Origin of the sequence: Pseudodesulfovibrio sp. S3 (assembly GCF_004025585.1) — a bacterium.
Classification (GTDB): domain Bacteria; phylum Desulfobacterota; class Desulfovibrionia; order Desulfovibrionales; family Desulfovibrionaceae; genus Pseudodesulfovibrio.
Window position 1 is genome coordinate 225790 of the sequence record NZ_QTZO01000004.1, and the last position, 55937, is coordinate 281726.

Below are 55937 nucleotides of genomic sequence, written 5' to 3' on the forward strand. Positions count from 1 at the left end.
TGCCGAAACCGGGCAGACCTGCGGAAGTGACCGGGTGGCCTTTGAGGATGTCGACCCAGGTCGAACGGGCTTCCTTGAAAGCGGCTTCGTCAACTGCGGAAACCTTGTTGGAGAATTCAGGGTCAAGGACTATGGCCTTGATTTTTTTGGAACCCATGACGGCACCGGTGCCGCCGCGGCCAGCAGAACGGGCGGGGCGCTTGTAGGGATCGGTGAACTGGATGGTGGCTGTCTTGCGGACGGTTTCACCTGCTGGGCCGATCATGCCGGCACACAGCTTGTTGCCGTATTGAGCCAGCAGTTTGTCGTGAGCCGGATAGGTGTCCAGGCCTGCGATGTCGGAGGCGTCACGGAATTCGACTTTGCCGTCTGTGATGAACAGGGTGGAAAAAGGAGCCTGCTCGGCGGGTTTGTCTTCCAGGATGATGGCCAGCAGTCCCATCTTGGGCATTTTGTGAGCGAACAGGCCGCCGGAGTTGGACTCCTTGATGCCGCCGGTCAGTGGAGATTTGGTGCCCACGGAGAGGCGGCCGGAGTTGGCTGCGGTGGAACCGCCCATCAGTCCGGTCGCAAAGACCAGTTTGTTTTCAGCGGATAGCGGGTGGCAATCTGCCGGCACTTCCTTGTTGATGATGCGGGAAGTGAGTGCACGGCCGCCAAGGTTGACATAGGGACCGGCGTTTTCAAAAGAGTACTCTTTTGTTCTGCAATTGATTCTAAGAATGCTTGGCATTGGTTTCCCTCTGCTTTTTAAAAATTAGCGTTTCGCTTGACGCATAGCACCTAAACTGTCTAGGTAGAAATTACTACCCCGCATAACAATAAAATGTCAAAAAAAACAATGCATTGTGCTCATGGTGGCATAATATTCCAAAGTTGTACAATACTGCATGTCTGATATGGTGAATAATAATGAATAATAATGTTGAAAGGTTGAGAATCGCAATGGTTGAGGATGCGGTGGCGGGCTGGAACTATCTCTTACAAAAGGGGTTTGCGCTCGAAGCTGTCTCGGGTATGTCCATGCGACTTTTTTTGCGGGAGATTCTCGGTTTCGATGACAACTATATCGACACTACGGTCAGGACGATATTCTTGAATAACAGTCCGGTGGATGATCTTGAGACTGCCAAGATCAACGATGGCGATCGTATTGCTTTGGGCAGTGCCATGCCCGGCTTGGTTGGTATCGTCATGGGGCGAAACAACCCGTACAAGAGTTTTCGGAGCGATATTTCAGTGCGGGAGGGGTCATTTTCTATCAATGAAGTGCCCGCTATTGTCTCGGTGAAGATTTTCAGTACACTGGCAGTCGAGTCTGGCCGGGACTTGCTCCGGCGCGGTATCTTGGTTGATGCGAACATGCTGGCGTCATTCCTTATCGACAAGAAAGCCCAGATTGTGGAAGCGGACGAAGTTGATGCGGACACCATTTTGGCGAAGCTTGAAGCCATGAGCGGGAACATCCCCATCAGTGTCGAGTTTGTTTGATCCTGCTGGAGTTAGGGTACGAAAAAACGGACACTTGCAATGCAAGCGTCCGTTTTGTTTTATCAAAGTGGTGGGCGATACGGGATTTGAACCTGTGACTTCCACCGTGTGAGGATGGCACTCTGACCAGCTGAGTTAATCGCCCACTTTGATTTTTACCCAAGGCCTTCGCCTCAAGGGAAAAAATGTATATCCACAAGAATGGCTGTTTGCAACTCTTTTTTATTGATTTTTGGCACACTCGGCGCTGATGCACTCCTGACCTTCGACCATGTCGCGGTTGTAGCAGGTCAGGCCGCAACGTAAACAGCGGCAGGTTTCATGTTTGGTTTCCTCTTCACTGAGGGTGCCTTCGATTTCTTTGAACGTACAGGTGCGTTCATTACATTCTATGAGTTCCGGCAGTTTTGCACGGTCGCGCAAGCCTACGTCGTGTACATCGGTGAACATGGTATATGGAATCATGCTGCGCTGTGTCCGGTTCGGGGCGTAGGGCGTTTCACCGTTGAGGTAATGGTGAATGGACCGGGCCGCCTTTCTGCCTTCTCCCAGGGCGGTGATGACCAGGGCCGGGCCGGTGTGCATGTCGCCGCCCGTGAAGACATTGGGCATGGCGGTCTGCATGGTGTCGGAATCACCGGCCAGGGTGCGCCACCGGGTTTCCTCGAGAGAACATGCCCCTGACTCGTCGTAGAGGCAGGAAAGTTCGGGTTTTTGGCCGATGGCGGTGTAAACGGTGTCGGCTTCAAGCAGGGTCTCCGATCCCTCTATGGGCACAGGCCTGCGCCTGCCGGATTCGTCGGGTTCGCCCAATTCCATCTTGATGTATTCGATGTGCGTGACGTGCCCATCGTCGTTTTTGACAATGCGCGTGGGCGCTGCCAGGAAAAGATAATTGACGGTTTCTTCCTCGGCTCCTTCGATTTCTTCGATATTGGCCGGCATTTCGTCTTTGGTGCGTCGGTACATGAGGGTGACGTCGGCTCCCAGGCGGACACTGGTCCTGGCCGTATCGATGGCGGTGTTGCCGCCGCCGATGACCACGACCTTCTTGCCGATGCCGGGGTCGATGCCGAGACCGACCTTGGTCAGGAATTCGGTGCCGGTTGCCACGCCCTTGGCGTCTTCGTTCTCGATGCGCAGGTTCAGGTTCATCCACGCCCCGATGCCGAGGAATACGGCTTCGTATCCGGCTTCCGTGAGTGATTCGATGGTGAAGTCCTTGCCGAAGAACTTGTTGTTTTCGACGTCGATACCGAGATCCAGGATTCCCTGGATTTCCCAATCAAGAACCGCTTTTGGCAGCCGGTATTCCGGGATGCCGTATCGAAGCTGGCCTCCGAGTTTGGGCATGGATTCGAAGATGGTCGGGCTGTGGCCCAGACGGCGCAGGAAAAAGGCGCAGGAAAGGCCGGCCGGGCCGCCGCCGACCACGGCTACTTTGCGGCCCGTGTCCGGGGCGCAGGAAATGGGCAGCCTTGTGCCGGAATTCATTTCCCAGTCCGCCACGAAACGTTTGATCATGTTGATGCCCACTGCCTCATCCACATGGCCTCGTCGGCAGACTCCCTCACAGGGGTGAGGGCAGACGCGGCCGATGGACAGGGGCATGGGGATGCGTTCACGGATGGTTTCCAGGGCACCTGCGTAGTCACCGCGCGAGACCTGTTCGATGTAGCGGGGGATATTGATCTGGCCGGGGCAGCGCTGGCGGCACGGGGCCAGACAGTCGGTTTCCTGGTTGAGGTGAGTGATGCGGGCGGTCATGCCCCATACGGTGATCACGCCGCGCGGGCAGACCTGTTCGCAGCCGCCGCAGGCAGTGCACAGGGCAGGGTCCACCACCGGGTAGCCGTTGGGACCCATTTCGATGGCTCCGAACTGGCAGGCCGTGACGCAGGTGCCGAAGCCGAGACATCCTTCGGGGCACATCTTGGAACCGCTGTAGAGCAGGTGTTGGGCCCGGCAATCCTTGACGCCCGCGTATTGATAGACATCTTCGGCCCGAATGCCGCCCGTGCAGTCCACAAAGGCAATCTGTTTTTCCATGGAAGAAAATTCAAGCCCCATGATGGCGGCCACGTTGACGGCGACCGAGTCACCTCCGATGACACAGACGTTGGCACCGGCCTTGCCTTCGACCACTCCCTGGGCGGCTCCGGCGCAGCCCGGATAGCCGCAACCGCCGCAGTTGGCACCGGCCAACACGCTTTCAACCTGAGCGATGCGTGGGTCTTCATATACATAGAGTACCTTGGATGCCACAGCCAATATGACGGCGGCGGTCAGGCCTATGCCGAAAAGGACGAGTACGGAAGCGGTGATCATATCCATATGCTCCTAGGATGCCATGCCCTTGAAGGCGAAGAATGCGAGCGACATGAGGCCTGCCATTATCAGGGCCAGCGGGGTGCCTTTCATGGCCACCGGGACCCGCGCCAGATCAAGCCGTTCGCGGATGCTTGCCAGGACCACCAGAGCGAGCATGAAGCCGAAGCCGGACGCTATGGAGAAGAGCAGGGTCTCGATCAGGGTGTATTCTTCGCGCTGGCAGATGATGGCGATACCGAGCACCGCGCAATTGGTGGTGATCAGCGGCAGGAAGATACCCAGCGATTTGTAGAGAGGCGGGATGGCTTTTTTCAGGAATATTTCCACGAATTGGACCAGTGAGGCGATGACCAGGATGAAGGCGATGGTCTGGAGATATCCGATGTCGTTGGGCGCAAGCAGAAACTTTTGTACGCACCATGTTATGACAGCGGCCATGGCGGCCACGAAGACCACGGCCAATCCCATGCCGATGGCCACGCCCGACTCCTTGGACGTGCCGACAAACGGGCAGTTGCCCAGATATTGCGCCAACACGATGTTGTTGACGAAGATGGCGGCGATGACGAGTACGAAGTAATCCATGGTTGCTCCTTACATTCCCGGCTTGGTGGCGCACATACCGCAGCTTTTGCAGTCGTGAACCGGGCCTTGGATGGCTTCCAACCCCTTGGACTTGCGTTGCCAGTTGGTCAGGGCGTTCATGCCCGTCAGGAGGATGCCCAGGCAGACGAATGCTCCCGGCGCTTCAATCATGAAGGTGAATGGCTTGTACCAACTGCCCATTATCGGCATCCCGAACCAGGTGCCGTAGCCCAGGAATTCCCGGATGGAGCCGAGGAAGGTCAGGGACAGGGTGTAGCCCAGGCCCATGCCCATGCCGTCGGCCACGGCCAGGTGGATCGGATTCTTGGAGGCGAACGCTTCGGCGCGGCCCAGGATGATGCAGTTGACCACGATGAGCGGCACGAAGATGCCGAGTTGCTGGTAGAGCGGGTATGCATAGGCCTGCATGAGCAGCTCCACGCAGACCACCAGGGAGGCGGCGACCACGATGAAGCAGGCGATGCGTACCTTGGAAGGGATGATTTTACGGAGTAATGAAACCAGCAGGTTGGACAAGGCCAGGACAAAGATGACGGCCACGCCCATGCCGAAGCCGTTGTAAGCCGTTTTGGTTACGGCCAGCACAGGGCACAGGCCGAGTACCAGCTTGAACGGAGGCAGATCCCGCCACAGACCTTTGGAGAATTCTTTCCAGAGTGCACTCATGAGCGTTTCCTACGATCCCCAGGCATCGGGGAGTTTGTCCTGGATCTTATTGAAAATCTGCACGGCTTCGTTGATGGCGGCCACGGTTCCGGTGGAGGTGATGGTCGCCCCGGAAATGGCCTGGATGTCGCCGCCTTGTTTTTTCAGGGCAATGGAGGCTGTGGTGTGGTTCTTGAACTGGTCGCGGTACTCCGGTTCCACTGCCCGGGCACCGAGGCCGGGTGTTTCCTTGAGCGTGGTGATGCCGATGCCTTCAAGTCTGGAACCGTCCAATGCGAATCCGACCATGACGCCGATGTCGCCGCCGTAGCCCTTGCCGAAGGTCTCCAGGGCCACGCCGGTGAGCTTGCCGTTTTTCATGGCCGGGAACACGGTGACTGACTTGCCGGGCAGGTCGAAAACCTTGCGATCCTTGACCGGGTTGTTGTCATGGTCGGTGAATATCTGATCCAGGGCCGGACCCTGCACATAGGTCATGACCTGCTCCTCGATGCGAGTCGACGTGGCTTCGCGGACCGTGGCCAGGGTCAGTCCGGACAGGCCGCAGATGAGCGACAGGACCAGGATCATCTTGAGCATTTCCATGACTATGCGCCCTCCGTGCTGTTGGAAAACGAGTATGGACCGCCAAAGGGTTTGGGGCGAATGCGGTCAAGCAGGGGGGTGAACAGGTTGGCCAGCAGGATGGCGAACGGGACGCCGTCCGGGTAGATGCCGTAGACCCGAATGATGATGACCATGGTCCCGGTTATAAGCCCGAACAGTATGGACGGTATGCGGCCTACCGGGGTCGATGCCGCGTCCGTTGCCAGGAAGAAGGCGCCGAAGATAGCGCCGCCGGCCAGCAGATGGAACAGCGGCGGCGCATAGGCCGCAGGGTCGATGAGCTGGTATATCCAGGCCGTGAGGAGCAGTCCGGCAATGAATCCCGTGGGGATTTCCCAGGTGATGTGGCGTCGCAGGAGCAGATACGCTCCGCCGATGAGCAGGGCCGCTCCATGGATTTCTCCCAGTCCGCCCAGTTGATGCCCCAGGAGGAGATCGGAGTAATTGATGCTGCCGATGGCGTTCAAACCGAAATATTTCAGCTGTTGCAGAGGGGCGGCCATGTCGGACATGAGCATGGTTGCGTTGGTGTCCATGACATCTGCCCAGGAAATGCGGCAGATAGCCCAGCCGATGAGAGGGGAACTCAATGGATTGGCACCCAGGCCCCCGAAGATCATCTTGCCGAAGGTTATGCTGAAAAAGGCGCCGATGGCTACCAGCCACCAGGGCGCTGATGCCGGAAGCAGGAAGGCGAAGAGCAGGCCGGTAAGAAGGCCGCTGAAATCATCCACGGACTGTTCGCGTTTCGTGAGTTTGTTGCACAGGGCTTCGGTGGCCACGGCCACGGCGCAGGACAGGGCCATGACCCGGAGCGCGTCCAGTCCGAAGACGGCCACGGCCATGATGACCGCAGGCAGTAGCGCCGTCACGGTGTCGAGCATGTAGCGTCTTATGGACCTTCCACAGTGGACATGCGGGGGGACGGCTACGGTCAGTATGGGATGGAGCGGCTTCAGCATGGCGTGTCTCCGGTCTGTGCTTTTTCAATATCTTCGGCGGAGGGAGCCGATGGATTTCGGGCTCCGGCGAGCAGGGCCAGTTCATACTTGGCCAGTCTGATGTATTGGAGCAACGGACGTTGCGCCACGCACCAATAGCCGCACAGGCCGCATTCGATGCAGGAATGGATATGGAATACCTCGGCCCGCTTGAACTGTTTGAATTCGGCGCATCGACTGATCATGCCCGGCATGATGCGGGCCGGGCAGTGACGTTCGCATTCTCCGCATCCCAGGCAGGCGTTGTCTGTAGGGTTCAAGCCTTCAGCCTGTTTCAGGATGTGCAGGCCCATGGTGGTTTTGTCCACGCCCTGTTCGAGATTCACGGCTGTCTGTCCGCGCAGCGGGCCGCCCATGATGATTCTGTCGCCCGGTTGGACCGTGCCGCCGGCTTCGGCAGTCAGGAAGCCAATCGTGGTGCCCACGCGAACGAGGTGATTCTGTCCGCCGATGGTCATTATCGTTTCCGTCAGGGGGCGGCCGGTTTCCATGGTCCGGCCGATGAAATAGAGGTCTTTAACCGAGAGAATGGAGGCATTGTCCGGTCTGAGTCCTGGAAGGACTTCCTGTCCGGTGACCTTTCTGATGACCAATGGGTCGAGTCCGCTTGGATAAACAGGCGATACGTGCAGAACTGTGCAGTTGGCAAAGGCGTTGGCACGATTGCCTTTGGCCGCAACCAGAAACATTCTGGATGGTTCCACTATCCGTTGGACCGTTTCCAGGCCCAGCTCCAGCGTTTTTCTGTAGTCACGCAACAGGGGTTCGTAAATGGTGATGCCCGGTTCCGGGGGAACGCCGTTGATGATGAGAGTGGCGGCCTTGTAAAGGGCTCCCACGTCGACGCCCATGCCCTTGAGCCATTCCTTGAGGATGCTGCCGTTGTCCGTGCACGGGGTCTGGGGTTCCGCATTACCCTTGGCGCTCACTTCGATGAGCATGGAGTAAGGCAGTATCTCCCGGATGGTTCCGGCCTTTGGGGCATGGAGGTCACCCTGGTCGGGGTCGTTGGCAACGGCGACCTTGGTGCCTGACAGGACCTGGTCCCCGACGGACATGACGGGGGTCATGCCACTCATGGGCAAGCGAAGCTGATCGGGGCTTGAGGCCGTGATCAGTGGGCCGGTTTCACCTGAGTGGAGGCTGAAGTTGTATGTGGTCATGTTCCTCGGTCCCCTATTGCATATGACATTGCTTGCAGGATTCGTCGTCGAACGGTCCGCTGCCGGTCTTTTCATGGCAGCCCCTGCATTGTCCGTGGAAAGCGTTCATGGAGGTGGGCACGAGTTGTTCCACCTGGACCGTGTGACAGGAGGTGCAGGCCTGCGGTTCGGCTGCCGGATCGGGTGATTGGTCTCGTACGTGGCAGTTGGTGCATCCTTTCAGTCCTTCCTGGTACAGGTCCTCATGGCAGTCGGTGCAACGGCCATGGGCGGCGTCACGCAGGTTCGGTACCGAGTTGCTGCCGTCCATGTGGCAGTTGGAACAGGCCTGAGGTACGGGTTCAATGGAAGGGTCGTGGTGACAGGCCTGACAGCTGTCCGTATACTCGGTCTTGTGGTCTTCATGAGAAAAATTGTCGATGGTTGCCTTGGCATGGTGGCAGGAGAGACAGTGTTTATCGTCAATGGCTTCCTGGTGACCGACGATAAATGCCTGGTCAAATTTTTTGACATGGCATTGGGTGCAGGCTGGAGGATTTGGGTCCTTGCCGGAGGTGTGGTGGCATGCAGCGCAGTCCTGGTCCATGGCCTGAACGTGGTCGGCGTGGTCGAGGATGACCTTGCCTCCCTTGTTTTCCAGGAGTACCCGAACCGGCGGGTCTTCCGAGCTGGTCGGGGTGAAATATCCGCCGACAGCGATGAGAAACAGGATTGCTGTCACGATGGTGATGGGGAAATACCGTTTTTGCAATGAATCAACCTCTGGATTAAGGGCTTAATATATACTTGTAGCTGAAAACGGGGGGGCAAGTCCATACCCTATTCTTTCAAACGGGCGTATGAATGGTTTTCCAACAACCTCCGGCTCTGAGAAAGTGTTATTATTTTCGTAGGAGACCAAATGTGAACATGAGTCCGAACATGACCACACCGGTCCACCATAGGAACAGGGAGAATTGTGTCGAGAAGGCGACGTAGGCGGCCTTGACTATTATATCCAGAGGGAGATTCTCGAGGGTAGTAAGGATATTCAGGCCGAATACACTACGGAGAATGTCCATCAAGCTGATGGAGGGCCATGTCTTGTAGATGACCCAGAAGATCCCCTGATAGGCAAGGGTCAGAAGACATCCCCCCCAGGCGAGGATTCCGATTGTTTTGAGCATGTGATGTGTATATATAATTGCAGGCGGGATAGCTATCGAATATTTAAGGTTTATTGGAGCAGCGCATGGATATCGGCGTCGGGGATAGTATCATTGTGGAAGTATCCACCTTTGAGGACCGCTTTCTTGGATTGGTCGCTGACATAGCTGCCGACGGTCGTCTCAAGGTGTATGTGAGTGTGCCGAAAGCGGTCATAGATCGCCTGGCAATCGACACTTCTGTGCTTGTCCGGTACGCCTACGATGGCAAGCTGATGGGATTCAATTCGCGGGTTCTGGGCTGGAAAAACTCTTCGGATGTACTTATCGAATTGGCCGCTCCGAAGCAGGTGTTCGATGCAGAAGACCGGCAGGAGCCACGTTGTTCATGTTTTTTCCCTGCGTTTGTGGCCGACGGGGAAACCCTGATTCGTGCAGTGGTTGAAGACATGTCGGTGAGTTGCTGCCGTGTTCGTTTTTTGGAACAGGAGCCGACCGGTCTTTCGCAGGAGCCGGGAAGCCGGGTACGGCTGACATTTCATCCTTTTGATATGGACGGTGTGGGGTATGCGATCGGATGCTCTGTGCTCAAGTGTTTCATGAAGGACGGCCAACGATATGTCGTGCTCCGATACGCCAATGACGAACCGGATACCCGCAAGCGGATATCCGGTTTCATTGAAGCCCAAGTCTGTTGCATCATCCCTGGATACAGACTCTAGAGCAGCTCAATTGTGAAAAGTTGAGATGCTCTGATGCATTTTCCCGGGACACCGGAATATGATCTCGGCATCGAGTCTTGTTTCAAGACGAAAATGCGTTAGTCCAGAACCTTTTTTTTGGCATAATTTGCGGCTTCGATTCCGGCTACGCACCCTTCGCCGACTGCCTTGGCCATCTGTAACGGAGGTCCGCAGATGTCCCCGGCCGCATACACGCCAGGGACATTGGTGCGTTGTTTCTTATCTGTTTCAATATATTTCATTTCTTCGTTGAGCTGTACGCCGAGCATGGCAGTCAGCTCCAGCACGCCCTTGGCCCCCAGTTCGATGAAAACACCGCTGACCTCATTGGTGGTTCCATCGTCCAGGAGCACGGACTGCACTGCGTCCTTGCCGCGGATTTCCTTGATCTGGACGCCCTCATGGACGACGACACCGGCGGCCGCGAGTTGGTTGCGCAGCCCCTCGGCCACGTCCAGCTCCTTGCAGTAGAGGTGAACCTTGCTGGCGAAGTTGGTGAGCGCCACGGCCCCGCCCGCTGCTGCGCTGCGGCATCCGGCCACGGCCACCACCTCGTTTCGGAAGAACCCTGCATCGCAGTCCACGCAATAACTGACGCCTTTGCCGAGCAGTTCTTTTTCGCCCGGAGCATTGAGCTTGTTGCGGCTCGACCCGGTGGCGATAATCACGGTCTTGGAAGAGATCATGTCGCCTGATTCCAGTTTGATGGAAAAAACGGGGCCGTCCGGTTCAATGGAAAGCACGTCCTCGTCGCGGAACTCGGTTCCAAAACTTTCGGCCTGCAAACGGCCGGTTTTCAGGATTTCCTCACCTGATATCATCACCTGGCAGCAATAGTTTTCAACATGTGCCCAGTAGAGACTGGAATTGTCCATGCGGCCGAGCATGAGGGTCTTGGCTTTCTTTCGGGAAGCGTGGATAGCGGCTTGCAATCCGCCGGGACCGCTGCCGAGTATGGTTACGTCGTAGAGGGGGGTGGGCATGAGCGCCTCCGATGTTTTGAGTAACGTGTCGCAGAGGTTTAAGTAATCACCTGTGAGCAGTTGTAAAGAGGATGCTACAGGAAGGGGATGGCCAGCATCCGGGTCAGGCGACCGTATTTCCGGTCTCTGAATATGTTCAAGCCAATGTTCATGGCTTCGTGTCCCAGGTCTGGCTGCGCCTTGTAGGTTCCGAACATCCTGTCCCACCAGGGGAAATTGAAACCGAAATTCATATTGGCCTCGCGCATGTTCGTGGAGTGGTGGACCCGGTGCATGTCGGGGGTGACCACCGCCAGCCTGAGCAGTTTGTCCACTGCCAATGGCATGCGGACGTTGGCGTGATTGAACAGGGCGCATCCGTTGAGCAGGATCTCAAAGAGAATGACCGCTCCGGCCGGAGGACCGAGCAACAGGATCACGGTAAGTTTGATGAGCATGGAGAAAACTATTTCGATGGGATGAAAGCGGATGCCGGTACTGGCGTCGATGTCCAGGTCCGCATGGTGCATGCGGTGGATACGCCAAAGCAGGCGTTGTTTGTGGAACAGGACATGCTGCCAGTAGATGACCATGTCCAGGATCAGAAGTGACATGATGTAGGCGACTGCCGGGTGGATTTTGACAAGGTTGAGCAGCCCGAGGTCGTTTTCATGGCAGTAGACGGCCAAGGTGGCCGGGACAAGAGGGATCGTCAATCGTGTCAGACCGGTGGAAAGGATTGATATGGAGAGGTTGGCTGTCCACCTGTGAAATTTGCCGGATGTGAGAGGTCGTTTCGGCCACAGGGATTCGGCCAGTCCCATGACAACGAGGATGCTGAGAAATGAACCTAGGCGAAGCAGGGTCTCCGTGGACACGGAACCTCCATGATCGTTATGGGCCGATATCCTTGGCGGATTCCTTGGTGCCTTCGGGAATGGTCCTCGGTTTGCTCTTGAGGCCTTTGGCCGGGGTCCATGGGTTGCCGTGGATGCGTTGGTAGAGCTTGTTGGCCTCGGTGAAGCCCGGGTTCATGTTCAGGGCGGATACGACTTCTTTTGAAGCGTCGTCGAGTTTACCCATGAAGTACAGCGCCTTGGCCATGTTGAAGTGGATGTTTTCGTCGTGCGGCGTGAGCACCAGCGCCTGACGATACGCATGGATTGCACCCGGATAATCACCTTGCTTTCTCAAGGTGACGCCCAGCGTGTTGAAGGGATTGGGCGTTTCCGCGTCGTATTTGAGAATCTCGATGAACAGGGTCTTGGTCTCTTCCAGTCTGTCGAACTGGGCGTGGACATCTGCGGCCTTGCGCAAAAATTTCTTGAAGGACTCCAGGTCACCCCGGCCTTTGTAGGCTTCGGCAAGGCCCTTGTAGGCCTCGGCGAACAGGTCGTTGATCTTGACCGCCTTCTTGAAGGAAACAATGGCCTTGCCGTATTTCCCCTGAACCATGAATTGGCAGCCCATGTCATAGTATTTCTGAGCTTCGTCCTGATAGGAAATGAGCTCCTCGAACGCTTCTATGGCGTCATCAAAGTCGCCGCGCGCGACCATATCCTTGGCTTCCTTGAGTTCCATTTCTTCGATTTCGGGATAACTGTCCAGTTGGTTGGCAAGAATGAGATATTTTTCAAACGTGTCCAGAGAATAGGGTCTGAGGATGTATCCGATGCAGCCCGAAGCAATGGAATCGAGTACGTGATCCTTTCTGTTCTCCAGGGTGACCATGATGATGGGCATGGGCCGCCCGCTCATGTTCTTGTTGACTATCTGGGCAAATTTGATGCCGGTCATGTCGCTCAGCGAGGAGTCGCAGAAAATCAGGTCCACCGGGTTGTCGGCTATGTAATCGATGGCGTTGGCCCCGGAGCTGAAAACCTGAACGTCTTTGGGACCGAAGGTTTTAATGGTGGCCAGGTCGCGTTTAGCATGCACCTCGATGTCGGTGAGGATGAGGATATTGTTGTAGACGCCAAACGCCTTGCTGTCTTTTTTCTGGGGCATACTATGTCCAAGTCGTTGTTTTATTATCCAGAGTACTGAGTTGGCGTATTTATATCAAGGCTTCACAAATTTTTATAATGAATAAAGATGTGAACCTTTTTTTCAAGAGTCTGAATTTCATCGTTTTTCGGTAGAAGTGAAAAGGCGTGTTCGATCAACCCCCGGCAGGAAAGGAGGCGAATCGAGGTGATGTAATTGAGACTGAACACCCACGATATGAGAAGAAGGATAAAGTCGTTGCTGTAGCGCAGTGCCCCATAGTCGCAGGTGGCGCCGGCGAGAGTCGTTTCATAAATGGTCCTGGAGTACTTCGCAGGGTGCTCTTCGAGGCTGTGGATAACCACCGTGTTCGGGCCATTTTTCTGGCCGAGATGGGCCAGGATTATGGAGAAGATATCGAGTTTGTCTGCATCACGTGTCACGTTCACCATCGTTCGCAGCGGATCATTTGTCCGGGGGTTGATCTCTTTGGCGTTGTGCAGTCCTATCGATGCTCGAATAAGCTTCCAGTCTTCCTTTGAGAATCCACCGGGCAGTTCCTGGCTTCGGAGTGCAAGCACCCCCATGCGTCCGTGGTTGATGGAGTCGACATCCTTGAACGTGCCATATTGGGCAAACTGAGGGAATCGTCCTATGTCATGGTATAGGGCGGATAGGGTTGTCAGTTCGGCGACATGCCCGGTTATGTTCTCTGCACTGATGATGGCACGGGCATCGTCAAGCACTCGGAGCGAGTGATCAAGTTTCAGGCGGATATGGTAATCGTTTTCGGCTTCGCCGGAGAAGTGTTTGGTGGCGAAGCTGGTAAAAAAATCGATGTGGCGAGGCAGTGACATGATCAGTCTTTGAGGCTTTTCATGCGTGTCTTGTATTCCAGTTCCGTAAGTTCGCCCCTGGCAAAGAGCGCTTCCGTTTCCGCTCGTTCGCGTTGCGTTTCCTGTCGGGCCTCTTCTTCAAGCTCCTTGTCCCTGAGCGGGCCTCCGGGGCCGAAGAGCAGGCGCAGGAAGAGAAGGATGACGCCCATGATGAGAGTGATGAATGCCAAGCGTGCTATTGCGGGCAGTACGTGTTCGCCATAGCCTGAGTTAAATGGCCATGCACGCCATTGCGGGCTGTCCAAAAAGTCCAGGAAGCCAGTAAAAAATATGGGCATATTCTTGAATATCATGTGTTGGGTCCTCCAGATGGGGGCGTGATGCGCCGATGCACAGTCCTACTTGTCAATCCTGCGCAGGGCAAGTCCTTGTCGTCAGTATCGGCGATCATGCGGAAAAAACTTGGCCCAACAATGGCTGTTGATCATATGGAATAATGCCCCATTGAATTTTTTTGGATGATGATGTAATTCCCCGGTTGAAAATGGAGGCCTAATGCGTATCTTGATAGTCGAAGATGAATTCACCAGCCGAAAGCTGTTGACCGCGCTGCTGTCCGATTCTGGTGACTGCGATACGGCTTCAGATGGTGTTGAGTGCGTCAGCGCTTTCCGCAAGGCTGTCGAAGAAGGCAAACCCTATGATTTGGTTTGCATGGATATAATGATGCCCAACAAGGACGGGCATCAGGCCTTGAAAGACATACGCGCCATTGAACAGGAAATGGGAGTGCCTTCCGCCGATGAGGCAAAAGTCATCATGATTACCGCCCTCAACGACCCCAAGACCGTGGTCAAGGCCTATTACAAGGGCGGAGCTGCGGCGTATCTTCCAAAACCCATCGAGGTGGAAAGCCTCTATGCGATCCTTCGCGATTTGGCGCTCATCGATTGATTGCCTGTCTCGTGACTTTGTTTTACGAAGCACACATGCAAAAAAACTATTTCGCAATTTTGTCTGTCTGGGCGGGGCGAACGGTCTGTTCATTCCATAGGGCCGTGTTGCTGACCCTTGTGGCCGCTACGCCAGCTCTGGCTCAGGAGGCTCCTGCAAGTCGATCCGGCAGCGTCCTTAATATTCTTCTGCTCGCAGGCATAGCCTACTTCCTTATCCGGATGTTTCGCCGGAGGTCAGGCAACGACAAAGGGCGTCCCGACAGGTGGTCCCGGCCAGACAGTGATGTGGACCGCGGAGCCGATGAGGTCGAACGCCCGGAGCTAAAGACCATGGACAGGCACGAGGCTGCGCGGCAGGCATGGAGCATGCTGAGTTCGGAGGGCAATGCGAAGGCGGCTCCGGCTTCAGCCCCGGCTGCTCCTCCCGAACTGGGTGACGGTTTTAACGAAGCCGAGTTTCTGGAAGGGGCAAAAATATTTTTTTCCCGCTTCCAGCAGTCTGTTGGCGAGCAGGATTTTCAAGCCATCCGGGACTTCATGTCAGATGAAATCTATGCCGCAGCTACAACCGGGACAGGCCGTGAACGGACCGAGATCATGTTGGTCAGCGCCAAGCTCATGGAGATGAAATCCGACGGCAACCGGACCGTGGCTTCGGTTTTTTATGACGCACAGCTTCGTGTGGGTGACACCGGCAGGCCGGTTCAACTGCGCACCGTGTGGGAATTTTCCCGTGATGATGGTGTCCCGAACGGGCTGTGGGTTTTGGAAAAAATCAATTCAATAGATCAATAGATCGACAGCCTCAACGAGAGGCATTCCATTTCGGAGGGAAACGTGGCGGATACCTTTCATAATCTGGAGCAGCCTATTGGTGCGCTCATCGACATTGCTGTGCGCGAGTTCGGCGAGGTCGTTTTCGAGACAGTTTCAATAGGCGGTCACTCTTTTGAGGTGCTTCAGATCAAGCACATGCAGAAATACCTCGACAAGTTGATGGACAAGAACCGGGCAGGGAAGGGCATATCCCTGCCTTTTTGGGCCAAGGTCTGGCCGTCAAGCCTGATACTCGGGTATACGCTTACCAAGTTTCCTTTTGTGCAGGGAAGCCACATCCTGGAAGTGGGAGCAGGCTGTGCCTTGAACAGCATGGTCCTTGCCAAGATCGGGTACGCCGTGACCGTCACGGACATCGAACCTTTCGCCTTGCTTTTCGGGAAGATCAATGCCTTGAAAAACGGCCTGGAGGATAAGATACAGCTTCGACAGGCCGACTTTACGACGGATTCTTTGGGGATGCGTTTTGAGTACATTATCGGCTGCGAGGTGTTGTACGAAGAGGCGGTTTACGAGCCGATGGTTGCTTTCCTGGATAGTCTCCTGGTTGAAAATGCTTCTTCGGAAATTCTTCTTGCCATGGACCAGAAGCGGCAGGGAAGGAAGTTTTTCGACAAGGCATGTGATCTGTTTTCCATGATGAAATCCTGTGCCAATTATAAGGATACCGAGACAGGAGAAGAGCAGGTGGTCAATCTGTTCCGCTTGAAGAGGAAACAGGCGTGATAGAACTCAAGGACTGTTTCAAGACATTTACTACGGATCAGGACAAGGCGTGTAATCCCAAGGAGACCGTCGAGCGGGTCAAAGGTGTTCTCACTGAGAAGTGTCGGGGCGTTTTGGCGCAGACCGACCGGGTGGATACCGGGAGGCTCGGGATTCCCGTGTTCGTCAGCGAATGCGGCCCTGAGGCGCGAGAGATCATGCCCACCCGGAAGCAGATGGGCAAAGGCGCTTCCCCGGAGCAAGCCGAAGCGTCTGCGCTCATGGAGCTGGTCGAACGTTATTCCTTTTTCAGTTTCTGGGCAGACAGCACCAACTTTATTGAAGCGACCTGGTCAGAAGCTGGGGAGAGGTGGCCCGGACAGGTCATGGATATTGATCATGTCATCGGGTCAGTGAACGAGGACATTTCCCGTGAAAAGGCTGTCCGACTCATGGACCTCGTCAGTTGGAAATATCATCCGGCATACAATGTCTCTACGGGGAAAGAGGAGTATGCTCCTCTGGATTGGTTCAAGAAACTCAACGAATTCAACGGATCTTCCGCCGGAAATACCTTTGAAGAATCCATCTTCCAAGGTGCCTGCGAGTTGGTGGAACGGCATGTGTGCGCCCTTGTGGATCGTTCCCGCCAGATAACGCCGACCATTGATCCTGCCTCTTTCAACGACCCGGTTCTGCTTCGGTTGGCAGAGTGTTTCGAAAAGAACGGCATTACGCTCATTTTAAAGGATTTTACCCTTGGCTTCCCTGTTCCCACTGTGGCGGCCGTGGCCTGGGACAGAAAAACTTTCCCTGCCTTGAGTGAGATCGTGTTTACGGCCGGGTCGGCAGCCACGCCGGTCAAGGCAGCCATTCGGGCCGTGACCGAGGTGGCTCAGTTGGCGGGCGATTTTGAAACAAGCAGGGTGTACGAAGCCTCGGGCCTGCCCAAGTTTACCGATCTGGAACAGGTCAGGTGGCTGGAGCAGGGCGTTGTGGTGCCGCTCGAGTCCTTGCCCTCGGTTGAGGATGACAATATATTGAATGAATTGATGACGTTGGCCCGAGGGCTTCTGGAGAAAGGGAATACGCTGTATACCGTGGATACCCGGCATCCCGATCTGATGGTGACGACCAATTACAGTTTCGTGCCCGGTTTTGATTTTCGCGAGCGGACGCCGCATCGATCCATAGGTCTTTTCGTGGGCCGTATTCTGGCCGAAGAAGTGGATTTCGATACGGCGCTGGAAGGTCTTGACGTGGTCGGTGAGATTTACCCCGATGCGTATTTCCTGCCGTTTTTCAGGGGATTGTTGGCCTTGCGCATGGGCGACCCCCTGTATGCCGCCGGGCAATTCGAGGAAGCGGAGCCGATGCAGCCTGCCGCTGAAGAACAGGCCCTCACGGCTTTTTATCAGGCATATGCCCTGTCGCAGGTGGAGGAATGGGAAAGCGTTGTCGGACATCTGGAACGGGCCATTGGGTTAGACTCCGAATGCAAGGAATTCTTCAATCTGTTGGGCGTGGCACATTTCAAGGGCGGTCGGTATCAGGATGCCGCAGCAAATTTCCAGGCTTCACTCGACATTGACAGCGGGTCGCCGCACGATTTGGCGAATCTCGGCTTGTGCCACAAGTTTATGGGGCACCGCGAGGAAGCGTCATATTACCTGCGTGCAGCTCTTGATATGGAGCCGACCTTGGGCTATGCTCAAGAGCATCTTGATGAACTTGTGGAATCCTAGGTTGTTACATCGTTTGTCGATGAAGACGATTAATTGTACTGAAACAACCTAGTGCTTGACAAGGCATGGTAGGGGCAGTAATGTCCCTCCACGGTTTTTCACCGGTTTTTATTTTGGCATCTAAGCAGCGGATCGCTGTTTATACGGATAAGGTTGCTCCGAGAGTTTCGGAGCCACAGCATGATAAACATCCACTTAGGAGGATACAATGGCTGTTGTTGAATTCCAGGGCGCTTCTTTTGAAGTCGACGAAGACGGTTTCCTGCAGAAATTTGAAGACTGGACCCCCGCTTGGGTTGACTACGTAAAAGAGTCTGAAGGTATCAAGGAAATCTCTGATGATCACCAGAAAGTCATCGACTTCCTGCAGGATTACTACAAGAAGAACGGCATCGCTCCGATGGTCCGCATCCTCTCCAAGGTCACTGGCTTCAAGCTGAAGCAGATCTACGAACTGTTCCCGTCCGGACCTGGTAAAGGCGCCTGTAAGATGGCTGGCCTGCCCAAGCCCACCGGCTGCGTCTAGTTCTCGACCGAACTTGACTGTCTAAGGCGGGTGCTTCGGCCCCCGCCTTTTTTTTGTGGTTGAGATCAAGGTCGGATATGTCTGTACTGATGGGAGAAAAGTCGGTATTTTTTCCTTGCCAAGCGGTAGGTCTATGCGTATAAGACCGAGTTCCACGCAATAATAATGACAGGAGATAGTCATGAAAAACGATATCCATCCCACAACCTACAAGGCAAAAGTTCGTTGCCATTGCGGGTACGAGGCTGAATTGCTGACCACCAAAGGCGAAGAGCTTGAAGTGGAAATTTGTTCCAATTGCCATCCTTTTTACACCGGCAAGCAGCGTTTCGTCGACACTGCCGGTCGTATTGATCGCTTCCGCAAGAAGTATGGCGATCTGAACAGCCTGACCGCAAAAAACAAATAGCTTTTTTTCGGCGTATGCCGACACCATATGCCTTCGCTGGGGTCTTGTGCCCTTCGAAGGCATATTGTTATTTGGCGACTTTACAAGCATACTGTGAATCCTTACTTGTATGAGTCGGGTGATCGTGCCAAACGCTGGTGAGGTTGGTTTTTTGAGTATCCATTTACCGGAGGGTAATTGATTGAATTTGCGATGGATTTTGACGATGGCTGCGCCTCAGGCTGTTGGCGGTCAGGCCGTGATCGAAGGCGTTATGATGCGCTCTAAAGATCGGCTTGCCATTGCGGTTCGTAAATCCGATGGCGAAATCGTTACCGAAATCCGTCCGTGGTTCTCATTGGTAAGGCATCCACTGCTCAAAAAACCTTTCCTGCGTGGTTTTCCGGTGTTGATGGAGACCATGGTCAACGGGATCAAGGCTCTTAATTATTCGGCCATGCAGGCCGCTGAAGGCGATGAGGACGAGGGTGGGGAGTTGACCACTTGGCATCTGGTTCTGACCATGGTGCTCGCCCTTGGTGCTGCTCTGGGGCTTTTTGTGGTTCTGCCTCACTTTCTGTCTGTGGGCATGGAGATGTTTGGATGGGCGGGAGACGTTGATTCACTGAGTTTTCATGCTTGGGACGGTGCCATAAAGATGGTCGTGTTCGTGGCCTACATCCTTGCCATTTCGTTTATTCCGGATATCCGTCGCGTTTTCCAATATCATGGGGCCGAACACAAGGTCATCTGGACCTGGGAAGAGGGCAGGGAACTTTCCCCTGATTCCACCCGTTTCTACAGTCGCCTGCACCCCCGTTGCGGCACGGCCTTTCTGTTGTTCGTCCTGGTCGTCTCCATCATGCTTTACGCTGTGCTGGTTCCGTATCTGCTGACTTTTTTTGTTCCAGAGAATTTCATTATTAAGCATCTCTACATCGTGGGCATGAAACTTATCCTCATGGTTCCTGTCAGTTGCGTGGCTTATGAAATGATCAAGTTCGCCGGGAAATACAGCAAGAATATCCTGTGCAAATTCATGTGCTGGCCTGGCCTGATGCTGCAGTTGCTTACCACCAAGGAACCTGACGACAGCCAGATAGAGGTGGCCATTGCCGCCTTGCAATGTGCTGTCAATATCAAGGAGTGCTGACATGTTTGGCAAGCTTGAACAGATAGCCGAAAAATATGACAAGTTGGAGCAGGAGCTTGCCCAACCCGATATTTTCAATGACCAGGAACGGTACAAGAAGGTCTCCAAGGCCCACGCCGATCTCCGAGAAGTGGTCGAGGTCTTTCGCAAGTACCAGCAGTTTTCTTATGATCTGGAAAACAACCGGGAACTGCTGCACGATTCTGATCCTGATATTCAGGACATGGCCCAGGCCGAGATTGATGAAATCGAGGCTCAATTGTTCGATTTGGAAGAGCATCTCAAGGTTTTGCTGTTACCCACCGATCCCATGGATGAAAAGAATATCATTCTTGAAATTCGGGCAGGTACCGGCGGCGATGAGGCGGCTCTTTTTGCGGCCGATTTGTACCGCATGTACTGTCGCTACGCTGAGATCAATCGCTGGAAGGTCGAGGAGATGAGTTCCAACCAGACCGGTTCCGGCGGATACAAGGAAGTGATCGCTTCCATTTCAGGCGACAAGGTTTACAGCAAGCTCAAGTATGAGTCCGGCACTCATCGCGTCCAGCGTATTCCGGCTACCGAGTCCCAGGGGCGTATCCACACCTCAGCGGTCACCGTGGCCATCATGGCCGAGGCCGAGGAAGTGGATGTGGACATCCGTAACGAGGATCTGCGTGTGGACGTGTTCCGTGCATCCGGTCCCGGCGGCCAGTCGGTCAACACCACTGACTCCGCCATCCGTATCACCCATGTCCCCACCGGGTTGATCGTCATCTGCCAGGATGAGAAATCCCAGCACAAGAACAAGGCCAAAGCCATGAAGGTCCTGCGCTCCCGACTGTTGCAGTTGGAACAGGACAAGGCAAAAGCCGAGGAAGACGCAACTCGTCGCAGTCAAGTCGGGTCCGGTGATCGTTCCGAGCGCATCCGCACCTACAACTACCCCCAGGGCCGGGTGTCCGATCACCGTATCAATCTGACGCTCCACAAGTTGCCCCAGATACTGGAAGGGGAGTTGTTGGAGTTGACGGAAGCATTGATCAGCCATTTCCAGTCCGAGGCAATGAAGCGTCAGGGCGAGTAGTCGTATTTTGCGGTGAAACGGTTGTGTCCCGCTCTATCCCGAATATTCTCAAGGATTGTGAAAACCGCCTTGCCAAGGTGGATTCACCTCGCTTGAGCGCGCAACTGCTGACTGCCCATGCACTCGGTTGTTCGCGGTTGACTGTGACCCTGGAGCGGAATCGTATCCTTTCCGATTGTGAGATCGAGGCAATCCACGCTCTGGTGGCTCGCCGGGAAGCGGGGGAGCCTGTGGCGTATATCCTGGGCGAGAAGGAATTCTATGGCCTGGATTTTTTCGTTACGCCGGATGTGTTGATTCCCCGTCCTGAGACCGAACACATAGTGGAGGAGGTCGAACGGCTCTACCCGAAGGACCGAGTTTTCCGTTTTGCTGACCTCGGAACAGGCTCGGGCATTCTGGCCGTAACCCTTTGTGTGCTTTTCCCCGGTGCTCGCGGTGTTGCTGTGGACATCAGTCCGGCCGCCCTGCATGTGGCGCAGAGGAATGCCCACAGGCATGGCGTGGACGATCGTATTGATTTCCAATGCCTTGATTTTACCAAAGAGGCTCCCGGCGGGGAGTTTGATCTGATCGTGTCCAATCCTCCCTACGTTACCGCGGCGGAGTTCAATGCAGCCAGTCACGAGGTCACGACTTTTGAACCAACAGGTGCCTTGGTCAGCGGAGTTGACGGCATGGATCACATTCGTGCCATGTTGCCGGGCATTGAATCCACCTTGAAGGCGAAAGGGCATCTGCTCATGGAAATCGGTTTCAGCCAGGGAGAAGATGTTAAAAAAATCATCTGCCGTGAGTTTTCATTATTTGGGCAGGTTGCAATACTCAAAGATCTTGCCGGTCACGATAGAGTGGTTGTTGCGTCCAAATTATAATCGTAGAAAAGACACAAAAGCTCTCTGTTGTTGTTGTAAAAATACAAATAGTTGTGGAAATGCAACACTTGTTTAGAATAAGTCTAGTATGAAAAAGTTAATAAAATAAGATGGTTGTCGCCAAATTGCGTGGTGGCATTTTTCTTGCTTAAGGATATTCGGTTACTTAACCGGAGGAATAATGTCTCAGACAACCATACAGAAATCAGTACGTTGCACCGGAATCGGTCTCCACAGCGGTAAGCAGGTGGAAATGGTTCTGCGTCCGGCAGCGGAAGATACCGGTATTCTCTTTTCTCTCCGCAACGGTTCCGGGTCGACCTTCCTGACGCCAGCACCGTCTCTGGTCGTCGAGACCGCCCTCGCCACTGTCTTGGGTGATGGGCGGGAGACCGTTGCCACTGTAGAACATCTTCTTGCCGCCATCCATGGTATGGGTGTCGACAATATCCATATTGAAGTTCTCGGCAAGGAATTGCCCATCATGGACGGCAGCGCAGCCTCTTTTGTCTATCTGCTCAAGCAGGCCGGCATTCACAAGCTGAACAAGCCCCGCAAGGTCATAGGCATCAAAAAAGCCGTTGAATTCGAGCAGGACGGCAAGTACATCAAGGCTCGTCCACATGATGGCCTGTGCATCGACTACACCATTGAGTTTGCGCATCCCCTCATCGGTCGTCAGCATATGGAATTGGAAATCACTCCTGACAATTTTGCCAAGAAAGTTGCCAAGGCCCGTACTTTCGGATTTCTCAAGGAAGTAGATTATCTTCATGCCAATGGTTTGGCGCTGGGCGGATCACTGGATAACGCGGTCGTCCTGGACGAGTACACGATCCTTAATTCGGAAGGCCTTCGCTTCACCGATGAGTTTGTCCGTCATAAAATTTTGGACTTTGTTGGCGATATGGCCATTCTCGGTGCGCCCCTGCATGGCCATTTTGAGGTCTTTGCCTCCGGGCATGCTTTGAACAACGCCTTTCTTCGGCATCTTGACGGGAACAGGGACTTGTATCTTGAAGAAAAGATCATCCCCCTTCCTGATACCGCCACCGAAACCCTTGGGCGGGAATGCGTACAGCCTGTACCCGCTGTTGCTTAATCCACATCAATACGATCTGTAAAAAGTCCGCCTTTCGGCGGACTTTTTTTATGTCTTGAACAACATTTCGGTGATAATCCCGCAGTGGCTGTTTCGTGGGAGCTTGGATGTGCCCAAGTGCTGAATCCCGAGGGTGAGGCCTCGGTGCTCTCGGCTGTTGAGATATTTTTGGAGAGACTTTTCATGATCGGGGTGCTGAATTTTCAATTTGTAGGCAAGGGTGTTGCCTTTATAGAGGAACTGCACCCTGACCAATCCCAATGCTGCGTGATCGAATTCGACTATGGTTTCAGAGAGTTTTGTAGTGTCGCCGCTGTCTCGGATGAATGTTGTCTGACGCAGGCTTTCCGGTGCCAGCCAGGGCTGGTAGAGGACATGCCCTTTACGGTCGGCTTCCAAGGAGGCGGAGATGGTGCTGACGCAGTTGAAAGCGTCCATATATGCGGCGTGAATATCAGGGTGTTGCGCAAGGAGCTTCAGAAACCCTGCAATGTCAAGGGAGTTGCCGGCATACCCGGATTCTTGCAGGCCGGTCCTGAATCTGTGCTCAAAGAGGGTTCGGGCGGTGTCAAAGGCGCTGGCTAAGCCAAGGACATTCACGCCGGTTGTTTGGGAGAGAGGAAGTTCTTTGAGGATGATGTCTGGAGTGAGTTGGTTGACGATGAAGAGCAGGTGGCTGCCTTCCTGGTGGCGGGCTTCGATCTGGGCCAGCAGTCGGATGTCGTCGATCTCAACCCAGGCCATGGAATTGGGAAGGTTCTTGAGCAGGATGCCGCGTATTTTCTGGCCTAGTCTGTACTTGCGTCGGAAGGAGTCGGAACGTCTTCCGCTGCCGCTTCCGTTCTGTGAGTCGCCGCTTCCTGTTCCTGATCCTCTTATGCGCATGGTCGTGCAGTGGTCAGGCCTGGTCGATGATCAGCTCAATTTCTTCGAGACCCAGGCCTGTGGATTTTGCGAGTTGTATCGGAGATTTGCCGGAACGGTGACCTTTGAGAATGATTTCTCTCATGAACTGCGGTGACTTGCAGTACTCATTTGCGAGATTGACCAGTTTCTTCAGTTCCACGGCCTTGTTTTCTAGCTGAGCATTCAATGCCACCAACTCGTGTTGGCGCTGTTCAAAGGTGGCCACCAGCTCGCTTTCCAGTTGAGTATTGAATTGCAATCGTTTGATGAAGTCCGCCTGGTTGGCCTGAATACCGGAGAGGAGGGTCTCTGATTTGCGGAGACGCAGAAAAAACAGAATGACGATGACGAGCAGAATGACTTCACTGATGGAGAAGAGAATGATGAGCAGGTCGGACATGGTTTTTTTGCGGCCCCTAACAGAAGTTTCTTAAATCTTGACGTTAACGATGTTTCCGGCCCAGGGGGACGCATTGGAGGCACCGGTGTCAGGGGAATCGTCCACGTCCGCATCTTTCCGTTTTCCATCGGAGGAGGCTTCTTGCCGGTTATCGTTGTGGCCTTCACGGTTGATAGGATCAATTTCGGCCTTTTTCTCAACCTGTTGGACCATTCCCTCGCGCTTTCGCAACTGTTCCTGAATGACGGGGCCGAAAAGTAGCTTGTTGATTTCGGGCTTGGCTTTTTCCGCATGGGCGATCTTCTGCACAAAGGGCAGCTGCGATATGAGAATCGGCAGATCCAGCGGAGTTGAGCTCATTGGTTACCTCACAAGATATTGTTCGAACATCAGCGTATCGAACTGTCCAAATCCCATATATTGGTTGATTATGGCCAATAATTCTTTTTTCAGCTTATCACTATTCTCTTTATCGGACAAAAACTGCAAATCCTTATTCTTGAGGTAGTAGAACAGGGCGTTGCGGACAGCGTAGGTTTCTTGTTTGAACTGTCTGGCCAGTCCGTCATCTTCGGTTGATACGAGTACGCGTACCTCCAGGAAGCGGATTTGCCCCTTTTCATCTTTTTGCTCAACAAGGAATGGGTCGAGTCTGATGATGATTTCCGGGGTCTCGGGTACTACAGGTGCCGCTTCCTCTTGGACCGGTGTTTCTTCGACTGGTGGCGGCGGTGGTGCCTCCGGTTCACGAAGCAGGAGGATGATGATGACGACCAGAAGGATGAAAATGATGGCTGAGGAGGCCAGTACGACCTTGTTTTTGAAGAGGGCCAACAGGCCAGATTTGGTTTTTTTGTCGTCCTCTTCAAAAAGAGGGGTCTCCACCTCGACTTCTTCTATTTCCTCTTCGTCATCTTCGTCTTCCAAAAAGGGGGCGTCATCAAGATCAAGGTCGACTTTCTGTGTGGCCTTGCCTGCTTCGGAATCGTCGAGCTGAGCTTTGGGCTGTTCAGGCACATTGCTCTTCGGGGTAACCTCTTCGGTTACATCTTCGTCCGGGACAAGCAAGACCATAATATACGCCTAACCGGAAATTGGCGGGCGCTTAAGCGAAGATTTTATCGATCTTCTGGCCCAGGGTTTCAGGGGTGAACGGCTTGACGATATAATTGGATACCTTGGCCTGGACTGCCTCAATGATATTCTCCTGCTGCGCTTCTGCCGTGACCATCAGGAAGGGAATGTCGGCGTATTCTTCGCTGCCGCGAACTTTGCGGAGCAGTTCGATACCGGACATGGTGGGCATGTTCCAGTCCGAAACGATGAATTCGATGTTGTCCTTGTTAAGGACTTCCCATGCGGTGGAACCATCGTCCGCTTCAACAATGTTGTTGAAACCAAGCTGCCGCAGGATGTTCTTGATGATTTTACGCATGGTTGAAAAGTCGTCGACGACCAAAACGCGCATATTGGTATTATAACCCATTGAAAGTCTCCTTTACTCGATTTCTACTCGTTGTCATAACGATCTTTGAACGTTTTTCTTAGTTTAATCAACGCTTGGGAGTGAAGTTGGGAGACTCTGCCTTCGGTTATGTCCATAACTTCGGCTGTTTCCTTCATGTTCAACTCCTCACCATAATATAGAGATATTACCAATTTTTCTCGCGGCGTCAATTCTTCAATGAGATTGGCTACTTTGTCAACGATCTCTTGAAATGCAGCAGACTGGAACGGTTCGTCGTCCGTCATGTTTTTTTGGCCGAGAATATTTTCCTGAAAACTGTCCAGGCTCAAGCAGACTTGGTTGTTGAGGGCTTCCAAGCCTTGCTGCACATCCCGTTCCGACATGCCTGTGTGATCCTGGAGTTGTTCCGGGGTGGCGGGAGAGCCTGTTTCATGTTCGATTTGGCGCATGGCTTCTTCAAGCACCTTGACCTTGTGCCTGAGTCCTCTGGAAAACCAGTCCATTCTCCGCAATTCGTCGAGCATGGCACCCTTGATGCGGTTTTCGGAGTAGGTGTCGAATTTGATTCCAAGTTCGGCTTTGAATTTTCCCAAGGCGTCCAACAGGCCGAGACTGCCCGCGCTGATGAGCTCGTTGAGCTCAACGCTTTGAGGCAGCTTCGCTTTGAGCCGCAAGGCAAGAATCCGGATTTTGGGCGCGTAGAAGCGGACGATATTTTCACGGTCTCTGGGTGAAAAATCGTCCCAATGCTTGTCGCCCTGTTCCAGCTCAAGCCACGGATCGTTCCCGGAAGAGGAGTTTCTTCCAGAAGAATTTAATATTGCCATCGGTGTTGGGTGTTACCTGCCATGAGTTGATCGTCTGAGCAGCCTGCCGGACAGCTGTGCTGGCCGGTGTTTTTGGAAATTTGTGGCAAAATGGTGTCTGGGCAATGACTGAATTACGGACATTCTGATCGTAGGGGATGAAGCCTACAAGGTCGAGGGAAATGCCGTCGAGAAAGTGGTCACAGGCATTGAGAAGCTTGAGATAGACTTCCTTGGCGGATTTTTTGTCTTTGACCATGTTGACCAGTACTCGAAACCGTTCCACGCCATGCTGCAACTTGAGCACCTTGATCAGTGCATAGGCATCGGTCAGCGAGGTCGGTTCGGGAGTTATGATCAGCAGACGCTCCTGCACGGCTAGGTTGAAGTACAACACGTTGTCGTTGATGCCGGCACCGGTGTCCACGATGAGGTAGTCGATGTTGTCTTCAAGAAAGTCCATGGCATCCAGGAGGTCGAGTTTCTGTCCCTTGTCCAGGTTGACCATGTCGCTGACGCCGGAGGAGGCCGGAAGGATGCGGAATCCGTAAGGGGTGTCGAACAATATTTTGTCCAGGGTCATGTCTTCGTGGAACAAATGGAAAAGATTGTGTTGCGGAGCAAGGCCCAAGATGACGTCCACGTTGGCCAAGCCAAGGTCGGCGTCCAGGAGGACCACATTTTTTCCGGCAGCACTCAAGGAGTAGGCAAGATTAACCGACATGTTGGTTTTGCCGACGCCGCCCTTGCCGGAAGTTACGGAAAAAACCAGGGGTAAATTCGAACTCATGGCGTGTATCGTACTCCTTTAAGGTTGTATGTCGCCATCAGGCAATGTGCGCATGAACAGAAGTCGCCAAATCATTTCTTCAGTGGCCGGTTCAATGCTGTTTTTCAGGCCGGAACCGTACGAGAGAGCGGAAACCGGCAGCCCACTGACGAACGCCATGTTCAATATTGAACCGAATGTACAGGCTTCATCGAGTTTCGTCCAGATAACGCTTGCAAGTTGTTCACTTTTATATTTGTCGATAAATCGTTCAAGTTGGGTCGAGCTGTAATAGGGATTCAACACAAGATGAATGGACAGCTCCGGGCAGTTGCTCATGCCGTAAAGGTGCGACCATTCCTCAAGGGTGGTCTTGCCGGGCAGGCCGGGCAGATCAATGAGGACCATGTCGAATTGCTTGGATTCCTGGTGCAGAAGGGTGAAGTCGTCACGGGTGATTATTTCCCGGAAAGCCAGGCCGCTGAGTTCCGCATAATGCTTGAGCACAAGCCGTCCTTTGCCGCGTCCGCCGTCGGCGGTGGCCAAGCAGATGCGTGTCTTGGGATGCTCTTTTTTCATGCGGAGCGCCAGACGAATCAGGCTGGATGTCTTTCCTGCTCCACCGGGACCGGCAAAGGCGTGGAACTTGTTTGACCAGCTATGGGCTTCGAACGGGGTTGCCTTCACCATCGGGTCCAAGGCGGTCATGATGGAAGTGTCCGGTCTTTCTCTGAGATCACAGAATAATTTGGCAAGAACCCTTTCATCCACTTCTTCTCGCTCAAGGTACTCAAGGGCGATCTTCTGCTTGGGTGAGAGCTGTGTCAGATCCATCTGGGGTTTCATGAGCGCCAATATCTGGTCTTTTATCTGAGTCCATTCCCGTTGCCAGCCTACGGTGTTCTGCAAAGCAGATTCCACAACGCCGTCTTTGGTGTGCCTTTGGGGGTGAGTGGGTTCGCTTTCAACAGCGGCAACGATTTCGCAGCATTTACAGCCGTTTTCCATGACTGTCTTGTTGGACAATATGACGGCTTCTTGTCCCAGGACTGCCTTGACCTTGGCAAACGCGGCGGTAGAGGTGGAGGCTCTGAACGTCTTCATTCTCATAATCTGATCCTAGAGTTCAACGGTTGCGGCTGACTGAATTTTGACATCTGCCGGGATCTCGGCCTGGGAGATGACCGGCAGGGTCGGGATGAACCGTGTCAACAGTTGGGCGAGTTGTGATCTGATCTGCGGGGTGACCAGCAGGATGGGTTGTCCATCCGATACCATGGCATCTTCCGCAGATTTATTTATTGATTTGATGAGATTCTGGGCAATGCCGGGCTCCAGAGCAAGGTAGCCGCCTTGTTCGGCAGGGCGCATGGCGTTGTTCAGTATTTCGTCGATCTGTGGGCTCATGGTGATGATTGGGAGTACGCCTTCGTCACCGAGATAGGGCTTGACGATGGTGCGGCCCATCTTGGCTCGAACGTATTCCGTGAGCTGTGTCGGATCCTGAGTGGCAGGACCATAGTCGGCCAGGGTTTCAACGATGGTCAGAAGATCGCGGATTGAGACGTTTTCTTGCACCAGAGCCTGGAGGACTTTCTGTACGCCACCGACGCTGAGTACGGACGGCACCAGGCTTTCAACGGCCTTGGGCGCGCGCTTCGAAAGGTTGTTGAGCAATTCCTGGGTCTCCTGGCGGCCGAGGAACTCGTGCAGGTTGCGTCGGAATACTTCGGTGAGGTGTGTGGCGATGACCGTGGACGGATCGACCACGGTGTATCCTGCCAACATGGCCTCTTCCTTTTGGGCCTCGGGTATCCAGATGGCCGGGAGGTTGAAGGCGGGTTCCACTGTCTCGACTCCCTGGATGCGCTGTTTTGCATCGCCGGGGTCCATGGCCAGGAAATGGTCGATGAGCAGTTCCGCACTGGCCACGGGATTGCCCTTGATCAGTACGCGGTATTCGCCGGGCTTGAGTTGGAGGTTGTCCCGAAGGTGCAGAGAAGGGACGACAACGCCCATATCCAGGGCAAACTGGCGACGGATGGAACGGATGCGGGAAAGAAGGTTGCCGCTTTGTTCTTCGTCCACCAGCGGGATGAGGCCATACCCGACTTCCAGTTCCAGTTGGTCGAGAGGGAGAAGGGCCTGCACTTCCTCTGGAGTATCCAGGGTTGGGGCGTCCTTCTTTTCCATTTCCACTATGTCTGCGGCCAGGGAACCCTGTTGCTTGGCTGAAAGATGGCCTACCGTGTAAACGATGATTGCCAGGGTGAGAAACGGGATGGTTGGCATGCCGGGGACAATGCCGAAGATGACCATGATGCCGGCAACGAGTTTCAGTGCCCTGTGGTGGAAAGAGAGTTGACCGATGAATTCTTCACCCATCTTAGCCTCGGCGGCGGCGCGGGAGACGATGATACCGGCGGATGTGGAAATGATCAGCGAGGGAATGGTCGCCACCAGACCGTCACCGATGGTCAGGAGGGTGTATGTCTGGGCCGCATCCATCCATTCCATGTCCTGCTGGAGGACGCCGATGAGAAATCCGCCGATGATATTGATGGCGGTGATCATGAGACCGGCCTTAACGTCACCCGAAACGAACTTGCCTGCACCGTCCATGGCTCCGTAGAAGTCGGCTTCTCGGCGCAGATTTTCACGTTTTTCAGTCGCCTGTGTTTCATCGATGAGGCCGGAGTTCAGATCCGCCTCAATGGCCATCTGTTTACCCGGCATTGCGTCGAGGGTGAAGCGGGCGGCGACTTCTGCGATACGTGTGGTACCGGAGACGATGACGGTTTTGTTCAGAATGAACAGGATCATGAAAATGACGATGCCGATGACATAATTGCCGCCGACAACAAACTCTCCGAAACTCTGGATGACCGACCCCGCAGCTGCGGTTCCTTCGTCGCCATGGAGCAGAATGGCGCGGGTGGTGGCCACGTTCAGAGCCAGCCTGAGTAGGGTGGTTACCAACAGGAGAGAGGGAAAGATGGAAAATTCAAGAGGAGAGATCATGAACATCGAGGTGACCAGGATAACCAGTCCCAAAGAGATGGAAACCGAAAGCATGAAGTCTATGAACGCAGTGGGCAGAGGAATGAGCATCACGAAGAGGATGACCACAACGCCGCCGGCAAGGAGTATGTCCCCCTGCTTGGTGAACCGAGAATAGTCAATTTTGGGGCGTGGTGGCTTCGCGATTGATTTGGCCATGTTTTTGACACCTCTCGGTCGGTTGTTTTAGGGACGCGGGAGGTGTTTCGGTCTTTTCTAACCTACCGTCGCTTCTTGAATTTTTCCAGCTTTGCCAGAATAGCAGCCACGGCTTGAAACAATTCCTCCGGGATGGTTTCCCCGATTTCAACTTGTTTATACAAAGCCTGTGCCAAGGGTTTGTTTTCTTCGATGGGTATATCGTTTTCTCGTGCAACTTCTTTGATTCGCTCGGCAACCTTGTTGGTTCCTTTGGCAAGCACCAGCGGTGCCGGGGCGACCATTACATCGTATTGCAGGGCGATAGCATAGTGTGTCGGGTTGGTGATGACCACGTCTGCCTTGGGAATGTCCTGAAACATTCTTGAAGTCATCATTTCCATCATCTTCTGGCGTTGTTTCTGTTTGACCTTCGGGTCGCCTTCCGCCTGTTTAGCCTCGTCCTTGACCTCGTCCTTGGTCATTTTGAGTTTTTCTTCATAGTTCCAGCGCTCATACCAGAGGTCGATAATGGCAATGATGATCATTGGAATGAGAGCATAGCAGACCATCTTGTATCCCGTGGTGAGAAGGAAGGTGATGATGCCCTCGGTATTGGCATGAAAAAGAGGCGTGAGATTATTGATTTCCTGTCTGAGAACGATGTAGGGGGCAATGCCGACGGCCATGGCCTGAAGCAGACTTTTTGCTAGCTTGATGAAGGCGTCAGGGCTGATCATCAGTTTTTTGATGCCAGACAATATGTTGAAAAGTTTGTCGAATTTTGGCTTCATCGGTTTTGTTGTCCAGAGTCCGCCAACTTGAAGTCGTAATGTAATATAAGCAATGAAAGCGATAGTCACCATGAACGGCAGAACGAGAAGGGCCATCTTTTGGATACCCCATGTGAACAGGGCGTAGGCCATGGATTTGTCCACGGTCATGTTAATGGCTTCGCTGAACGTCCAACGATATATTTCCGTGAATTGGTAGTAGTAGAAATTGATCATGAACCGAAGGGTCAAAACACCTGCCAGCAGGACCATTACCTTGGTGACTTCCTGGCCTTTGGCGACGTTGCCTTCTTTACGCTGTTTGTCACGGCGTTTTTTTGTGGCTTTTTCGGTTTTACTTGGATCTTCCTGACCTATCATGTCTGCGATCCTTAGGGAGCGACGGAAGCGCCGAATCTCATAACGTTTTCAAACAAGCCGTTAAGGCCTTGCAAATAATCGCTGACGTATATTGACATGATGCTGAAAATGAAGCCGAGAAAGAAGAAGCCCACAGTGATTTTGATGGGGAAACCAAGAACGAGCACGTGTAATTGCGGGGCGGCTCGGGATATGAGCGCCAAGGAGAGGTCCACCAGGAAAAGCGCGGCCATGACTGGTGCGGCTATTTTGATGGCCAGAGTGAACATCAAGTTGGAAAATTTGAAAATGTCATTGGCCAATGTCGGGTTGAGAAGAAGTGTTCCCGGAGGAATGTGTTCGAAACTCATGCCCACGGCTTTCAGCAGGAAGAGGTGCCCGTTGAGTACCAGAAAGGTAAGCATGGTACACATGTAAAGAAAATGAGCCGATACCGCGTTGCTTGTGCCGGTGATCGGGTCCATCACGTTGACCATGGCGAATCCCATTTGGAATCCGATGATCTGTCCACCCAATTGCACGGCGGCGAACAGAAAATTGACGAGCAGTCCGAGGATGAGGCCGAGGATCAATTCACCTATGAACATGATGACGATGTTCCAGCCCGTAGGCATCAGGGAGCCGGGGAAAGACAATTGGGGCCAGAGGGCCATGGATAGGACCAGAACCAGTGCGGCCTTGACCGGTTTGGGAATGGAATTTCCTCCAAAAAAAGGCATCAGAAAAAGGACTGTGCTGATACGAAACAGCGTCAGAAAATAGCTGAGCATGTCGCTCTGGTTGAATCCGAAAAGTTCCATTATATGCTCATTGCAAAACCTGAACCAGACAGGAGTTGCTGGGTGTGTGCCTTAAAGAACAGGCCCTTTTGGAAGGTGAGATTCCAAAAGGGCCTGATGAATTCACAAACTCGAATCCGATTAGTTGAGTATGTACCGCTTGGGGTTCACCGGAACACCGTTGAGCCGTACTTCGTAGTGGAGATGGGGGCCTGTACTGCGCCCGGTACTGCCGACATAACCGAGCAGTTCTCCTCTGGTGACCACCTGCCCGTTCTTGATAGTGATGCGGTGGAGGTGGGCAAAACGGGTGGAAAGGCTGGCGTTGTGTTTCAGGCGAACACTCAGACCGTAGGAGCCATCGCGGCCGGAGAAGGTGATGGTGCCTCGGGCAGGGGCATAGATGGGAGTACCTCGGGGAGCAGAAATATCTATACCCTTGTGGAATTCGCGTTTCCCGGTGAAAGGTGATGTCCGCCAGGCGAATCCGGATGTCACCCAACCGGAGGTCGGCCAAATGGAAGGCGTGGCTTCTAGGATATTCTTGTTGTTGCGCAGGGTGTGCATGATTTCTTGCTGCCGGACTTCTTCAAGCCGAGCTTCTACGTTCAACTGACGTAGAAATTCATGCATCTTGCGGGCCAGGAGTTCCTGTCGGTAGAGAGGAAGGTATCCTTTGGAGAAATTTTCGTTGGCGGAACCGCCCTTGGGGGCTGCAGCCTGGTTGCCGTCCTGGTCAAGGTTGATCATGACACGCAGTTTGGAGTCAAAATCGCGGATGCGGCTCAGGTTGTTTTGAAGAGACGATATCTTTTGGGAGAGGCTCAGGAGTTGGGTTTTTTGTTCTTGGACGGTTTTTTCTGCAATGTTCAGTCCTTGTTCCACACGCGAGTGTTGCGCATATTTTTTCCAGAGAATGACGTTCCCTGTCGCCATGGTGATGGTCATGAGGAAAAGGGAAATGATAAACCAACCTCGTAGTTGGAATTTCTTGCAGGAACCTTCTTTGTCTTTGAAGACAACTATATGGTATTTTCGGAAAAGCATTACCTTTCCAGTAGGTTACAATGTTAAATTTGCAGCCGTTTCTGATCTTTGAGTAGTTTTAGTCTAGACTTTTTTACTTGTCAAGTCAACCTGTTGGCGGGTTATTGCGTTGAATACATTGTTTTTTATTCGTTTGTCATTCCGCCACATGGTTTGCAGCCACGCGTTGATTTCATCTCTTTTGGTAGACCCGTTGGATGGGCAGATGTTTTCCCATATGGGAAGTTCCCATTGTTTTGAGGCCGTTATGACGGTTTTCTTGTCCAGAAACATGGTGGGTCTGATAACGTTGAGGTTGCCGTCAAAAAAAGGTTCGTTGATTGACAGTCCGGCGACCCGGCCGTTTTGCAAGATGTTCATAAAAAAAGTCACCACATTGTCATCCGCATTGTGGCCAAAGGCGAGATGCGAGAGATTGTAATCCCGGCATAGCTCGAAGAGGCGTTTTCTCCGTTGCATGGCGCAAAAGAAGCAGGGGGAGTTCTTTCGGTTTTCGCTGGTGTGCGCCCGTGGACCAAAATCGGTGAGCTCCATGTGGGCGGATATACCGTTTTCGGCGCACCATTGCGATAGGGGGTTGTGGGATTCCGGGGCGAAACCCGGGTTGACGTGCAGAACCATCAATTCAATATGAAAAGGCATGATGGCCTGACGGATGGTCATGACCTTGAGCATCAGAAAACTGTCCACGCCGCCGGAAACGGCAAGACCAATGCGAGCGCCTTCGGAAACCATGTTGGTTTGTTGCATGAGTTTTCCTGTGGCGGACACGCATTTTTTTTGCGCAAAGGTCAGCTTGCCCCATGAGGCCATCTGTTCATCTCCTTCCGGTTTTGTTAAAGTGCGGCGTTCCGGTCAGGCAGTTAGAGCATTCCTGCTTGACTTGCAAGTACTCATGAGGCAATTTAACAAGCTTTCGTGCCGCTGCAACGATTGCTTTGGCATGATTGAAACCGGGTTCCTTTGGAGGATGCCTGATTTGAAACGGAAACTGTACTTCGCGGGCATACCCCTCCTCGTCCTCTTGGCCGGGGCTTTCTATTGGTACAGTTCGCTTGAGCGTGACCAGGTCCAGACATCCCGTTGGCTGTCTTCCTTGGAAGAGGTCAAGACCGTGCATGTGCAGACCGCCAAGGGAACGTATTCGCTGATTGCCTCAAAGGGGAAGCAGTGGGAAGCGCAGGTGCCCGGTATCTCCTGGAATATTGCCGCCAAGGGCGTGCGAGGCAGGGTTTCAGAGTATCTGACCCGGCTTGAAAAGTTGGTACCGCTCCGCTCCTTCAGCGGTCCGGCGGCGGATGAATTTATTGAGTACGGCCTGGACAATCCCGGGCTTAAGATCATTCTTCAGTTTGATAAAAAAAATGCACAGTCTTTGACCATTCGTTTTTTTCCCGGACAATCGGGAAGAGTGTACGGGTGGAATTCGGAAAGTCCGGATCTGGTGTACGAATTTGACGAAAAGGTTTTCGAGCAGTTCTCGTATCCGGCTATCCATTTTCTTGACACTCGCGTTTTCCAGTTTGACGAAGAGGGTGTCAATCAGTTGCAGTTGGTGCAGCCCTTTGGTTCAAGCTGGTTGGTCAAACGGCAAAAGAAGGGCTTTGTCTTTACCTTGCCGGGGTATCTAAAGGATGAGGCTGTTTCCGATTCCGAGATACGGCTCTACATCCATGCCTTGGCCTTGCTCAGGGCGGGTAAGTTGTTGTTGGAGCCGATTCTGACGGAAAAAGAGATGGCTGCTCTGACCATCAAGATATGGACGGAGGGCAGCAACGAGCCTTCTATGGTAGAGTTTTTCAGTATTGAGGAAGACCCGAAACATTATTTGGGTAAATCGTCGTGGCTGACAGTTCCGTTTCTGCTTGATGCAGAGAGTGTTGGGCAATTGGCTAAAAGTGCTTTCGACGTTCAAGAGAGAAATATTGTTACCCTTGACATAGGTCAGGTTGCCAAGATCATAATCGACCATGGCAGCAAGCAGTATATTCTCAAGCGGGATGATTCGGGTTGGCGTGTTGTCGGAGGAGAAAAGGATGTCCCGGGCATTGACATGGCGCTCTGGAGATTTACTGAATTGCAGTTTGAAGCGTTGCCGCTCAACAACCTGTCAACGACTGCTGTGCAGCTTATGCGCTGTCAGTTCCGGGACATTGATGGTGAATTGCTTAAGAAAATGATTTTTTATGCGGATCCAAAACTGCCTCAGGGGCAGTGCTGGATGAAAGATGGAGACGGTATGTTTTATCCCGTCTCCAGCCGGTTGCTGAAGGATTTGCAGGGCATGTTTCCTGCCGGTGCAACCGGGAATAAGGGATAATACCGCTTCATAATGAAGTAAGGAGAATATCATGGCACGGATTACCGTTGAAGATTGTCTGGAAAAAGTGAGCAATCGTTTTCTTATCACCCAGATGGGCATCAAGCGCATCAAACAATACCGCGAAGGGTATGAACCTCTGGTGGAATCCAAGAACAAGGAAGTGGTCAGCGCCCTGCGTGAAATCGCTGCGGGCAAGGTTATTCCGGCAATTTCTGAGCCCGAAGTCAGCCTTGATCTTCCCACCTCTGAGGATGTGTAAGTAGTATAGTCATGTCCAAACTCGACTATTATGAAGTCCTGGGTGTGACCAGGGATGCATCTCAGGATACGATCAAATCAGCTTACAGGAAACTCGCATTCAAGTTTCATCCTGATCGCAATCAGGATGACCCCGATGCTGAATCCAGGTTCAAGGAAGCCGCAGAAGCCTACGAAATCCTCGGAAACGAGGAAAAACGCCAGTCCTACGACCGGTTCGGTCATGACGGTGTGAACGGCAATGGTTTTTCGGGCTTTTCCAGCAACGAGGATATTTTCGGAGCCTTCAGCGACATTTTCGGTGAAGTCTTCGGGTTTTCTTCAGGAGGCCGGGGTGGGGCCAATCGTCCGCGTGCCGGGTCCGATCTGCGCTATAATCTGGAAATATCGTTCCGCGAGGCCGCCAAGGGGGCCGAGGTCGGCATCAAGATTCCCGTGGAGGTTTCCTGTGAGAGTTGCAATGGCACTGGAGCGGCTCCGGGAACTTCTCCGGAGACTTGCTCGCAGTGCCGCGGAACCGGCACCATGCAGCAGGCACAGGGCTTTTTCCGTATTTCAGTGACTTGCCCCCAATGTCGGGGAGCAGGGCAGATGATCACCGATCCCTGCGACGAGTGCATGGGGCGGGGCACCGTCATTCAGGATAAGGATTTGAACGTCCGTATTCCGGCGGGCGTGGACAACAACTCGCGCCTCAGGTTGCGGGGTGAAGGCGAGGCTGGTGTCAACGGAGGTCCTCCAGGTGATCTCTATGTCGTTATTCGGGTCACTCCGGACGATACCTTCGAGCGTCAGGGTCAGAACCTTATCATCAGTCGTGACATCTCCATGGTGGATGCCGCGCTGGGGCATCGCCTGGAAGTGCCGACCCTGGAAGGCACTGTGAATCTCGATGTTCCCAGCGGAACCCAAAGCGGCGAGGTCTTTCGATTGAGAGGATTGGGACTGCCCCATCTGGGCAGCACTCACAACGGCGACCTGCTTGTTGAGATCAAGGTCAAGACGCCCTCTCGGTTGAATAGCCGTCAGGAAGAGTTGCTCAGGGAATTCGCTGAAATCGAATCCGGTAAATTGACCACCAGAGCCAAGGACTTCTTCAAGAAGGCCAAGGGCAAAGTGATGGGAGAATAGCTCATGGCAGATGGTTTTTCTCATATGGATGAAAGCGGAAACGCCCGTATGGTGGACGTTTCTGATAAAAATGATTCACAGCGTACGGCTATTGTCCGCTGTTTGGTCCGACTTGCGCCAAAGACATTGATGCTCCTCAAGGAAAACGCGTTGCCCAAGGGTGACGTTCTGACCACTGCGAAGATCGCTGGCATACAGGCGGCCAAGCGGACTGCCGACCTTATTCCCATGTGCCATCCGCTGCCCATCAGCTATGTCGATATTCGTTTTACGGTTCTTGATGCTGAGTCTGCCATCGAGCTTGAGTCAGAGGTTCGGACCACATACAAGACTGGAGTTGAGATGGAAGCATTGGTGGGCGCTCAGATAGCGGCTGCCACCATCTACGATATGTGCAAGGCGGTTCAGAAGGATGTCGTTATCGACGCCTGCCGTCTGGTGTACAAGTCCGGGGGCAAAAGCGGTACCTTTCGAGCCGAGTAAAGTGCATTCCATCATGCAATAAAAAGCCGCCCTCCGAATGGAGGGCGGCTTTTCTTATGAGTTCTTTTTGGGATTACCAGACCGAGCGGGTTTGTACGCCGTGGGCGGCCATGTATTGCTTGATTCCCGGAATGGTGTATTCGCCGTAATGCACTATGGAGGCGATGAGTGCGGCGCTTGCCTTGCCTTGAGTGACAGCGTCCACCATGTGCTGTGGATTGCCCGCACCGCCTGATGCGATGACGGGGATGGTTACGGCTTCGGACACGAGGCGGGTCAGTTCGAGATCATAGCCTTTCTTGACGCCGTCTGCATCAATGGAGTTGAGGCAAATCTCTCCAGCCCCCAGCGCTTCGCCGGTCTTGGCCCATTCGAGGGCGTCCATGCCCATGAATTTGCGACCGCCATGGATGACGATCTCAAAACCGGAGGGGATGTCCTCGGACTTCTCGACGCGTTTCACGTCCATGCCGAGTACCACGCATTGGGAACCGAACATGGCCGCACCTTCGCTGATGATATCAGGGTTCTTGACCGCGCCGGAATTGACCGAGACTTTTTCAGCACCGGCAATGAGCACGTCGCGCATGTCAGCCACGGAATTGATGCCGCCGCCCACAGAGAAGGGTATGAATATCTGGGAGGCCACTTTTTCCACTACATCAAGGAATATTCCACGGGCTTCATGGGAGGCGGTTATATCATAAAAGACTATTTCGTCCGCGCCTTCTTCGTAATACCGTTTGGCGGTTTCCACCGGATCACCGATGTCCACATTGCCTTCGAACTTGATGCCCTTGGTCAGGCGTCCGTTGCGCACGTCGAGGCAGGGGATGACACGTTTACTGAGCATCTGCGGCCTCCTGGCAGTAGTTGTGGAAATTTTGCAGCATCTTCAATCCGGGGCGTCCGCTCTTTTCCGGGTGGAATTGGACCGCCCACAATCCTTGGCGTCCGTGGACAGAACAAAAATCAATGCCGTAACGGGTGATGCCTATGATGAACTCTTCCTTGGGAGCGGGGTAGTAGCTGTGAACAAAGTAGAAGTCCGCATCGGGATCAATGCCGGTAAAGAGTTCACATTCCTGCAGGAGCTCGACCTGGTTCCAGCCCATGTGGGGCACTCTGATGGAGACGTCCTCATAATCCATCCAGGACGGGTTGAATAATCTGCATTCCCCCGGGATTACTTCAAGTGCCTTGGTGTCATTTTCTTCTGAATAGTCCAGCAAAATCTGGCAACCAACACAGATGCCGAGCACCGGTTTTTTCTGCCAGATGAGTTTCTTGATGACTTCGTCCAGCCCACCGGATTCAAGTTCTTCCATGGCCTGACCCGCAGCGCCTACGCCCGGAAAGATGATACCGGTAGCCGAATCCAGCTTTTCGGGATCATTGGTTATTTCATTCGGGATGCCCAGGTGGTCGAGTGCCCGACGGACACTGGTCTGGTTTCCTGCTTTGTAATCGAATATGGCGAGCATCGGTCCCTCCACTTTTTACTCGTTATGCTACAGCGACTAGTAAAAATGTCGGGGGAAAACAAGGGGTTTTTTGCATTTGGCAAAAATGTCGATTTCAGGAAGCCGTTATTCTGAAGCGGCGGTACTTGTTTATAAAAGAAACTGGCTTTGTGCGGTCAGGAAGCCGGGAAGACTACTTGCCGAGAATGCGCAACAACAGGTCGCCCGAGAAGGGGCCGAGCTTGCGTCCGAGACCCTTGAGGCGAATGGGACGGCCCACCACGAAATCTTGCGGTAGTGTCACTTCGATGGTTTTCGGCCCCTTGCTGAACGTCTGTTCGACGGTGATGCGGATTTTGCGACCAGGCAGGAGGCGGCTGGCCGGATATTGCACGGTCTGTTCGAAGTCCATCTGTCCACTGAACCATCCCCTTATGCCCCTGGTGAAATCGAGATTCAGGGTGCGTTCTCCCCAGTGGAGTTGGAGATTGCGTTTCTTCAGTTCAAGTGGCCCCTTGTATCCAGGCTGTTCCTTGCGGATCTGGCTGTAGATGTCCTCGAACACTTTTTTGGCAAAAGGGTCGCTTAATATGGTTTTGAGAACCTCTTCTTCCTTATAATAATATTTCTGGTTCTTGGCGCGATTGGATCGACTGTGTTCGGGCTTGGCCGAGGCGCCCTTCTGCTGCTGTCGGGCGTAGGCCTTGGCTCCTTGTTCCCGGCTGGCGGTGGGGCCTTCCGGTTCAGGTCTGGCTGACCCGTTCTTGGCATTGGTCTCCAGCAGTCCTTTGGCCGTGACGTAAGCTTCGTTGACTTTGCGGAACAGTTCGCTGGCGCTTGGCTCAGAGTTCAAATCCGGGTGGTATTTGAAGGCAAGTTGGCGGAAGGATGTTTTTACCTCGTCCAGAGTCGCTCCAGGTGCGAGCTTGAGCACTTTGAGACAGTCCTGGAGATTCATGCAGTGTGTCCTTGTTATTCGTCAGAAATCAACGCATTTGGAGAAGTGTCGGGATCATAGCGCAAAAGGTCTTCCTTTCGCAAATAGGCTCGTCCCTGTCTGACGAATTCGTCATGTCCGGCTTCAGGGTTCACGCCCGGACAGTAGTCCTGAATCATTTCCCAGCTTGTTTCGTCGACGAGATTGCCCCTGAAAAAGGGCCAGGCCCGGCAGATGTCCGGGCGGCCCGGATGCACGTCACATCCTTCCTTGAAAAAAATGCAGTATTTGTCCTTGCCGGAGTTGAGATGGAGTTTGCCCCCACGCTCATGGGTGTACTGTGTGACAAGGTCATTCACGGATATGCCGAGGTGCTCGGCCAGTCTCTTTTGGTCCTTGAGTGTCATGATGATGCCGCCTTCGCCCTGGCAGCAGTGGCCGCACATGCGGCATTCAAAAGCGGGTTTCTTCATCCGGTGATCCCCAAAGCTTGCAGTTCGACCTTGGTGCAGTGATTCTCGACCACGTGAATGTCGCTTCCGGCCAGAATGTTTCTGGCTTCCGGACTGACAATGCCTGATTGCATCCAGAAAATCTTGGGCCTCGGGTCCATCCGCAGGGCTTCACGGGCATGTTCCGGGCAGAATTGGGCCGCTCGGAACAGGTCCACCATGTCCACGGGAACCGGGATGTCGTTGACGCTCGGGTATGCAGGGAGTCCCCACACCGTTTCTCGTTTCGGGTGCACCGGAATGACGTTGAATCCCATGTCCATGAGTGCGCGTCCGACAATGTCCACAGGTCGGCCAGGTTTGTCCACAGCTCCGACAACGGCTATGGTCTTGACCTGTCGAAGCAGGGGGGCTAGCTCTTTCATATCAATCAGCATTGTTCAGATCCTCTCTTGAGTGAGAAGGCCTTTGTACAGCAAACACCTCCGGTTGCCTAGTTGATATATCAGAAGGAGTACTCATGTTCGAAGCCATATCCCGCATTCCTGCTGCAGAGTTGACCCGTCGTCAGGACGCAGTCCGCAAACATCTTCAGGAGATTGCTCCCCAAGCGGGCGGCATTCTGGTTTTTTCCCGGTTGAACATCTATTATCTTACCGGCACCTTCGGCCAGGGCGTGCTTTGGCTGCCCATGTCGGGTCAGCCTGTGCTCCTCCTGCGCAAGGGAGTGAACAGGGCAAAACTTGAGGCGGGGGTGGAGCATATCCTGTCGTTCAAGTCCTATTCGGAACTAGCTGGTCTGTGCTCTGATGTCGGCAGCCCCTTTACCGGGACCGTTGCCGCGGTCATGTCCGGCCTGACCTGGCAGCTCGGGTCGATGTTGGCCGCCAAGCTCAAGGGGTATACCATTGTTCCGGGCGACCATGCCGTGGCCCTGGCCAAGATGGTCAAATCCGAATTCGAACTGGAGATCATGCGCCGGTGCGGAGAGAAGCACCACCGTTGCCTCCACGACATCCTGCCCGGCAAGATTTGGCCAGGCATGACCGAGCGGGAAATCTCTCATGCTGCCTGGGAGACTTTTTTTTCTGAAGGGCACATGGGGGTGTTGCGGATGCAGGCCTATGGTGAAGAGATTTTTCTCGGCCATGTGGCCGCCGGCGATTCCGGGAACTACCCCAGCGGGTTCAATGGTCCACTCGGATTGCGCGGAGAACATCCGGCCTCGGCGTTCATGGGTAATGCGAATAAAGTGTGGCAGTTGGGCGAACCGCTCATGCTCGACATCGGTTTTCAGCTTGACGGGTATCACACGGATAAGACACAGGCCTATTTTGCCGGGGCGGAAGGGACCAAGACCGATGAGATACGCAAGGCCCACGATTTTTGCATTGAAATGCAGGAGTGGATGTGCGCCACGGCAAAACCCGGCGTGACGCCGGAAGATCTCTATGTCCACTGCATTGAACAGGCGGACAAACGCGGATTTAAGGAAGGGTTCATGGGGTTGGATGAAAACCAGGTTCCTTTTGTGGGACATGGTATCGGTTTGACCATCGATGAGTTTCCGCCCATTGCCAAGGGGTTCAATCAACCGCTGGAACAGGGGATGGTCATTGCCCTGGAACCAAAACAGGGAATTCGCGGTGTGGCCATGGTCGGAGTGGAGAACACCTTTGAGATCACACAAGACGGTTGTCGTTGCATTACCGGCGATGTCTACGACATGACGGCTATAGGGTAGCTTGTTTTTTTGTGTTGTTATGATCAAAAAAATATGAAATACGTATATGCGAACCTATAAAATAGTTGTGCCCTATAACGCGGTTGGGAGTCATGGCCTACTCTCAGGTTTTTTCGGAGAAATCGAATTATCTCCTTTCCATAACGGACGGAGAGATTTCGGACATGGATTCATTCATCACATGGGCCAGAGCCGTCATCTCCAAGGCCAGAGAGGCAGGATTTTCAAAAATACTGTTCGATAACAGGACGTTCAGGCTCAATCTGTCTTCGTCAGATGTCAATATGTTCTCCAGGATTACGGATGCTGTCGGTATCAATGGATCGGAGTTTCGCTTTGCTGTCCTTTTTTGTCCCGGCAACACTGAGGCGTGTCATTTGGCAGAGATCGTTTTTGCCGATAAGGTTGACGGTTATATGGAATTCGGAAATCAGCAAGATGCGCAGGAGTGGCTCAATATGTAAGCCACAATCAGATATGATTAAAAAAAAGGCTCCCTTTCGGGGAGCCTTTCTTGTTGAATTGATGACAGGCGGCTATTCGTAGGCCGCTTCAAAAATGGCGATGACATCTTCCATGGTCATGTTTACCGGGGTGATGTCGAACAACGCCCCCATGACCGTCAGGGCGTTTTCGGCCAGAGCCGGTATTTCTTCGCGGGTAACGCCGTAATCAGATAGTTTTTCGTCGGCCAGTCCGATGTCCGTGATGAGTTTGTCCAGGGCGTCAAGGAAGGCCACCCCGGTTACTTCCTCCTCTAAATCTTCCTGTAAGGTGTCGCCCATGGCCAGGGCAAGGTCTCCCAGCCTGTCTTCTCCGCGCGAGGCCAGGAAGCCGAAATACGCCTTGGATATGAGTACCAGGCCAGCACCGTGGGGCAGGTCGGGGTGGAACGCGGACAGGGCGTGTTCCAGGGAGTGCTGGGAGATGCAGGAGGAATAGGATTCGCACAGGCCTGCTGCGGTGCAGGCCCAGGCCATGATGGTTCGGGCCTCCAGGTTGTCTCCCTCTGCCACGGCTTGGGGCAGGGTGTGACTGATCAGATGGACTGCCTCCAGGGCGAGCATGTCGCTGGCAGGTTGGCGGCAGGTGGCCAGGTAGGCCTCGGCAGCGTGAAAAAAGGCATCCATGCCGGTATAGGCGGTCTGCCTGGGCGGCACGGACAGCATCAGCCTGGGGTCGACGATGGACAGGGTCGGGAATGTGGCGTCATTGCCCCAGCCGACTTTTTCCCGGGAATCGGTTCCTGACTTGGTAATGACCGTCCATGGGTCGGCCTCGGTGCCGGTTCCGGCCGTGGTCGGTATGGCCACGATGGGCAGGGCGTCCTTTTCCGGTGTCTGGCCGCCGCCGGTGCCGGATTGCATGTAATCCCAGTATTTGCCCGGATTGGTGGCCATGGTGGCGATGGACTTGGCAGAGTCGATGGTGGAGCCGCCGCCCAGGCCGACCACAAAGTCAACGCCGTTTTCGCGGCAAATGGCCGCTGCTTCATCCACGAAATCAGACTCCGGGTTGGGTTTGATTTTGTCGTATACGATGGTCTGAACGTCCTGTTTGGCGAGCAGGCTTTGGACGCGGGACAGATATCCCTGCCTGACCATGACGCCGGATTCACCGATGACGATCATGGCCTTTTTGCCGCGAGGCAGGTAGGGGGTGTCGCCCAGTTGGTTCAGAGTGTCGGGGCCGAAGATCAGCCGCGTGGGCATGAAATATTGGAAATTGAGCATTAAACTCTCCTTTGTTCAGAATTTTTTATAATGATTTCAGTATGCTTTCAAGCTGTTTTGCAGTGAAGAGGTCTCGGATGACCAACGGGGTGTTCCCCTGGCCTTTCTTGAAAACGGCTGCCGTGGGAAGACTGCGGCTGCCCAGGGCCAGAAGAAGCGCTTCGGCCTCGGGGTCGCGCTGGGTCATGTCCACTTTTATGAACCGGACAGCATAGTTCGTTTCCCAGGAGATCACGTTTTCATTCGTCATGACCGTGGCTTCCAGCACCTTGCAGGTGGGGCACCAATCGGCAGTAAATTCTACCAGAAGGGTTTCGTTGCCGATGGTCTGACTCAAGGTGACCGGATCGAATGAATCCCACGGGTTTGTCTGATGTTGTGCGGGGGTGGTCCAGACTACGGCTGCAGCCAGCAGGCATAGGGCTCCAAGGCGGATAATTCCGCGAACTGCGCCCCTAGCATTCCTGGTCTGAAGCCAGAGCCAGCCACCGAATAGGACGGCCCACAGCGGGGCGAGGATACGCAGACTTCCGCTGCCGACGGCGATGGCAACGAGATAGAAAGCTGTACCCAGCAGGAAGAAGGCGATGCCTTTTTCCACGTATTTTATCCATGGTCCGGACTTAGGCAGGAACCGGGCAAGTTTCGGGTTGAGTATCAGGAGCAGGTAGGGCGTGGACATGCCCAATCCGATGCAGAAGAAGACCGTGGCGATGACCATTGGTCCTTGAATGAGTGCCCACCCGAGCACGCCGCCCAGAAACGGGCCGCTGCACGGAGTAGCCAGGAGGGTGGTCAACATGCCGGTGAAAAAAGCCTGTTTTCGGGGACTGTCGTGGCCTGCACCGAACTTGAGGTCAACCACAGGCAGGTGGAACAGGCCGAACAGGCTCAACCCCAGCGCTCCCATGATGGCGGCCACGCCCAGGACCAGCCAGCGGTTCTGGAAGAGTGCGCCCCAGGCCGAGCCCGTGCTGCCGAGAACAACGGCCAGAAAAAGGAAGAACGTCAGCACGCCGAGTACAAAGAAAATGTTGTGTTCGCGAAAGGCGCGAGTCGGGTCTTCACTGCTGTCCGCGCCCGCTGAGAGCAGGGAGGAGAGCTTGAGGCTGACCACGGGGAGCACGCACGGCATGATGTTCAGGATGAGTCCGGCCAGCAGGCCCATGAGTACGGCCGAAAGGAGGCTGCCCACCTCAAGGCCGGGTTGTAAATACTCGGGGGTGAATTGCCATTGGATGATCGCGGTTTTCATTTCGTCAGCATCGGACAGGATCAGGGGCTGGACAGCCGCTTGCCGGCGAACTTGTTGCTGGAACTCCTGCCACCAGGGCCGCTCGTCGGCAGGAGGCAATGATGTCGCGTCCAGATTCGTCTCGCCATACTGTAATTCCAGGCGGCCGGGAACGCATTTTGTCGGATGGCACAGGAGAAGGTCCAGGTTCATGGTCACCGGAAATGGCGATTCCATGCCTCGCGGGATGAGAACGAAGAGTACGGTCTCGTGGAGGAATGCGGTGACGGTCACCGATGGGTCATAGGAATCAGGCTTTTGTACGCCCTCGGGATAGAATACCTTGAGCGGTGATCCGTTGGCGGTTGCGGCTGTGAGCTGGGTGGGTTTGCCCACCTCTCCCGGGATGTTGGAATACGCGTACCAGTCATCCTCGATATTCAAGGTGACGGCGAGGAGAATCGCTCCTGGTTCATCTTCTCCCAGTGTGCCCATGGGGATGGCATACCCTTCGACCCGTGTTTCCATGGGTAGGGAACTCGGCTGAATCTGGGCATAGCACATGGACGAGACCAGAGAGAGGGCAACAGTGAGAAGCAGAGAAAAAAGCGGCTTGGTTACGGGCATTTAAAACCTGTTTGAAAAAAGTGAAATTTTCTGGTTGACTTTTCCGGGTCCGACTTATAGTTATTCACTCCGTTGAGCGCAAGCGCAACACCGAGTGGGTCACTAGCTCAATTGGCAGAGCAGCGGACTCTTAATCCGGAGGTTCAAGGTTCGATTCCTTGGTGACCCACCACTCTGAAACTCAATGAAACCCGTCGTTTAGGCGGGTTTTTTGTTTTGCCTAACAATAAGTATTTCAAAGAGATGCATTTATCCGTGCGCTACAACGAAAATGCTTGAATTATCTACAATGAGTACGTCTTTCCAATCCATGGTGCAACCACCATATGCATTAACAATGCTGGTGTCTTTGATGGACCAGTTGAGTTCAGTTAATTAATCCAAGGTGTTGAGCAAGGGTGAACATGGCGGCTAACGAAGTGTATTGCTGTGTGTTTTTTCTGCGTAACAAAGTTGTCCGGGAAACCGGAGCAGCGAAAGTCGTCACCCTTCTGGATTACGGATGTAGGCCCGTGGTTTTTCTCTGAGAGATCGCCTGCCTTGATGGCCACCTTGAGTGTCTTGAGGGTTACGGAGTCGGATCAGCCAAGCATTTGTGGATGTTGCTCAGTAGTTCTTTATCCATCTTTTGCGCATGGCTCCGTTGTCCATTGTCCAGGCCAGCGTGTGCAGTTCCAGGAGCCGGTCTGGGTCGCGTAGCAGGGTCATTTTTTCTTTTTGGGTCAATGCGTTGGGACCCTTATTCAGCATTGTGTCCACCAAGCGATCATGCCGGGCACACGTGGCGGCGCTGTAATTTCGTTTGTGGCGGGAAAGCAGGGCCCGTCTGAGCCCGTTGACCTTGGGGTCGAGCAGTGCACGGAGGAATCCGGCCTCGCGTGGCAGGCCAAGGGGGACAGGGATTTCTTCCATTTCTTTGGTGAAGCGGGTCACGTCCCGGATTTCCGGTGCCGGGTCGGTTTCTTCAGGAATCAGCAGCAACCGTTTTTTTCGTAGCCAACAGCCCAGCCCGTGGTGGCTGGTTATGACGGAAAGAGGCATTGAGAGTACGATAGGTACGACAATGGGAGCGATCCACCAGAAAAAATTGGGTGAGTAAAGCCAGACAATGCCTCCCCACAGCAGCCCGAACAGTGTGCCGCCGCCGTGGAATCGGGCTGCATCCCACCATGTGGTGGGGCGGTCATCCCGCTGTTGCGATCCCCAGCCGATCTGTCGCCCCAGGAGCGTGATACAGACGAACTTGCTGTGAAAGAGCATGCGGATGGGGGCTAGTAGAGCGGAGAACAACACTTCCAGAAGTATGCTCAGCAGCAGGCGAAAAGGGCCGCCGAACAGGCGTGACTGTCGGGTTTTCAGGACGATCAGGAGATAGCTCAGTATTTTTGGCAGGAAAAGCAGTACGCCTGTGGTGGCCAGCAGGACCAAAGCCCACATCGGTTGCCAGACCGGCCAGGACGGGAAAAGGGATTTCGTCGCGGTGAAATAGCTCGGGCCGACAATGGCTTGAACAACCGCCTCGGTCGAGGACAGCATCAGGAACAGGAACCAGAGCAGGGCCGAGGCATAGCTCATGGCTCCGTTGAGAAAAAGGATGCGATGGGCTGGGAAAAGGCCTTCGGTGAACAGCAGGCGCAGGTGTTGCAGGTTGCCCTGGCACCAGCGGCGGTCCCGTTTGAGTTCGGAGAGCAGGTTCGGTGGGTTTTCTTCCCAACTGCCGGGCAGGTCAAAGGCGAGCCAGACTCCCCAGCCTGCGCGGCGCATGAGCGCGGCTTCCACGAAGTCATGGCTGAGGATGTCCCCGCCAAGCGGCGGTTTGCCCGAGAGTCTCGGCAGTCCGCAATGGCGCATGAACGGATTGATGCGGATAAGGGCGTTGTGTCCCCAGTACTGGGCGTCGCCCAATTGCCAGAAATGCAGTCCGGCGGCAAACATGGGACCGTATGCGCGATTGGCAAACTGTTGCAGCCGCCCGAGCAGGGTGTCTCGGCCAAAGCAGGCTGGCGCTGTCTGGAGTATGCCGATGTTTTGCCGCTGTTCCATTATATGAACCATGGCGTTCAGCGTCTTGCCGCTCATGACGCTGTCCGCATCGAACACGGCCATATAGGTGTAGGCCTTTCCGTGTCGGCGGCAGAAGTCGGCGACGTTGCCGCTTTTGCGTTTCAGGTTCACCTTGCGGTTGCGGTAGAATATGCGGCCCTGCGCGCCCAGTTCCTCAACCAAATCAGCCCAGGCGGATTCTTCCTCGATCCACTTGTCCGCTCCGCTGGAGTCGCTCAGAATGTGGATATCGAATTGGTTTGCGTTCGGCGTTTGCTGAAGAGACAGGTAGATGGTCTTAATCCCGGCCATGACCCGAGGCGTGTCTTCGTTGCAGATGGGAAAAAGCACGGCAGTGCGGACGGTTGTATCCGGTTCCAGGGGATCGGACAGAACGTGGCTGACCGCAAAACGGTCATAGCGGCGCAACAGAGTGAACCAGCCCATGAGCGCAGTCCAGAATCCGACGGATATCCAGGCGAAGAGTATGGAGTAGACAATGATGATTGCCAGCTCCAAAGGTGTGGCCCCTTTGTTGGGCAGGACGGAACCGACATAGGAACTGGCCAGCGCTGACGGAATCAGGATCAGCAGGGTGAGCACCGAGCGCCGTTTTCCGGTTGAGATGCGCCACGGTGGAGCTTGCGTGTTGTTCTGCATATTATGGCTCACTTGTATACATGCAGCAGCAGGGTCATGGCCAGCAGCAGGCCTATGATCGTCAGCCAGGCCCATTGCGAGGCCAAAGCGCGCATGCCGGAGCGCGACCGGCCGAGATATTGAGCGGGCATATGCCAGCGATCAATGGGTGGGTATCCATGGGGGAACGCTTCATGATCCTGAGTCGGCAGTCGGGAACGCAAAGCCGTCAGCGTCTGGCTGGGAGTGGCATCCACGGGAAGACTCCGCAGAGTTTCCAGGGCCAGTTCCAGGCGTTTCTCCATATCCATGGGAATTTGATTCAGATATTCCAGCAGGAAACGAGCTGTTTGCTCCCGCTGCGAACGGTCCGCCGTTGTGGCGTGATCAGGGCTGGTAGGCATAGTTCCAGGTTTCCGTCAGAGTGGTGTCGTTGATTTTTAAAAAGGCGCGGAGATCAATGGGAGGGGTGCGCTTGGGAAGGACCTTCTCCAGAGCAGACGGCTCTTTGTCGGGGCGAACCAGAAAGGAGAGGCGCCAGCCGCCGGTATGTGGATTCTTTTCCACGTGTTGTTCGGAAATGACCGCTCCCTTGCCGCAGGTGACTACTCCCGTGACATTGGAAGGCGGATTCAGGACACTCAGAGCCTTACTGTTGAAATCGATGACGTAAAGTTTCCCTCCACCCTTTGCGTCGCCGACTCGGGTGTCATTGACATACCCCAGAGGCGGGTGGGTAAAGCGTCCCTCGTACCACTTGAGTTGGTACTCATAGGTTTGTGGTACGCCTATGGGTAGGGCGTCCTTCGGGGTCCAAAAGGCGACGATGTTATCGTGGATCTCTTGATTAGTGGGGATATTTACCAGTTCCACATGACCACTGCCCCAATTCCCGCGCGGTTCAACCCACAGGGATGGGCGTCGTTGGTACTTGGCCTCGATATCCTGGTAATGTTGGAAGTCCTGATCTCGCTGAATGAGGCCGAATCCACGGACATTGTCTGCCTGGAAAGAATTCAATTCCAGATTATCCGGGTTGTTCAGCGGACGCCAGAACCATTCGCCGGAGTCTTGTTTGATGAGAAGTCCGTCCGAGTCGTGTACCTCGGGACGGAAATCGCTCACCTTGCGCGCATCGGTGTTTTCGCCGAACAGGAACATGCTTGTCAGCGGGCCGATGCCGATCTTGGTTACCGGGGTTCGCAGGAACAGTGTTGCCGTGACATCCATGATGGTGGTTTTTCCGCCACGGATAACGAAGGTATACGCTCCGGTAAGACTTTTGCTGTCCAACAGGGCATGGATGGTCACATCAGTGCTTTTTCTGGTTGGTTTTTCGATCCAAAATTCACTGAAATAAGGGAATTCCTCGCCGTCGGGTTGGGCTGTATCCACGGCCAGGCCGCGGGCCGAAAGACCATAGACCTGTTTCTTGGCAACGGCACGGAAGTAGCTTGCTCCCAAAAAGACCGCGATTTCATCGAAGTATTTTGGTGTGTTGATCGGACCATGGATGCGAAATCCGGCGAATCCGAATTGGGTCGGAATCTGTTCGGGCAGCGTGTGGTTGTCTCCATAGTCGAACATGGCGGGTTCAAAGGATAGCCTTTGGGTATCGCCGTTGTTAACGATATTGATGTCCACCAACCGGTCGTAAAAAATTCCGGGATGGAAGAATTGCAACTGAAAAGGCAATTTTTCGTTTTTCCACAGTGCCATTTCAGGGCGAAAACGTATGTCGCGCCATGCATCATAGTTGAGGTCAAGCAGGGATTGCGGAATCTGCCCGTGCGTCGGGTCGTAAGGGCTCAGGCACAGTTGCCAGGCCTTGTCCACCACAACTTGGCGGGTGAACGGTTCTTTTTCCTGGGCCTGGGCATTGTCGTTGAAAAACAGCCCCAAGACGGTCAAGGAGAAAAAGGCAAACGCCAATGGCAGGAAACAGCGTTCACGACGAAAGGGGCACTTTGAAGAATCGGTGCGTGGGAACATGATGGTATGGCTCATTGATTTATTTTATTCCCTGAACGGGGGGAGTATGCGGCTACCTTGTGAGAATCACAAGACCTCTTCGTTGATTCATGCAACATTGAAAGGAGACACTACGCGATGAAAAACATTTTATCAATTTTGAATCCAGCATTGCACATAAAATTGTTTTTATTTTGAAAATCAAGATATTGTAAATAAAAAATACAATGCAAGCAATTGAATTGTTCATGGCTGCAATGCGAGCGAATTGATTACGTCTATGGACGTGTCAGTCGGTCATGTTGCCTTGATGATAGGCATGGACAGTGTGCCCACAGCGTGAAGAGAGGAGAGGCTTTTTTTTTGGGGGGGACGGCTTGTAGTTCCGGAGAACGTATATGTCTATCCACGGGGCTCCGGAGAGTCGGTCAGCCCAACGGGAGCCGTACGGTCAGACAAAACCCTCTATCGATGCTGGAGGCCTGGATGGAACCACCGTGGTCTTCGATAATCTTCCTGGCAAAAGCCAGGCCCAGGCCATTGCCTTCGATGTCGTTGTAACCAAGGCGTTTGAAGGGAGTGAATATGGTTTCAAGCTCCGCCGGGGACAGACGGTCATACGAATTGACCACCCGGATGGTGATAGCATCGTCGTCGGCGTTGCATTCGATGTGAACGACGTCTTCGTTGGGGCTGTATTTGACTGCATTGGACAGGATGTTGTCCAGCACGATGCGGATGTCCTGCTTGCGGCAGCAATAGCTCGGCACAGTCTCAACAACCCGTTTCACCAGAATGCCGGATTTCCCTATGAGTGGTGTTATGCGTTCCACGGCTTCGTTCAACATGTCGGACATGGAAACAATATCATCGCGTGGCGGCGGCTCCTGGAGGTCGAGTTTGGAGAGCTTCATTATCTTGTCGATGAGGCTGTCCATGTGGTTGATTTCCTCTTCCATCTTCAGGACGTGTTTGTTCACGCCATCTGTGCGGCCGGATTCCAACCGTTCCTGGATGATCTGCTGGGACACCCGGATGCGGGCCAGCGGGCTTCTGAGTTCGTGGGAAAGGTTGGCGGTCAGCTCCCGTCCTCCCCGGACCATTTTTTCGAGACTGTGGGCCATTTGATTGAAGGTCTTGGCGAGAGTGCCCATCTCATCCTTGCTGCTTTCCTTCACGCGAGGAGAAAAATCCCCCCTGGAGAGCAGTTCCGCGGATTTCGTGAGCTCGTTGATGGGGCGTGTTATATGGCGTGAAACCGGAATCAGCAGGAGTGCCGCTACACTGGCCATGAGGATCAATCCTTCCATAAACCAGACTTCCTCATTATGGGTCCGCCATGGGTTCAGGATGTGGATCGTCAGCGTGTCCGAGGCCGTATGGAGTGTGCCGGTTGAATATATGGAACGCTGGTTGCCTTTTTCGATGAGATAAATATGGTTTCCTTGAGGCGACGAGAGCTTCAGTTCCATGTTTTCATTGCCGGTGAGCGGGATGGAGTAGTTGAAGGATTTGGCTACGGTCTCGCCTTGTTTGTTGATGATCCAGGCTTCCCCGTTGAAGGAAGAAGCAAAGATGTTCAGCATATCTGACAGTTGTTGTTTCAACTCCACTGTAAGGCGCGGGGCCATGCCGATTTTCGCTACAGTGATTTGCTTGAGGGCTTCCGAGCGGTTCTGGGCGTGGAGCGTGAACGGGGGACGAATGTGCCCCAGTTCAAGCAGGCCCCATATGCCGAGTATGGCAACCAGGAGTACCATGATGAAGGCGAAGAGGATTTTGAGGTAGAGTTGGCTGATTTTCATCGTTCACCCACGAACATGTAGCCGGTTCCCCAAACGGTCTTGATACGCTTGGCATGGTCCGAATACGGTTTGAGTTGTGAGCGCAGCTTGCTGACGTGCACGTCAATGCTGCGGTCGTAGGCGGAAAAATCCTTGTCCCAGACCATATCCATGAGTTCGTCGCGGGTCAGTGCCTTGTCCTGGTGGGTCATGAGCGCTTTGAGCAGTCTGAATTCAGTAGGGGCCATTTCCAGTTCAACGTTGCCGATTTCAAGGGTCTGCCTTGAGACATTCAGCACGAGTCCTCCGGCTTTGATAACCGACTGCCCGGATTTCCTTTCCTTTTCTCCATTGGTTTCGATTCGGCGAAGCACAGCCTTTATCCTGGCCAGGAGTTCGCGAGGATTGAACGGCTTGGCCATGTAGTCATCGGCTCCCAGCTCCAGCCCGACTATTCGGTCGGTATCCTCCCCCTTGGCCGTCAGCATGATGACCGGCGTGGCATACTCGGCTCGGATGTCGCGCAGAACCTCAAGGCCGTCCTTACCCGGCATCATGACATCCAGGACAATTACACTAGGCTTGATTTTGCTAATCGTTTCAATTGCCTGCATGCCGGATGGCAAGGTGTGGGTCTGGAAGTCATAATCCGCAAGGTATTCCACCAGGAGGTCTCGCAACTTCTGGTCGTCGTCTATGATCAGGACCGGTCCGTTTGATTTCATGACAATTCCATATCCGTTTGTTTCAATGAATGGCAATGATATCGCGGAATTTTTACATCCTTTAACATCTTTTATCATCCCTCCAACACTCTCGGGACATCTCTGCATTATACATTGGGTCAGTAAACAATTTTATGGAGAGCAATGTGAAACCGATACGTTTTTCAACCGCAGGCCGGATGGTGGCAATGCTGATCGGGCTTGCCGTGGTCTTGTCGGCCTGTTCGCCGTTCAGGCCGGACGCGAGGCTTGATCCGGTTGCGCCGCTTCCGTCGGCCTACACGCTCTATTCTGAGCAGGATGCCGACTTGGGCAAATGGTGGGAGGGGTTTGGCAACGAAGAACTCGATGCTCTTGTCGAGGAGGCCTTGGCGGCGAATTTCGATGTCGTTATGGCCTGGGCCCGTCTGCGTCAAGCCGGTGCCTCCTCGATTCAGTCCAGTGCGGACAAGTATCCGACATTGGATGCGACAGGGGATTACAAGCATACCAGTTCCTATACCAAGAATGCCACGGATCGCGAAACCACAACGGAAGTTCATACCCTCGGCCTTGAGGCTGGGTATGAGCTGGATCTGTGGGGCCGCATTGAAGCCGAAGCCAAATCCGGTCAATTGGACTACATGGCCTCTCGCGAGGATTTGAATACGGCCGCCATGACCGTGGCCGGAGAGGTGGTGTCCCGTTGGTTCGAGATACAGGTCCAGCGCCGGAAGGAGCAGATCATCCTTGAGCAGATCACGGCCAACGAAAATTATCTTGAATTGATCGAACTGCGGTTTCGCAATTCCATATCAACGGCTCTGGACGTCTACCAGCAACGGCAGAACCTGGCCCGAGTCAAGGCTTTGCTGCCCCCGGTCAAATCCGAGGAACAGCTTCTTCTGAATGAACTGGCCCTGCTCATGGGCAAGCCTGCGGGGTCCGTCACGGTAGCCGCTGCCCAATTACCCGAACTGGGTGAGTTGCCCGGTCTGGGATTGCCTGCCGATTTACTGGCCAACCGCCCGGATGTGCGTTCCGCGGGACTGGCGCTTTCCTCGGCGGATTGGGCGGTTACGGCGGCCAGGGCGGACCGGCTGCCTTCCCTCAGTCTGACGGGAACCGGTGCCTATACCGGTGCGCAGCTGGGAACCATATTTGATAATTGGATTTTGTCATTGGCCGCTTCAGTGGTTGGCCCCATCCTGGACGGCGGTTATCGCAAGGCCGAGGTGGAAAAGGCGCGAGGCGTGGTAGATGAAAAGCTCGCCGGCTACAAGGAGACGGTTTACACGGCCTTCAAGGAAGTCGAGGACGCCCTGTCCCAGGAAAAATGGCAAAGGGCCTACCTGGATGCACTGACCCTGCAGCTTGATGCCACACGTACCAGTCTTCGGGAAGCCATCACTCGATACGTTCAGGGGCTTGACGATTACCTGCCTGTCCTGAGCGCGTTGATGTCCGTGCAGGAACTCGAGATTACCATGGCGACCGAGCAGACGAATCTCTTGCTCTATCGAGTGGCTCTGCATCGCGCCTTGGGCGGAACCTGGACCGATACCATCCCGGAACCGGCCGCCGAATATGATTCTTCTCACACCGATAAAGTCAGCAACGAGGGTTAGTCATGAATAATACTACCAGAAAAACCAGCGCGATATTCAGCCTCAAGGTGCTGATCCCGATCATTGTTTTCATGGTGGCCGCAGTGGGTGCCTACGCCACTGTGGCCACGGCCCCAAAGGCAAAAATGCGTGTGCCTGAAGTTGTCAGGCAGACCGTGGATACGCAGACTGCGGTTGTGACCAACCACCGTGTGGTGGTGGATGTCATGGGGACCGTTACCGCCACCCGGGAGATCCAGCTTGAGGCGCAGGTGTCCGGAAAGGTGACTGGCGTGAGCGCGGATTTCGTGCCGGGCGGATATTTCGGCAAGGGGCAGGAAATCCTGGTGATCGATTCAAAGGATTATGAACTGGCCGTCAGTGAGGTCCAGGCAGAGGTGACCGAAGCCGAATATAATCTCAAGGTGGAGCAGGGATACCAGAATGTCTCGGCTCGGGAGTGGGATATGCTCAAGGGGCCTGCCAAAGTGACCGAAGCCGAAGCGAGTTTGGCTTTGAGAAAGCCTCATCTGGAAAAGGCCAAGGCTGACCTGCGGGCGGCCCAGGCAAAGCTTGAGCAGGCCCGGATAGACCTTGCGCGTACACGTATTACGGCCCCGTTCGCCGCCATGGTGGAGTCGAAGAATACGGACATCGGTGCAGCCATCTCCGAACAGGAGACTCTGGCCACGCTGGTGGGGACCGATGAATTCTGGATTCAGGCCTCTGTCCCCGTGGATCGTCTGGACTGGATAAGATTTCCGTCGGTTACGCAACCGGTAGGTTCTTCCGCCAGGATCATCATTGGAAGCGGCATCACGAAGAGCGAGAGGCAGGGACGTGTGGTCCGCCTGCTCCCCTCGCTTGAGGACGAGGGACGCATGGCCCGTATCCTTATCTCTGTCATGGACCCTTTGAATCTCGAAGGTCGGCCAGGTGTGAAGCCTTTGCTTCTCGGCAGCTATGTTTCGGTGAAGGTCGAAGGCGATATGCTGGAGGGCGTGTTTGCCATTCCCCGGAGCGCATACCGCGACAACAGTCAGGTTTGGATACTGACAAATGACGGCACCTTGGATATTCGGACTTTGAATCCGATATGGAAAGACGCAGATGCCGTCATCGTTGATCAGGGAGTGGCACCCGGTGAGTCCATAGTTACTTCGGACTTGGCTGCACCCATGCAGGGGATGCTGCTCAATTCATCGGAAGCGTCAGTACCTGTGGAAGCCGGTGGACAGGTCGAGGAGAACAATAATGGCTAACTTGAAGCAAACATCCAACAAGGGGCCCATTGCGTGGATGGCGAGCAATTCCGTGGCAGCCAACCTGTTGATGATAGTCCTTCTGGTGGGCGGCCTTGTCTTTGTGGCGCAGATAAAGAAGGA

Annotated in this window: 60 protein-coding genes and 2 tRNA genes (2 of these 62 only partly in view); 22 read left to right on the plus strand and 40 right to left on the minus strand. The window is 54.0% G+C overall.

Going from position 1 to position 55937, the window contains the following annotated elements; all coding sequences use genetic code 11:
- On the minus strand, positions 1–733 hold the 5' portion of the coding sequence (locus DWB63_RS06490; protein ID WP_128328003.1) for an aldehyde ferredoxin oxidoreductase C-terminal domain-containing protein. The gene continues 995 nt to the left of window position 1, outside the view; only the first 733 of its 1728 coding nucleotides appear in the window; its start codon is at positions 731–733; its stop codon lies off the left edge, out of view.
- 179 nt (positions 734–912) lie between these two features.
- Here DWB63_RS06490 and DWB63_RS06495 point away from each other — a divergent pair, with 179 nt between their 5' ends.
- A complete protein-coding gene (locus DWB63_RS06495; RefSeq protein WP_128328004.1) occupies positions 913–1491 on the plus strand; it encodes a hypothetical protein in 579 nt (192 codons plus the stop codon).
- Positions 1492–1559: 68 nt separating this feature from the next.
- On the opposite strand, the gene DWB63_RS06500 is transcribed toward DWB63_RS06495, so the two are convergent.
- The 9 genes from DWB63_RS06500 to DWB63_RS06540 form a co-directional block, all read right to left on the minus strand.
- Positions 1560–1636: transfer RNA gene (locus tag DWB63_RS06500), tRNA-Val, on the minus strand.
- A gap of 77 nt (positions 1637–1713) precedes the next feature.
- A complete protein-coding gene (locus tag DWB63_RS06505) occupies positions 1714–3819 on the minus strand; it encodes an FAD-dependent oxidoreductase (protein ID WP_128328093.1) in 2106 nt (701 codons plus the stop codon).
- A 12-nt stretch (positions 3820–3831) separates the two neighbouring features.
- Positions 3832–4407, minus strand: coding sequence for an RnfABCDGE type electron transport complex subunit A (locus DWB63_RS06510; protein ID WP_128328005.1), 576 nt, complete (start codon positions 4405–4407; stop codon positions 3832–3834).
- Between the two features lie 9 nt (positions 4408–4416).
- Entirely contained in the window at positions 4417–5094 is a 678-nt protein-coding gene (locus DWB63_RS06515; RefSeq protein WP_128328006.1) for an electron transport complex subunit E, read from the minus strand.
- A gap of 9 nt (positions 5095–5103) precedes the next feature.
- Positions 5104–5679: an RnfABCDGE type electron transport complex subunit G gene (rnfG, locus tag DWB63_RS06520; RefSeq protein ID WP_128328007.1), complete on the minus strand. Its 576-nt coding sequence runs from the start codon at positions 5677–5679 to the stop codon at positions 5104–5106.
- Positions 5680–5681: 2 nt separating this feature from the next.
- Entirely contained in the window at positions 5682–6662 is a 981-nt protein-coding gene (locus DWB63_RS06525; protein ID WP_128328008.1) for an RnfABCDGE type electron transport complex subunit D, read from the minus strand.
- A complete protein-coding gene (locus DWB63_RS06530; RefSeq protein ID WP_128328009.1) occupies positions 6656–7864 on the minus strand; it encodes an electron transporter RnfC in 1209 nt (402 codons plus the stop codon). Before DWB63_RS06530 ends, DWB63_RS06525 begins: the two co-directional genes overlap by 7 nt.
- A 13-nt stretch (positions 7865–7877) precedes the next feature.
- Positions 7878–8585 (minus strand): cytochrome c3 family protein, encoded by a 708-nt coding sequence (locus tag DWB63_RS06535; RefSeq protein WP_241648670.1) that lies wholly within the window; start codon positions 8583–8585, stop codon positions 7878–7880.
- 160 nt (positions 8586–8745) lie between these two features.
- Entirely contained in the window at positions 8746–9030 is a 285-nt protein-coding gene (locus DWB63_RS06540) for a potassium:proton antiporter (RefSeq protein WP_128328011.1), read from the minus strand.
- 65 nt (positions 9031–9095) lie between these two features.
- Here DWB63_RS06540 and DWB63_RS06545 point away from each other — a divergent pair, with 65 nt between their 5' ends.
- On the plus strand, positions 9096–9731 hold the full coding sequence (locus DWB63_RS06545) for a PilZ domain-containing protein (RefSeq protein ID WP_128328012.1): 636 nt from the start codon (positions 9096–9098) through the stop codon (positions 9729–9731).
- Positions 9732–9829: 98 nt separating this feature from the next.
- On the opposite strand, the gene DWB63_RS06550 is transcribed toward DWB63_RS06545, so the two are convergent.
- The 5 genes from DWB63_RS06550 to DWB63_RS06570 form a co-directional block, all read right to left on the minus strand.
- Positions 9830–10735, minus strand: coding sequence for an FAD-dependent oxidoreductase (locus DWB63_RS06550; protein WP_128328013.1), 906 nt, complete (start codon positions 10733–10735; stop codon positions 9830–9832).
- Between the two features lie 74 nt (positions 10736–10809).
- Positions 10810–11592: a sterol desaturase family protein gene (locus tag DWB63_RS06555; protein ID WP_241648675.1), complete on the minus strand. Its 783-nt coding sequence runs from the start codon at positions 11590–11592 to the stop codon at positions 10810–10812.
- A gap of 16 nt (positions 11593–11608) precedes the next feature.
- Positions 11609–12721, minus strand: a complete 1113-nt coding sequence (locus tag DWB63_RS06560) for a tetratricopeptide repeat protein (RefSeq protein WP_128328014.1) — start codon at positions 12719–12721, stop codon at positions 11609–11611.
- 62 nt (positions 12722–12783) lie between these two features.
- On the minus strand, positions 12784–13557 hold the full coding sequence (locus DWB63_RS06565) for an HD domain-containing protein (RefSeq protein ID WP_128328015.1): 774 nt from the start codon (positions 13555–13557) through the stop codon (positions 12784–12786).
- 2 nt (positions 13558–13559) lie between these two features.
- Positions 13560–13889, minus strand: coding sequence for an SHOCT domain-containing protein (locus DWB63_RS06570; RefSeq protein WP_241648677.1), 330 nt, complete (start codon positions 13887–13889; stop codon positions 13560–13562).
- 202 nt (positions 13890–14091) lie between these two features.
- Here DWB63_RS06570 and DWB63_RS06575 point away from each other — a divergent pair, with 202 nt between their 5' ends.
- From DWB63_RS06575 to lpxC, 10 genes are all read left to right on the plus strand, one after another.
- On the plus strand, positions 14092–14490 hold the full coding sequence (locus DWB63_RS06575) for a response regulator (protein ID WP_128328016.1): 399 nt from the start codon (positions 14092–14094) through the stop codon (positions 14488–14490).
- A 35-nt stretch (positions 14491–14525) separates the two neighbouring features.
- The gene (locus tag DWB63_RS06580; protein WP_128328017.1) at positions 14526–15287 is read left to right on the plus strand and encodes a TIM44-like domain-containing protein; all 762 of its coding nucleotides are present in this window, start codon (positions 14526–14528) and stop codon (positions 15285–15287) included.
- 42 nt (positions 15288–15329) lie between these two features.
- Positions 15330–16055: a methyltransferase gene (locus DWB63_RS06585; RefSeq protein ID WP_128328018.1), complete on the plus strand. Its 726-nt coding sequence runs from the start codon at positions 15330–15332 to the stop codon at positions 16053–16055.
- On the plus strand, positions 16052–17779 hold the full coding sequence (locus DWB63_RS06590) for a YcaO-like family protein (protein WP_128328019.1): 1728 nt from the start codon (positions 16052–16054) through the stop codon (positions 17777–17779). The genes DWB63_RS06585 and DWB63_RS06590 overlap by 4 nt, the downstream gene beginning before the upstream one ends.
- Positions 17780–17987: 208 nt before the next feature.
- Positions 17988–18305 (plus strand): TusE/DsrC/DsvC family sulfur relay protein, encoded by a 318-nt coding sequence (locus DWB63_RS06595; protein ID WP_128328020.1) that lies wholly within the window; start codon positions 17988–17990, stop codon positions 18303–18305.
- A 181-nt stretch (positions 18306–18486) separates the two neighbouring features.
- Positions 18487–18714 carry a 50S ribosomal protein L31 gene (rpmE, locus tag DWB63_RS06600; protein WP_128328021.1) on the plus strand — a complete coding sequence of 76 codons (228 nt, stop codon included), beginning with the start codon at positions 18487–18489 and terminating at the stop codon, positions 18712–18714.
- Positions 18715–18919: 205 nt separating this feature from the next.
- Positions 18920–19846, plus strand: a complete 927-nt coding sequence (locus DWB63_RS06605; RefSeq protein WP_128328022.1) for a DUF1385 domain-containing protein — start codon at positions 18920–18922, stop codon at positions 19844–19846.
- Position 19847: 1 nt separating this feature from the next.
- Positions 19848–20915: a peptide chain release factor 1 gene (prfA, locus tag DWB63_RS06610; protein ID WP_128328023.1), complete on the plus strand. Its 1068-nt coding sequence runs from the start codon at positions 19848–19850 to the stop codon at positions 20913–20915.
- Between the two features lie 23 nt (positions 20916–20938).
- Entirely contained in the window at positions 20939–21790 is an 852-nt protein-coding gene (gene prmC / locus DWB63_RS06615; RefSeq protein ID WP_128328024.1) for a peptide chain release factor N(5)-glutamine methyltransferase, read from the plus strand.
- 181 nt (positions 21791–21971) lie between these two features.
- On the plus strand, positions 21972–22892 hold the full coding sequence (gene lpxC, locus DWB63_RS06620; protein ID WP_128328025.1) for a UDP-3-O-acyl-N-acetylglucosamine deacetylase: 921 nt from the start codon (positions 21972–21974) through the stop codon (positions 22890–22892).
- Between the two features lie 48 nt (positions 22893–22940).
- Here the strand turns inward: lpxC and DWB63_RS06625 are convergent, their stop codons facing one another.
- From DWB63_RS06625 to DWB63_RS06685, 13 genes are all read right to left on the minus strand, one after another.
- The gene (locus tag DWB63_RS06625; protein ID WP_128328026.1) at positions 22941–23777 is read right to left on the minus strand and encodes a hypothetical protein; all 837 of its coding nucleotides are present in this window, start codon (positions 23775–23777) and stop codon (positions 22941–22943) included.
- A 13-nt stretch (positions 23778–23790) separates the two neighbouring features.
- A complete protein-coding gene (locus tag DWB63_RS06630) occupies positions 23791–24198 on the minus strand; it encodes a hypothetical protein (RefSeq protein WP_128328027.1) in 408 nt (135 codons plus the stop codon).
- A 30-nt stretch (positions 24199–24228) separates the two neighbouring features.
- The gene (locus tag DWB63_RS06635) at positions 24229–24558 is read right to left on the minus strand and encodes a hypothetical protein (protein ID WP_128328028.1); all 330 of its coding nucleotides are present in this window, start codon (positions 24556–24558) and stop codon (positions 24229–24231) included.
- A gap of 3 nt (positions 24559–24561) precedes the next feature.
- A complete protein-coding gene (locus DWB63_RS06640) occupies positions 24562–25272 on the minus strand; it encodes a flagellar basal body-associated FliL family protein (protein ID WP_128328029.1) in 711 nt (236 codons plus the stop codon).
- A gap of 31 nt (positions 25273–25303) precedes the next feature.
- Positions 25304–25684, minus strand: a complete 381-nt coding sequence (locus tag DWB63_RS06645; protein WP_128328030.1) for a chemotaxis response regulator CheY — start codon at positions 25682–25684, stop codon at positions 25304–25306.
- Between the two features lie 23 nt (positions 25685–25707).
- Positions 25708–26493, minus strand: a complete 786-nt coding sequence (locus tag DWB63_RS06650) for a FliA/WhiG family RNA polymerase sigma factor (RefSeq protein WP_128328031.1) — start codon at positions 26491–26493, stop codon at positions 25708–25710.
- Positions 26435–27262 carry a MinD/ParA family protein gene (locus DWB63_RS06655; RefSeq protein ID WP_128328032.1) on the minus strand — a complete coding sequence of 276 codons (828 nt, stop codon included), beginning with the start codon at positions 27260–27262 and terminating at the stop codon, positions 26435–26437. Before DWB63_RS06655 ends, DWB63_RS06650 begins: the two co-directional genes overlap by 59 nt.
- A gap of 18 nt (positions 27263–27280) precedes the next feature.
- Positions 27281–28345, minus strand: a complete 1065-nt coding sequence (locus tag DWB63_RS06660; protein WP_347231962.1) for a flagellar biosynthesis protein FlhF — start codon at positions 28343–28345, stop codon at positions 27281–27283.
- A 15-nt stretch (positions 28346–28360) separates the two neighbouring features.
- On the minus strand, positions 28361–30460 hold the full coding sequence (flhA, locus tag DWB63_RS06665; protein ID WP_128328034.1) for a flagellar biosynthesis protein FlhA: 2100 nt from the start codon (positions 30458–30460) through the stop codon (positions 28361–28363).
- A 62-nt stretch (positions 30461–30522) separates the two neighbouring features.
- The gene (flhB, locus tag DWB63_RS06670) at positions 30523–31593 is read right to left on the minus strand and encodes a flagellar biosynthesis protein FlhB (RefSeq protein ID WP_128328035.1); all 1071 of its coding nucleotides are present in this window, start codon (positions 31591–31593) and stop codon (positions 30523–30525) included.
- 11 nt (positions 31594–31604) lie between these two features.
- Complete coding sequence (gene fliR, locus DWB63_RS06675; protein WP_128328036.1) at positions 31605–32393, minus strand: flagellar biosynthetic protein FliR; 789 nt, start codon at positions 32391–32393, stop codon at positions 31605–31607.
- 120 nt (positions 32394–32513) lie between these two features.
- On the minus strand, positions 32514–33419 hold the full coding sequence (locus DWB63_RS06680; RefSeq protein WP_128328037.1) for a M23 family metallopeptidase: 906 nt from the start codon (positions 33417–33419) through the stop codon (positions 32514–32516).
- Positions 33420–33482: 63 nt separating this feature from the next.
- Positions 33483–34232 (minus strand): tRNA 2-thiocytidine biosynthesis TtcA family protein, encoded by a 750-nt coding sequence (locus DWB63_RS06685; protein WP_128328038.1) that lies wholly within the window; start codon positions 34230–34232, stop codon positions 33483–33485.
- On the opposite strand from DWB63_RS06685, the gene DWB63_RS06690 reads away from it, so the two are divergent.
- The 4 genes from DWB63_RS06690 to moaC are packed head-to-tail and all read left to right on the plus strand — an operon-like array spanning position 34168 to position 37614.
- A complete protein-coding gene (locus DWB63_RS06690) occupies positions 34168–35739 on the plus strand; it encodes a DUF4340 domain-containing protein (protein WP_241648681.1) in 1572 nt (523 codons plus the stop codon). The two genes, DWB63_RS06685 and DWB63_RS06690, sit on opposite strands and share 65 nt — an antisense overlap.
- 31 nt (positions 35740–35770) lie before the next feature.
- The gene (rpoZ, locus tag DWB63_RS06695) at positions 35771–36001 is read left to right on the plus strand and encodes a DNA-directed RNA polymerase subunit omega (protein WP_128328040.1); all 231 of its coding nucleotides are present in this window, start codon (positions 35771–35773) and stop codon (positions 35999–36001) included.
- An 11-nt stretch (positions 36002–36012) separates the two neighbouring features.
- The gene (dnaJ, locus tag DWB63_RS06700; RefSeq protein WP_128328041.1) at positions 36013–37131 is read left to right on the plus strand and encodes a molecular chaperone DnaJ; all 1119 of its coding nucleotides are present in this window, start codon (positions 36013–36015) and stop codon (positions 37129–37131) included.
- Between the two features lie 3 nt (positions 37132–37134).
- Complete coding sequence (gene moaC / locus DWB63_RS06705; protein WP_128328042.1) at positions 37135–37614, plus strand: cyclic pyranopterin monophosphate synthase MoaC; 480 nt, start codon at positions 37135–37137, stop codon at positions 37612–37614.
- Positions 37615–37687: 73 nt separating this feature from the next.
- On the opposite strand, the gene hisF is transcribed toward moaC, so the two are convergent.
- From hisF to DWB63_RS06730, 5 genes are all read right to left on the minus strand, one after another.
- Entirely contained in the window at positions 37688–38467 is a 780-nt protein-coding gene (gene hisF, locus DWB63_RS06710) for an imidazole glycerol phosphate synthase subunit HisF (protein WP_128328043.1), read from the minus strand.
- On the minus strand, positions 38457–39098 hold the full coding sequence (hisH, locus tag DWB63_RS06715; protein ID WP_128328044.1) for an imidazole glycerol phosphate synthase subunit HisH: 642 nt from the start codon (positions 39096–39098) through the stop codon (positions 38457–38459). The genes hisF and hisH overlap by 11 nt, the downstream gene beginning before the upstream one ends.
- 172 nt (positions 39099–39270) lie before the next feature.
- Entirely contained in the window at positions 39271–40035 is a 765-nt protein-coding gene (locus DWB63_RS06720) for a J domain-containing protein (protein WP_128328045.1), read from the minus strand.
- Positions 40036–40049: 14 nt separating this feature from the next.
- Entirely contained in the window at positions 40050–40487 is a 438-nt protein-coding gene (locus tag DWB63_RS06725) for a YkgJ family cysteine cluster protein (protein ID WP_128328046.1), read from the minus strand.
- Entirely contained in the window at positions 40484–40903 is a 420-nt protein-coding gene (locus DWB63_RS06730; protein WP_128328047.1) for a CoA-binding protein, read from the minus strand. Before DWB63_RS06730 ends, DWB63_RS06725 begins: the two co-directional genes overlap by 4 nt.
- Before the next feature lie 83 nt (positions 40904–40986).
- Between DWB63_RS06730 and DWB63_RS06735 the strand changes: the two genes are divergently transcribed.
- Both DWB63_RS06735 and DWB63_RS06740 read left to right on the plus strand, forming a co-directional pair.
- On the plus strand, positions 40987–42210 hold the full coding sequence (locus DWB63_RS06735) for a Xaa-Pro peptidase family protein (RefSeq protein ID WP_128328048.1): 1224 nt from the start codon (positions 40987–40989) through the stop codon (positions 42208–42210).
- Positions 42211–42374: 164 nt separating this feature from the next.
- The gene (locus DWB63_RS06740) at positions 42375–42674 is read left to right on the plus strand and encodes a hypothetical protein (protein WP_128328049.1); all 300 of its coding nucleotides are present in this window, start codon (positions 42375–42377) and stop codon (positions 42672–42674) included.
- A gap of 72 nt (positions 42675–42746) precedes the next feature.
- Here the strand turns inward: DWB63_RS06740 and DWB63_RS06745 are convergent, their stop codons facing one another.
- Together DWB63_RS06745 and DWB63_RS06750 are read right to left on the minus strand one after the other, a co-directional pair.
- The gene (locus tag DWB63_RS06745; RefSeq protein ID WP_128328050.1) at positions 42747–43943 is read right to left on the minus strand and encodes an iron-containing alcohol dehydrogenase; all 1197 of its coding nucleotides are present in this window, start codon (positions 43941–43943) and stop codon (positions 42747–42749) included.
- Positions 43944–43968: 25 nt separating this feature from the next.
- The gene (locus DWB63_RS06750) at positions 43969–45804 is read right to left on the minus strand and encodes a cytochrome c biogenesis protein CcdA (protein ID WP_128328051.1); all 1836 of its coding nucleotides are present in this window, start codon (positions 45802–45804) and stop codon (positions 43969–43971) included.
- A 96-nt stretch (positions 45805–45900) separates the two neighbouring features.
- Between DWB63_RS06750 and DWB63_RS06755 the strand changes: the two genes are divergently transcribed.
- Positions 45901–45976, plus strand: a tRNA-Lys gene (locus DWB63_RS06755).
- Positions 45977–46410: 434 nt separating this feature from the next.
- Here DWB63_RS06755 and mdoH read toward each other — a convergent pair.
- The 5 genes from mdoH to DWB63_RS06780 form a co-directional block, all read right to left on the minus strand.
- On the minus strand, positions 46411–48507 hold the full coding sequence (gene mdoH, locus DWB63_RS06760) for a glucans biosynthesis glucosyltransferase MdoH (protein ID WP_128328052.1): 2097 nt from the start codon (positions 48505–48507) through the stop codon (positions 46411–46413).
- 8 nt (positions 48508–48515) lie between these two features.
- Positions 48516–48890: a hypothetical protein gene (locus DWB63_RS06765; RefSeq protein ID WP_128328053.1), complete on the minus strand. Its 375-nt coding sequence runs from the start codon at positions 48888–48890 to the stop codon at positions 48516–48518.
- Positions 48874–50478, minus strand: coding sequence for a glucan biosynthesis protein (locus DWB63_RS06770; protein WP_128328096.1), 1605 nt, complete (start codon positions 50476–50478; stop codon positions 48874–48876). The genes DWB63_RS06765 and DWB63_RS06770 overlap by 17 nt, the downstream gene beginning before the upstream one ends.
- 407 nt (positions 50479–50885) lie before the next feature.
- Positions 50886–52262: a HAMP domain-containing sensor histidine kinase gene (locus DWB63_RS06775; RefSeq protein ID WP_128328054.1), complete on the minus strand. Its 1377-nt coding sequence runs from the start codon at positions 52260–52262 to the stop codon at positions 50886–50888.
- Positions 52259–52966: a response regulator transcription factor gene (locus tag DWB63_RS06780; protein WP_128328055.1), complete on the minus strand. Its 708-nt coding sequence runs from the start codon at positions 52964–52966 to the stop codon at positions 52259–52261. The genes DWB63_RS06775 and DWB63_RS06780 overlap by 4 nt, the downstream gene beginning before the upstream one ends.
- Before the next feature lie 146 nt (positions 52967–53112).
- Here DWB63_RS06780 and DWB63_RS06785 point away from each other — a divergent pair, with 146 nt between their 5' ends.
- The 3 genes in view from DWB63_RS06785 to DWB63_RS06795 are tightly spaced (at most 2 nt apart) and all read left to right on the plus strand, a layout consistent with a single transcriptional unit that may run on beyond the window.
- Positions 53113–54573 carry an efflux transporter outer membrane subunit gene (locus DWB63_RS06785; RefSeq protein WP_241648683.1) on the plus strand — a complete coding sequence of 487 codons (1461 nt, stop codon included), beginning with the start codon at positions 53113–53115 and terminating at the stop codon, positions 54571–54573.
- Positions 54574–54575: 2 nt separating this feature from the next.
- Positions 54576–55814 (plus strand): efflux RND transporter periplasmic adaptor subunit, encoded by a 1239-nt coding sequence (locus tag DWB63_RS06790; RefSeq protein WP_128328056.1) that lies wholly within the window; start codon positions 54576–54578, stop codon positions 55812–55814.
- On the plus strand, positions 55807–55937 hold the 5' portion of the coding sequence (locus tag DWB63_RS06795) for an efflux RND transporter permease subunit (protein WP_128328057.1). It continues 3031 nt past the right edge of the window; 131 of the gene's 3162 nt are visible here — the first part of the coding sequence; it begins with the start codon at positions 55807–55809; its stop codon lies off the right edge, out of view. The genes DWB63_RS06790 and DWB63_RS06795 overlap by 8 nt, the downstream gene beginning before the upstream one ends.

Excerpts from the sequence above, each read along its gene's own strand:
- DWB63_RS06495 (WP_128328004.1), top strand. The coding sequence starts at position 913 with ATGAATAATAATGTTGAAAGGTTGAGAATCGCAATGGTTGAGGATGCG.
- DWB63_RS06505 (WP_128328093.1), bottom strand. The coding sequence starts at position 3,819 with ATGATCACCGCTTCCGTACTCGTCCTTTTCGGCATAGGCCTGACCGCC.
- DWB63_RS06510 (WP_128328005.1), bottom strand. The coding sequence starts at position 4,407 with ATGGATTACTTCGTACTCGTCATCGCCGCCATCTTCGTCAACAACATC.
- DWB63_RS06515 (WP_128328006.1), bottom strand. The coding sequence starts at position 5,094 with ATGAGTGCACTCTGGAAAGAATTCTCCAAAGGTCTGTGGCGGGATCTG.
- rnfG (WP_128328007.1), bottom strand. The coding sequence starts at position 5,679 with ATGGAAATGCTCAAGATGATCCTGGTCCTGTCGCTCATCTGCGGCCTG.
- DWB63_RS06525 (WP_128328008.1), bottom strand. The coding sequence starts at position 6,662 with ATGCTGAAGCCGCTCCATCCCATACTGACCGTAGCCGTCCCCCCGCAT.
- DWB63_RS06530 (WP_128328009.1), bottom strand. The coding sequence starts at position 7,864 with ATGACCACATACAACTTCAGCCTCCACTCAGGTGAAACCGGCCCACTG.
- DWB63_RS06540 (WP_128328011.1), bottom strand. The coding sequence starts at position 9,030 with ATGCTCAAAACAATCGGAATCCTCGCCTGGGGGGGATGTCTTCTGACC.
- DWB63_RS06545 (WP_128328012.1), top strand. The coding sequence starts at position 9,096 with ATGGATATCGGCGTCGGGGATAGTATCATTGTGGAAGTATCCACCTTT.
- DWB63_RS06550 (WP_128328013.1), bottom strand. The coding sequence starts at position 10,735 with ATGCCCACCCCCCTCTACGACGTAACCATACTCGGCAGCGGTCCCGGC.
- DWB63_RS06560 (WP_128328014.1), bottom strand. The coding sequence starts at position 12,721 with ATGCCCCAGAAAAAAGACAGCAAGGCGTTTGGCGTCTACAACAATATC.
- DWB63_RS06565 (WP_128328015.1), bottom strand. The coding sequence starts at position 13,557 with ATGTCACTGCCTCGCCACATCGATTTTTTTACCAGCTTCGCCACCAAA.
- DWB63_RS06570 (WP_241648677.1), bottom strand. The coding sequence starts at position 13,889 with ATGATATTCAAGAATATGCCCATATTTTTTACTGGCTTCCTGGACTTT.
- DWB63_RS06575 (WP_128328016.1), top strand. The coding sequence starts at position 14,092 with ATGCGTATCTTGATAGTCGAAGATGAATTCACCAGCCGAAAGCTGTTG.
- DWB63_RS06580 (WP_128328017.1), top strand. The coding sequence starts at position 14,526 with ATGCAAAAAAACTATTTCGCAATTTTGTCTGTCTGGGCGGGGCGAACG.
- DWB63_RS06595 (WP_128328020.1), top strand. The coding sequence starts at position 17,988 with ATGGCTGTTGTTGAATTCCAGGGCGCTTCTTTTGAAGTCGACGAAGAC.
- rpmE (WP_128328021.1), top strand. The coding sequence starts at position 18,487 with ATGAAAAACGATATCCATCCCACAACCTACAAGGCAAAAGTTCGTTGC.
- DWB63_RS06605 (WP_128328022.1), top strand. The coding sequence starts at position 18,920 with ATGGCTGCGCCTCAGGCTGTTGGCGGTCAGGCCGTGATCGAAGGCGTT.
- prfA (WP_128328023.1), top strand. The coding sequence starts at position 19,848 with ATGTTTGGCAAGCTTGAACAGATAGCCGAAAAATATGACAAGTTGGAG.
- lpxC (WP_128328025.1), top strand. The coding sequence starts at position 21,972 with ATGTCTCAGACAACCATACAGAAATCAGTACGTTGCACCGGAATCGGT.
- DWB63_RS06625 (WP_128328026.1), bottom strand. The coding sequence starts at position 23,777 with ATGCGCATAAGAGGATCAGGAACAGGAAGCGGCGACTCACAGAACGGA.
- DWB63_RS06630 (WP_128328027.1), bottom strand. The coding sequence starts at position 24,198 with ATGTCCGACCTGCTCATCATTCTCTTCTCCATCAGTGAAGTCATTCTG.
- DWB63_RS06635 (WP_128328028.1), bottom strand. The coding sequence starts at position 24,558 with ATGAGCTCAACTCCGCTGGATCTGCCGATTCTCATATCGCAGCTGCCC.
- DWB63_RS06640 (WP_128328029.1), bottom strand. The coding sequence starts at position 25,272 with ATGGTCTTGCTTGTCCCGGACGAAGATGTAACCGAAGAGGTTACCCCG.
- DWB63_RS06645 (WP_128328030.1), bottom strand. The coding sequence starts at position 25,684 with ATGGGTTATAATACCAATATGCGCGTTTTGGTCGTCGACGACTTTTCA.
- DWB63_RS06650 (WP_128328031.1), bottom strand. The coding sequence starts at position 26,493 with ATGGCAATATTAAATTCTTCTGGAAGAAACTCCTCTTCCGGGAACGAT.
- DWB63_RS06655 (WP_128328032.1), bottom strand. The coding sequence starts at position 27,262 with ATGAGTTCGAATTTACCCCTGGTTTTTTCCGTAACTTCCGGCAAGGGC.
- DWB63_RS06660 (WP_347231962.1), bottom strand. The coding sequence starts at position 28,345 with ATGAAGACGTTCAGAGCCTCCACCTCTACCGCCGCGTTTGCCAAGGTC.
- flhA (WP_128328034.1), bottom strand. The coding sequence starts at position 30,460 with ATGGCCAAATCAATCGCGAAGCCACCACGCCCCAAAATTGACTATTCT.
- flhB (WP_128328035.1), bottom strand. The coding sequence starts at position 31,593 with ATGATAGGTCAGGAAGATCCAAGTAAAACCGAAAAAGCCACAAAAAAA.
- fliR (WP_128328036.1), bottom strand. The coding sequence starts at position 32,393 with ATGGAACTTTTCGGATTCAACCAGAGCGACATGCTCAGCTATTTTCTG.
- DWB63_RS06680 (WP_128328037.1), bottom strand. The coding sequence starts at position 33,419 with ATGCTTTTCCGAAAATACCATATAGTTGTCTTCAAAGACAAAGAAGGT.
- DWB63_RS06690 (WP_241648681.1), top strand. The coding sequence starts at position 34,168 with ATGAGTTTTCCTGTGGCGGACACGCATTTTTTTTGCGCAAAGGTCAGC.
- DWB63_RS06685 (WP_128328038.1), bottom strand. The coding sequence starts at position 34,232 with ATGGCCTCATGGGGCAAGCTGACCTTTGCGCAAAAAAAATGCGTGTCC.
- rpoZ (WP_128328040.1), top strand. The coding sequence starts at position 35,771 with ATGGCACGGATTACCGTTGAAGATTGTCTGGAAAAAGTGAGCAATCGT.
- dnaJ (WP_128328041.1), top strand. The coding sequence starts at position 36,013 with ATGTCCAAACTCGACTATTATGAAGTCCTGGGTGTGACCAGGGATGCA.
- moaC (WP_128328042.1), top strand. The coding sequence starts at position 37,135 with ATGGCAGATGGTTTTTCTCATATGGATGAAAGCGGAAACGCCCGTATG.
- hisF (WP_128328043.1), bottom strand. The coding sequence starts at position 38,467 with ATGCTCAGTAAACGTGTCATCCCCTGCCTCGACGTGCGCAACGGACGC.
- hisH (WP_128328044.1), bottom strand. The coding sequence starts at position 39,098 with ATGCTCGCCATATTCGATTACAAAGCAGGAAACCAGACCAGTGTCCGT.
- DWB63_RS06720 (WP_128328045.1), bottom strand. The coding sequence starts at position 40,035 with ATGAATCTCCAGGACTGTCTCAAAGTGCTCAAGCTCGCACCTGGAGCG.
- DWB63_RS06725 (WP_128328046.1), bottom strand. The coding sequence starts at position 40,487 with ATGAAGAAACCCGCTTTTGAATGCCGCATGTGCGGCCACTGCTGCCAG.
- DWB63_RS06730 (WP_128328047.1), bottom strand. The coding sequence starts at position 40,903 with ATGCTGATTGATATGAAAGAGCTAGCCCCCCTGCTTCGACAGGTCAAG.
- DWB63_RS06735 (WP_128328048.1), top strand. The coding sequence starts at position 40,987 with ATGTTCGAAGCCATATCCCGCATTCCTGCTGCAGAGTTGACCCGTCGT.
- DWB63_RS06740 (WP_128328049.1), top strand. The coding sequence starts at position 42,375 with ATGGATTCATTCATCACATGGGCCAGAGCCGTCATCTCCAAGGCCAGA.
- DWB63_RS06745 (WP_128328050.1), bottom strand. The coding sequence starts at position 43,943 with ATGCTCAATTTCCAATATTTCATGCCCACGCGGCTGATCTTCGGCCCC.
- DWB63_RS06750 (WP_128328051.1), bottom strand. The coding sequence starts at position 45,804 with ATGCCCGTAACCAAGCCGCTTTTTTCTCTGCTTCTCACTGTTGCCCTC.
- mdoH (WP_128328052.1), bottom strand. The coding sequence starts at position 48,507 with ATGCAGAACAACACGCAAGCTCCACCGTGGCGCATCTCAACCGGAAAA.
- DWB63_RS06765 (WP_128328053.1), bottom strand. The coding sequence starts at position 48,890 with ATGCCTACCAGCCCTGATCACGCCACAACGGCGGACCGTTCGCAGCGG.
- DWB63_RS06770 (WP_128328096.1), bottom strand. The coding sequence starts at position 50,478 with ATGTTCCCACGCACCGATTCTTCAAAGTGCCCCTTTCGTCGTGAACGC.
- DWB63_RS06775 (WP_128328054.1), bottom strand. The coding sequence starts at position 52,262 with ATGAAAATCAGCCAACTCTACCTCAAAATCCTCTTCGCCTTCATCATG.
- DWB63_RS06780 (WP_128328055.1), bottom strand. The coding sequence starts at position 52,966 with ATGAAATCAAACGGACCGGTCCTGATCATAGACGACGACCAGAAGTTG.
- DWB63_RS06790 (WP_128328056.1), top strand. The coding sequence starts at position 54,576 with ATGAATAATACTACCAGAAAAACCAGCGCGATATTCAGCCTCAAGGTG.